This is a genomic window from Oceanobacillus sp. CFH 90083 (assembly GCF_009389585.1).
In the GTDB taxonomy this organism is placed as follows: domain Bacteria; phylum Bacillota; class Bacilli; order Bacillales; family Amphibacillaceae; genus Oceanobacillus.
The window spans coordinates 1-57,671 of sequence record NZ_VIYG01000002.1 but is presented as its reverse complement, the minus strand read 5'-3'; the positions used below and the strand labels follow the sequence as shown (position 1 = coordinate 57,671).

The following is a 57,671-nucleotide window of genomic DNA, read 5'->3' as shown; positions in this document are numbered from 1 at the left end:
CTCAGCCACTGATATGGCCGGGATGATGATGGGAATGCAGATGGCGAAAGAAATGATGAGCGGCGCAAATCAGCAAAATTCGGCGAATCAACAGCAGCAAAATCAGCAACAGAATCAAAGTGGGCAACAAAACCAAAATCAGCAGCAAAATCAATCAAATGAGAATCAGCAGACTGCAAATAATAATGGAAACGGATCTATTCCAAACTTCTGTCCGAATTGCGGAAGTAAAACACAGGGCATGAATTTCTGTGGGAATTGTGGACATAAGCTGGTTTAAGTACAAAAATAGATAAGGAAATAAGGATATTATCCTGAGAAGGTGGTATCCTTATTTTTAATATATAATGAAAAAGCTTGTTCACTTTCATCTATCTCCCAATATGATATGATTACATATGGATACTCCTGCCACTTCATTTTTTAATAAAATTTGAAGCGGGGATCTCTAACGAATCGGACGTGGATGTCTTTTTCGACTTATTGAGTTTTCATCTGCACATTCATGGAGATTGGGAGTCCTTACTCCTAATAATGATTGAAGGAAGGTGTGCTTGTTGCTATTAGTAATTCTGATTTGTTTCGTTATCGCTATGCTGGCAGCTTTTGTTGGAAGTCTGGCGGGTTTAGGAGGTGGCGTTGTTTTAATTCCCTTGCTCTTCCTTGCGAATGGAAATATAGAAGGATTTGAATGGGTAACACCGCAAACCGTTGTAGCGATGTCTTTATTGGTAATGTTTTTTACCGGTGTTTCTTCTGCACTGGCTTTTGCAAAAACAAAGCGGATTGATTATAAAGCAGGCGGACTGTTTTTGATTGGAAGTATTCCCGGGAGCATGTGCGGTGCCTGGTTAAATCAATATGTTCAGGCGAATACATTCTATATTTATTTTGGTGTATTAATTATTTTTATTGCAGCGATTCTTTTTTACCGGCAATTAAAAGGAATGCAGCCTCGAAAGGTGGATATATCAGAAAAGGGATCTCGCCAAGCAAAATTAGGAACAACATTATATACATATAAAATTCGGGCAGTACCTGCTATTGTAATTGCTTTTTTTGTCGGGATGCTGTCGGGCTTTTTCGGCATAGGCGGAGGAGCTATCATGGTTCCGGTTATGCTGCTCATATTTGGTTTCCCAGCGCATATCGCAACGGCGACATCGATGTTTATGATTATTTTCGTCAGCTTGTTTGGAAGCATCACGCATGTTGCACTTGGCAATATAGAATGGACTTATGTGCTTTTCTTTATACCTGGTGCCTGGATTGGCGGTAAGCTGGGTGCATTCACGAATCAAAAGATTTCTAGCTCGTTGTTGGAGCTGCTTTTAAGAATCTTATTAATTATTATGGGAATTCGTATGATTTTACAAGGAATCGGTTAGGGGCGGTGAAGAATGTCTAAAGAGAAGGTTTATTTTTACTATACCAATGACTTGCATAGTAATTTTGAGCAATGGTCCAGAGTAACAGCATGTTTAAAAGAGAAGCAAGGCTTAAGGAAAGAAAATAAAGAAGCTTTCTTTACAATGGATATTGGCGATCATGTGGACCGTTCTCATCCGATTACAGAAGCATCCAATGGTCTGGCAAATGTTGCATTATTAAATGAAGCAGGCTATGATATCGTGACGCTTGGGAATAATGAGGGCATCACGCTCTCTCATCAGGAATTATATCGATTATATGATAAGGCAAATTTTCAGGTTGTTTGCAGTAATTTATTTTCTAGAGATGCATTAACGCCGTTTTGGTTAAAACGCATGCATACATTTACGACTGAAAGTGGTATAAGAATAGGGTTCTTAGGCTTAACAGCACCGTTCAATGCCTTTTATGAGCTGCTTGACTGGCATGTAGAAAACGAATTTGACATCATTGAACAATATATAGAGGAATTGAAAAGTGGATCGGATATGATTGTTCTGCTTTCACATTTGGGGATATCTGTAGATCAGGAGATAGCCCGGCGTTATCCGGATATTGATGTGATTATTGGCGGGCATACGCATCATTTATTAGAAGCGGGCGAAGTAGTAAATGACACTTTGATTACAGCAGCAGGGAAGCATTGCTACTATATGGGCGAAGTAGAAATTATCTGGGATCATCAGAGGAAAAAAATTGTTTCGAAAGAGGCAGCAGCCATTAATCTGCGGGATAGTGTGAAGGATTTGGAGACAGAGGAGCATTTGCAGCAGCTGTTAAATCAGGCAAATCATTATTTAGATCAGGTTGTGACAAGCGTTGAGGAGCCTTTGGAGGTAAAATGGTTTGCAGAGACACCGATTATCCATTCCTTGACTAAAGTGCTAAAGAAATGGACCAATGCGGATATTGCCATGCTGAATGCTGGTGTATTGCTGGATTCTCTGCCGGCTGGAGCAATTACCAAAGGGGATATTCATCGGATTTGTCCTCATCCGATTAATCCTGTCCTTGTTGATTTAAAAGGAGATCAAATCATAGAGACCGTTAGAGCTGCACGAGCTCCTGCTTTTACGGAACTGAAATTAAAGGGCTTTGGTTTTCGCGGAGAAATTCTGGGCGAAATGATTTTCTCGGGAATTCAGGTTGAAACAGCTTTTCACCGCAATGGAGAGATTTATGTGAAGCAGGTTTATACAGAAGATGGCTATCCAATTAATCCCGACAAAGTATACTATGTTGCTACGGCAGATACATTTACCTTTGGTCATCTCTTGCCAGAAATTGCACGTTCCGCGAAAAAGCAATATTTTGTTCCGGAATTTTTGCGTGACTTATTAGCTTATGCTGTCAAACAGTACTGAGTTATTCTTCCTTTCAACTGTGACGTTCTTTCCTCCCTCTGCATACACTTATCACGAGAGAAAAACAGAGGGGGCTTTTTTATGATTACGGTAGAACCTCTTGAGGTGGATGGAATTATTTTTACAGCGGTGAGTGTAGAACTGCCACAAACAACCTTATTAACGATTAGTAACGATGTAGGTTATATTATGTGCGCTGCACTCGATGTTGACATTTTTAATGAAATACCTAAGTTAAAAGAAAGAAACGTCATCGCAGGCCGTGCAATGGGGGTAAGAACGATTGATCAATTGCTGCATGCGCCGTTGCAAAAAATAACAGATGCATCTAAGAAGCATGGCTGGGAAGTAGGTATGACCGGTAAAGAAGCATTACTTAAAATATCATAATACACTCAACGTGCACTTCTTTTGTACCTGCTATTAGCAATAAGGAACAAAGGAAGTGTTTTTTTACACTTTAAAGTATAAGTGTAGCCAGCAGGGCAGCCCTGCACTATTTCAAGGTCTGCCTGTCAAGTTTTCTTTATATAAAACCAGAGATGCTTTGTCTCCGGCACAGTGAATCAATCTGATTTCCCTTGTTCTAATTTTCTTCAATACGTGCATAAATTAGGATAAAGGGGGAGTTGGGTTGCGATTTAAAAAACGATATCGGTATCGGCCAGCTCGAAAAAGAAGAATACATCCATCTCGGCGCTCCATTCTGATATTAACATTTATTTTATTTTTTGCAGCCGTTGGTTTCAGCTTTTATTTAATCAATGTTAAAGTTGAACCGATTGTGATTGATATAGCAAAGCGAAAGGCGGATGAATTTGCTACGAGAGCGATTAATTCTGCTGTCAATTATGTAGAGGATTATGGATTTGAAGATATGCTTACCATTACCTATGATAATGAAGGAAACTTAGTAACATATAATAGAAATCCGGCAGTTATCAGTGAAATTAATCGGATAGCTACCGATCGGGTTGAAGAATTTTTTACTTATGTTAATAGGGGAGAGCAGCTTGAATTTGAACATAATCTTCATGAACCGTATGAATATGATGGTGGTGCCGATGGAAGGGTTCAAGTAGATCCTACACTGATTGAGATACCTCTAGGACAAATAACCGGAAATTCTGTACTAGCTAATTTAGGACCAAGAATTCCAATTAACATGGAAGTTGTTGGAGCGGTACGGACAAATGTTGTCAGTGAGGAAGAGGAGTTTGGCATTAACGGGGCGTGGGTGTCTTTGTATATTAATGTAGAAGCAGATGTACAAATTATTGTGCCATTTACATCAGAGGTAAGAACAGTACATACCGAACTATATTTAGATGGAGGGGCAATTATGGGGAAAGTACCTGATTTTTATGGGGGAGATGGGAATGTTCCCAATATTGCCATTCCTAGAGATGATTTGCAGAGGGACTAAATATGTAGTATAGTACATCTTAGTGGGAAATATATTTGAATAAAAACCTTATCAGATCGGTGAGGTAGAGGCGCAAATTATATGAGTATCCAGCAGGAGAATGACAACGGTGATTGCTGGAAAAAGGATGATTTGCCGAAGCATATAAAGAAGTCATGCTTTATATTGCTGGCATATAAGTGAAAAAGTTATATGCTGTCATGTAATGATTTACATGGAGAACTACTGATCGAAATGGAGGATAACGTGAATTGGTGAAACAATGATAGGTTATTTTCTATCATTGTTTTTTTGCGTTTACAGGGTAATTTTTATAAAATTTTTTGCAGAAATAACCTTGTCTGATTTCTTTATTTCGAATCGGTTGTATATGCGTGACGAATGATCATTAAATTGCTTTTTTATGAATCATTCATCACGTGTCATCAATCTAGTGCAGGGATATTTATCCTGACGGGAGATAAATAGATGGAGGTTTTAATATGGAAGGGACATTTTGGTCGCTGATACCTGCAATTGTCATGCTGGTATTAGTGATCGTAACAAGAAAGGTTCTTATCTCAATAGGAACAGGAATTGTGATTGGGGCGTTATTATTAAATGATTTTCATATATGGGGAACATTAAAAGAGATATGGACGGTATTTTATACGATTTTTTATGCGGATGGTGCACTGGAACTGGGGAACATATTATTGATAGGTTTCCTTCTTTTTCTGGGAGTTCTTACTGCATTTTTACAGGCATCTGGCGGCGCGAAAGCTTTTGGAGATTGGATGCTTCAGCGTGTCAAAACACGCCGGGGGGCTGAACTGATGACGGCTGTAACAGGACTCATTATTTTTATAGACGACTATTTTAATAGCCTGGCAGTTGGCCAGATTGCTAGACCTGTAACAGACAGGCAGCGTATTTCCCGTGCGAAATTGGCATACTATATTGATTCCAGTTCAGCACCAGTTACTGTCATTGCGCCAATATCGAGCTGGGGTGCATATATTATTGGGATATTGGGCGGGCTGTTTGCTGCAAATGGTATTACAACGATTCAGCCGATTGAAGCTTTTATACAATTGATACCATTAAACTTTTATGCGATTGCTTCGATTGTTCTCGTGTTTATTGTGGCGTATTTTCAGTTTGATATCGGTCCGATGCGTACACATGAAGAAAGAGCTAAAGAAAAGGGAGAATTGCTTGATCCGAAAAGAAATCAAGTATCTGGAGATTTAGGTGACATATTTGATCCGCATAAGGATGGGAAAGTATTTCATTTGATTATCCCTATTGCTGTCCTCTTTGTTGTTACGGTCATTGCAATGATTGGAACAGGAATAATGGAAACAGAAGGAAAAGCCTCTCTCTTAGATGCCTTTGCGAATACGAACGTGAACCTTTCCTTAATCATTGGTGGTATTGCAGCAGTATTTACTTCTGTTATTTTCCACTTGATGCAAAGAAAACCACGTTCTGATATGGGACGCATTTTTATCGAAGGCTTTAAAACAATGGTTCCTGCAATTAATATTCTTATTCTTGCCTGGATGATCGGGTCAATTATCGGTGCTTTAGAAACAGGTGATTATTTAGCCAGCCTGGTAAATAGTTCATCCGTTTCCGTGAATTTACTGCCAGCAATCTTATTTGTTATTGCCGGATTAATGGCTTTGGCAACCGGATCATCATGGGGAACATTCGGTATTATGCTTCCAATCGCAGCAGTTATTATGGTAAATACGGATATGACTTTATTATTACCTGCCTTAGCAGCAGTGCTTGCTGGAGCAGTATTTGGCGATCATTGCTCCCCCATTTCAGATACAACAGTTTTATCGGCAACCGGAGCAGGAGCGCATCATATTGACCATGTGATTACGCAGCTGCCATATGCTTTGATTGCAGCTTTTACTGCTTTCATTGGTTTCTTTGTTATTGGCATCACGCATTCAACATGGGTTGCTTTAGCAGTAACGCTTATCCTCCTGGCCGGGATTGTCTGGGTTGCTCATTTGCTATTAATGAAGAGAAAAAATATGGTATCGTAACAGATGGCTTGGAATACAATTTAGTATTCCAAGCTTTTTTATTGCAGGAAACGATAACAGGGTACAGATTAAAGTCTATATATTCCACTGCTGGATATTTGACAAAAAAATGAGAAAAGTTATAATACAATTATAATAGTCTGAAAGTGGTGATTTTTAACACTTTTCTTATTTAAAGCGCTTTCATTTGGGTGTTATTTAATTTAAAAGGAGGTCATGCTAAATGGAAAATCGTTCGCAATGGGGAACACGGGCGGGGTTTATTTTAGCAGCTGTGGGATCAGCAATTGGTCTGGGAAATATATGGCGTTTTCCGGCAGTTGCCTATGAAAATGGTGGTGGAGCATTCTTAATTCCTTATTTGTTTGCACTAATGACAGCTGGTATTCCGATTTTAATTATGGAATTTACGCTTGGGCAGAAATATCGCGGCTCAGCTCCATTAACGTTCCGCAGGCTGAATAAGAAGGCAGAGTTTATTGGCTGGTGGGGAGCACTGGTCGCGTTTGTTATTTCCACATATTACTCGGTCATTATTGCCTGGGCAATATCTTACGCTTTCTTTTCCATTAATTTATCCTGGGGTTCAGAAACAGAAGGATTTTTATTTGGAGAATATTTGAATATTGCTGAAACTCCGGGTCAGCTTGGCGGGTTAGTTCCTGGAGTAGTTATTCCTTTAATTGCTGTTTGGACACTTGTATTTATTATTTTATTTGGTGGTATTCGAAAAGGAATTGAAATTGCCAACCGGATTTGTATTCCATTACTTGTTATTGTCTTTCTTATCATCGTTGTCCGTGCGGTTACTTTGCCTGGAGCGATGCAAGGGTTAGATGCATTTTTCTCTCCTGATTTTGAAGCGATGAAATCTCCAGATGTGTGGATTGCGGCTTATGGACAAATTTTCTTCAGTTTATCGATTGCTTTTGCTATCATGATTGCTTATTCCAGTTATTTGCCGAAAAAATCTGATATTACAAATAATGCTTTTATTGTAGGATTTGGAAATTCCGGTTTTGAGCTGCTTGCTGGTATTGGGGTATTTGGAATTTTAGGGTTTATGGCCTTTTCTTCAGGACTTGATCTGAATGAGGTTGTTGCTGGTGGTGTAGGGCTTGCATTTGTTGTGTTTCCGGCTATCATTAATGAGTTGCCGGCACTTAATGGATTTTTCGGTGCTTTATTCTTTGTCTCACTGACATTAGCCGGGATTACCTCTTTAATCTCTATTTCAGAAGCGTATGTCTCTTCTATTGTTGATAAGTTCAACATTAGCCGTACCCGAGCTGTCATCATAGGTGTCGGACTTTCTGCAATTGTTTCTTTACTATATGCTACCCGCGGCGGGCTGTTCTTCTTAGATAATGTTGACTACTTTATTAATCAATTTGGTGTGGCCATGCTTGGATTAGTTGAAGTTATTTTGGTTGTGTGGATTCTGCGTAAATCTAATATGCTTAAAAATCATGCAAACAGTGTTTCGGATATTCGTTTAGGAGCATGGTGGACGATCAGCCTTGCTATTGTAACGCCAATTGTTATGGGGTATATGATGTATGGCTTATTCAAAATGAATTTATTGCGGGAATTTGCTACAGACACAGGAAACTATGAAAGCTATTCCAATGCTTTTATTAATTACAGCGGCTGGGGAGTTGCTATTGCTGTACTTGTATTAGGCATTGTCTTAGCATCATTAAAATGGAAATCTCCGGACTCGCTGACCGATTATAATGATGAATAGGAAGGGAGAGCATTTAATATGAGTGTTTCAGCTATTATTGTCATGATATTAGGAATGCTTTTGTTATGGGGCGGCCTGATTGTAAGTATTTGGAATGCTATTCGGGCAGGTAAAGGAAGATCAGGATAAAGACAGCATATTGTTTAAAATGAAAAAGGAACAAAGCTGTGTAATAAGAGGCTTGTTCCTTTTTCACTTTAAGAAGCAGAGAATTAACGTAGCCTGGAAAAACTGCGTCTTTTCAAGGGTTGATTAACCATGTTGTCTATACCTTACATTCGTTTACTTATTTTTCTCCATCCGTTCCCATTTTGTGATATAAGGATAGGGATCAAATGAAAATTCACTATATCCATTGTCTTTGTACATTCCGTAATGGAGATGTGGCGGAAATTTTCCGGACGTGCCAGGAGGACCGTATCCAGAGGAGCCGACGCTTCCTAAGACATCTCCAGGCTTTACTACCTGACCCACTTTTATTTCTTCTTCATAGCCGCTCATATGTCCATAATAATGATAAATATTGTAGATATCCCGGATACCGATCCGCCATCCGCCATATAAGTTCCAGCCCATCATTTCAACAACTCCATAGGTTGTCGAGCGGACAGGGACACCATAGGATGCGAAAATATCTGTCCCTTCATGAATTCGTAACCCGCCAAAGCCGCGGCGATCTCCCCATGTACTGCGATAGCTGTAATTATAATTTGTATCTAATGGAAATGCCCTGTCTGTCAGCTGAATATCTCCAAATGTTTGAAACACTTTGGCGGTATTCATTATCGTCTGCACAGTCAAGTCCCGTTTATAATGCTCCCAAAGTGCAATTTTAACATCATCCTCATGTAAGCCATAAGTTAAAATATGATTTGCCATTGTATAGAGGATATCTTCTGGATCATCGGGATCTGCTTGGTTATCATCATTTCCATCCTGACCAATTCCGCCAAATTGCTTGATAATTTCCTGCTCGGTTGATTGAGCTGCGTTTCCCAGACCAAACCACGCTGTCTCGTCAAATTGTATCGAAATAACTTTTTCTTCCTCTGACGATGAAAGTGTATTTCGTTCATAATTATCCATTGCTGCAAAATAAAACCATGGAACCTGAGTCAGGCTTTCTATTTTTTTGAATAAAGCCATTCTTTCCGTATATATATCATCATTTGATTCTGCATGTACAAATGAGCTTATTTGAATAAAGAAAAGGAAACAAAGTATCACCAGTAAGGTACTGCGAATACTAGCCAGATGAATCATCTCCTTACGAAATAAAATCATATTTTAATCATCCTTCTTCATAGAATCCACGATCGTCTGTACTAATGGTTCCATATCTAAATTTTCATCCTCCATTACTGAATAATGCAGTGTTTCAATGTTTTGAATTAAGCTGTTGTCATCAGAGGCATGAATCGTATAGTAGCCGGGAAGTATAGACAACGCTGTTTTTTCAGCATTTTCAATAGCTGTTTGTTTCGATATATTATTTGAGGCTTCGAAGGCGATTAAAGCCTCCTCGTCTGTCACTAGTGTTGCCACTTCTTTAAAATCAGGATTCTGTAATAAGATGCGGGTAATCATATCCGCTATTTCATTTCGATCCATATGGATAGCTTTAGGATCAGGCTCATTATTTTGATCAAATTCATCCTGGGTGTAGCGGACAAAACCAAGCTGATCACGAGATGGTGAGTTGGTGTTTGATTCCATCTCCGGCTTTCTATTTTGTGGATCCAGTGGATCAGGATCACTATTATTTTGATCTGATGCACAAGCTGCAAGCATCATAATAAGGCTTAATAAGATGATTCCTAATATGTTTTTCAAATGTATTACTCCTTTCTGATGTCTAATTCATATCTCTTCTATAAAGCTTAGTTTTGGAAAACAAGCGTAAATCATGCAGGTAATTTTTTCTGGTTTTTCTAACTGTTTCTGTGATAAACTAAGAATAATGAATAAGGAGTGTGGGTGTCCTCTCATGATTGAATTAAATGGGAAAACATATGAGTTAATAGAAGAAAATAAAAATGGCTTCGAAGCAGAGGCTGTTAAGGAGCGCTATTCAGAGGTTTTATCAAAATATGATTTTATCGTAGGCGATTGGGCGTATGAACAGCTTCGTTTAAAGGGGTTTTATCATGATAATCATGCCAAGGCTCCCATAGATGCTAAAATCAGCTGCTTTCAGGATTATATTTATGAATACTGTAACTTTGGCTGTGCTTATTTTGTTTTGAAAAAAGTAGTAAAATAAAAGAAGTTCAATATATCTTCTTATGGTGAAGTAAGAAGGCATTTTGAACTTCTTTTTTTATACAAAAACGTTAATCATCTTTTTCTTTCAAAGGGTGTGCTCCAGGAACCCTTCTTTGCAGCTTTTTATGCTGTTTTTTGTCCGGATACGTAAATGCGCTTGTGCGATGCTGACCTTCTTCCCAATCTGTTGACTTCCCGGATACCAATTCATTTTCACGAATACCAGATCCGTAAGCCCCTTCTGGAAATTCTTCTGGAATCAGTGTATCGTGCTGTTTTTGGACGGTTGAAAGCTCTTGATAATCTTTTTTCGGCATCTTCATTTTCCTCCTTATAGTTTCATTTTGTGCAAAGGGAGGGAAATATACGCCTTCTAATAATTACCTTTTGTACACTTCAGCTAATTTATATCCACGAAAACGTTTTGTAAGTAATTTGCCTAAACGGAAAATAGCATCTTCATTACCAATTCCGCTAATAATTTGTATCCCGATTGGCAATTTTTTTTCATCCTCTCCCACCGGTATTGTCAGAGATGGAAGTCCCCATACGTTGGCATAGGCTGTATAAGGCATGTATTGCAGATAGGTTTTACGAATAGAGAATATTTCTTTAAAAACCTGTCCATGGTCTAATGCGGTTTGATAATAAACAGGCAGAATCAATAATCGTTGATCGAAATATGTTTTTAGCAGTTCATCCCCCTGTTGCAGGATATCGGCTATTTCCTTCACTCTTTTTTGAGAAGGCTTAAACATTTTTGCTCCCATAATTGCCCAGGATAAATAGGGGTGAACTTTTGTACGTTGTCTCAGCTTTTCCTTTAAGAAGGAACGTACGAGTCCGGAACGGTCATTATTAAAAGCTTCATCCTCAACTAATTTGCTGCCGTTGATAGACATGATTTCCTGCCAGATTAATGCACTATCTTTAAAATAAGGCGGCATAATTTGCTGAACGCTGTAAATTCTTTCAAGGAAATTTTCCAGCTGACGTAATAATTTTCCTGTCTGATTGGAAAGCGGATAGCCGGGCTTTGCTGGTAATATCTCTATTTTAAATTCATGTAATGTTTTAGGCTTGGGTACTGAATGAGATAAAATTTCATAGATAAGCTGCATGTCCTCCACTGTTTTCCCCATAGGGCCGGCAGTAAGCATCCGTCCTTGCAGTTCATGCTGGACAGATGGAAAATGACCCTTCGTGGATACAGTATCTTTTCCTGGTTTGAAGCCGATGATGCCATTGAAATGGGCTGGAAAACGAATCGAGCCGCCAATATCCGAACCGATCCCAACAGCTGCACCGCCTGCAGCGAGCAATGCCCCCTCACCACCGCTGGAGCCTCCGGCGGTTTTGGTTATATCCCAAGGATTATTTGTTCTGCCATATAGCTTATTATCCGTTTCCTGACAGAAGCAAAGTGCTGGAGTATTTGTTTTTCCCAGAATAATGGCTCCCTCCTGCTTTAATTGCTGGACAACTTCTGCATCCTCTTGATAAATAAGGTCCTGCCGGTGCTCTAACCCGCCCGTTGTTTTCATTCCCTTTACATGGAAGCTCTCCTTGATGCTGATTGGTACGCCATGTAATTTACCTAAAGATATATTATTTTGAAGCAAATTATCCGCTTCCTGTGCTTCATGCAGCGCTTCAGAAAATCGTTCTTCTACAACAGCATTGATGGAAGGATTAACAGCTTTAATTTGTTCGATAAAAACTGTTACAGCTTCCACAGAGGTTAATTGCTTCTTTTTTATGGCAGATGCTATGCTTGTTGCATCCATTTTTAAAATATACAGATTTTTCATCCTGCTTTTGTTCCCTTCGTACTTATTAGACTTACTATACCACGTTTTTTGAAAAAAAAGATATTATCTACTTTCCATCTTTATTCTTTATAGAGAAAGTCCAATGAAATAACACTAAAATTTATGATATGATAATAGTAGTAATTAGTACAGCCTTTTGTATCGACATTGGGGGAATCAATATGTATTTTGTAGATCAGCAAAAAATTAGTCAGACACTGGCATTTATGAATGATATTTTAAGCACATTGAAAAAACAATCCTATAGCTATCAAGTGGAATATCTTGCCCTGGAACGTATGGCACATATTTTTATAGAAGGTGTATTAGACGTAGGAAATATGATGATAGATGGTTTTATTATGAGAGATCCCGGAAGCTATGAGGATATTATAGATATTTTGGTGGATGAAAAAGTTATTCCTGCTGAGGAAGAAGCAGCTTATAAAGCATTGATTCTTTGGCGTAAATCTTTGGTACACGATTATCAAAACATTAGTCACCAAAGTTTAGAGCAGTTTCTTAAGGAAAATCTAACTATATTTACACATTTTTCTGAGCGGATTAACACGTATCTGCAAAATGAGCTGGGAGTTGCGAATGCTTTTTCCAATAAGTAATACGTGCAATTAAATATAGAAGTTCAAAAAAGGGGCTGAGCGAATGGGAGAACGTATCTCGACAAAGGATAAGATTATCCAGGTGTTAAAAGAGCAGGGGACATCAACGATGGATGCGCTGATGGAGCACTTTACTATTTCAGAGACAGCGGTTCGGAAGCAGCTTCATGTGCTTGTGCAAAAAGGATTTATTGAGGTACAGCAGCATAAAAAAGAAATTGGGCGCCCGCATCACACCTATCGATTAACAGAAAAAAGTCAAGAAAGCTTCCCTAATCGCTATAAAGAACTCTCCTTAGATTTGCTTCATGATTTAGAAGAATTGCAGGGAAACCAGCTTATCAGCGAACTTCTTAAAAAGCAGTCAACGAAAGAGAGAGAACAGCTGAAGAAGCATTTAAACGTATATTCAACCATGGAAGAGAAAATAGTGGCTTTAAAGGATTTGCAAAATCGAAGCGGCTATATGTTTCAAGTGGAGGACGAGGGCGCTGATGGAGTTCGATTAAATAATTTTCATTGTCCTTTTTTAGAGGTGGCAAAGGATTACCCGGTAGTGTGTCAGCATGAAAAAGAAATGTATGAAGCTCTGTTTCCAGATCAGGAAATAAAGACAAAATCGCTGCTGATCGATGGTGACCAATGCTGTCAGTGGCGAATTGCTACTGTTTCAGAGTGATTCACCCGTCAGCCGAATGTATCAAAACGGAAATGTTGTAATCAGGATAGAGAGGTAATCATGTGAAAAAATATCAAGGGTATCTTATCGATTTAGATGGAACGGTGTACAGAGGGAATGAAGTTATTTCAGAAGCCGTTCCTTTTGTTAAACAATTAGCAGAAAGAAATATCCCGTATGTATTTGTTACAAATAATTCTACTAAAAGTGCGCGGGAAGTAGCTGAAAAGTTAAACCGATTAGGAATTCAAGCAAATCACAAGCAGGTCGTAACAAGCAGTATGGCAACTGCAAAATATTTAAAAGAGCAATCTGTAAAAACATGTTATTGTATCGGTCAAGATGGTCTGAAGGAGCCGATCAAAGAACAGGGGATCGAGTTGCTGGATGATACAGATGTAGATGCTGTTGTCGTGGGTCTGGATAGGGATATAACCTATGACAAGCTTGCTAAGGCTTGTATTGCTATCCGCAGCGGTGCAAAGTTTATTTCTACCAATCGGGATCACGCCATTCCGACTGAAGCCGGGATGGGACCTGGTAATGGTGCTTTTACAGCATTGATTCAGACCAGCACACAGCAGGAGCCTGTCTTTATTGGGAAGCCGGATACAATTATTATGAAAGAGGCATTAGATGTGATTGGTTTACCGAAAGAGGATGTAGTGATGATAGGAGATAACTACCAGACAGATATCCGGTCAGGCTTCCAGGCAGGGGTGGATACATTATTGGTCCATACCGGAGTAACCTCAAAAGAAGAGCTGGCGACTTTTAAGGAGCAGCCGACATATATTATGGAGAACTTATCAGAGTGGCATTTTGCATAATGGAAAAGCATTCATTCCCTGGAAAAAGGATGAATGCTTTTCTGGGAGCCGCTTTTGGTTCCTTTACCCGTCTAATTCTTCATGCTCATTCTCTGCATCTCCATGAGCCAGTCGGCTGGAGGCTGCTGCTGCGATAGCTCCAACGATATCGTCTAAAAATGTGTGAATTTCTCCACTGCTTTTATCATTCAATTTTTCTAAAATACCAGGCTTTTGTTTATCAATGTAGCCAAAATTGGTAAAGCCGATGGAGCCATACACATTGACAATGGATAAAGCAATGACTTCATCAATACCGTATAGTCCTTCATCAATTTGGATGGTTTCCTGAAGCGGCTCACTTAATAGCTTTTTCTCCGCCAGCATGTCTAATTCAATACCTGTGATGACGGCATTTTGTACTTCTCTTTTGGTTAAAACACGATTTACATTATATCGGCATGTGTCCATCGTTAAATCTTTATGATATTTAGACTGCAGATAATATACCAATTCTGCAATATCATCTATCTGTACGCCACGTTCTTTTAAAAGCTGTCTTGCTCTTACTTCAAGTTCGGTTTTGCTTGTATATTTCACCATTCTAAAACACACCTTTTTCGATTTAATATGATTGTATAGTCATTTCCCTCATATATTTAATATATACGATAAGGGGGAGTTTGTTGATGCCTATGACAGAAATGCTCCGCAGTCAATATGCAATCCAGGCTGAAGGGAAGCAACTCATTGAAGAGCGTGAAGGTTACCAAAAAGAGCACTATCATTATTTTACCATTCCGGCAGGAAACAAGGAAATGATATTAATGGAACAGGCGACATTAGCTTATTTTTTAAGAGAAAACGGACTATACAATGTTGCTTATCCGATTCGGAATATAAATGGAGAGTGGTTTACCAATTACGCTAACGAGCTTTGGATGGTTTTAGTTCTAGAAGATGGTTTACAGATATTAAATCAGGAAAGTATGGGGAAAATGCTTGGAGATATTCATCGAATTGGAAGTATGTTCCAATATGAACCGAAGACGATTTCGAGCTATGGCTTATGGAGAAAGCTTTGGGAAGAAAAACTGACATTTTTTGAAGAGGAATTAACAAGGCAGGCTAAAGAAGATGGTGCAAGCAGTTATTTGTCAGAGGTGATGGATATTTTACCTTATATCGTTGGGATCAGCGAAAACGCGATTCAATATTTGTGGGAAAGCGAGAAAGAACAGCGGATTCTGCAAACGGACCAGAGCACCGTTGCTTTCGCCAGATGGAATACTGCTGCCAAAAAGATCATTTGGACAGATGAGCTTGTCTATGATCATCCGACACGTGATATCGCTGAATATATTCGTCATGCTTTTTTGCAAAATAAATCAGATATAGAAATTAATCAGTTCTTAAATGATTATCAAAATTATCAGCCATTGTCAGTATTTGCCTGGAGACTCATCTTTGCCAGATTGTTTTTTCCTATTCATCTTTATGATTTTTTAGAGAGTGGTTTTCAATATCCAAATTCTCAAGCGCTGGAGCAATTACTTAAATCGCAAGAAGTGTATGAAAGAAGGCTAGCTCATTTTTTTGATGTAACGGGTGTCGATGTTTCGAGTTGGCGTATACCTATGGTAAGCTGGTTATAGGACTATAATTAGTATATAAAATAAAAATTTTTTCTAATCGCAGGAAGGAGAATACTAGTATGTCTAAGCCAAAGGTTTATATTACCCGTATGGTGGATGAAAAATATCTGGAAGCTTACCGGGATCAGTTAGATATCCGCATGTGGGAGAAAGCAGATGAGCCTGTATCAAGGGAGACGCTTTATAAAGAGCTCGCTGATGCCGATGCTTTATTTACAGTGTTAAGTGATGCTGTTGATGAGGATCTGCTATCTAAAGCTCCCCGTTTAAAGATTGTAGCGAATATGGCTGTCGGTTACGATAATATCGATCTCGAAGCATGCAGGAAATATAATGTGGCTGCAGCAAATACGCCGGATGTCTTATCAGAAACAACAGCGGATTTAGGCTTTTCACTCATGATGGCTACGGCCAGACGGATTGTAGAAGCGGATGCATGGGTGAAGCAGGATAAGTGGCAGTCATGGGCGCCATTTTTCTTCGCTGGAACAGATATTTATGGGAAAACACTAGGGATTGTAGGTATGGGAAGAATTGGAGAAGCGATAGCCAAACGGGCCACTGGCTTTGACATGAATATCCAATATCATAATCGTTCCCGGAAAAAAGAGGCGGAAGAACAGTTACATGCAAAGTATGTCAGCTTTGAGGAACTTCTCAAGACTTCCGACTTTGTTATGACTGTTGTCCCGCATACAAAGGAGACGGATAAATTATTTAATCAAGCTGCTTTTGAAAAAATGAAATCCAGTGCTATTTTTATTAATATTTCCCGTGGAAAAGTAGTAGATGAGGATGCATTGGCAAATGCACTTAAAACGGGCGAAATTCAGGCAGCCGGTTTAGATGTCTTTGAAGAAGAACCAATTAGGGCAGATCATCCGCTTGTCAGCTTAGATAATACGGTATGTATCCCGCATATTGGCTCTGCCAGTGTAGAAACAAGAGCGAAAATGGTTCAGCTCTGTATGGATAATATTCTGGCAGTTGTCAGCGGAAAAGAAGCAATTACGCCTGTTTCGTAAATAAATAAAAAAACGGAGGGTCCCTATATTCATTGCCAGAGATCGCTCCGTTTTATATTAAATTCATTAAAAAACCTGTTCAATTTCTGTTACGCCAGGAACCTCTGCCATCAGTGCACGTTCAATTCCTGCTTTTAAAGTAATGGTTGAACTAGGGCAATTGCCGCATGCTCCCATGAGGCGCAGTAAAACGACACCATCATCATCGACGTCAACTAGCTCTACGTCCCCGCCATCACGTAATAAGAATGGACGAAGCTTGCTTAATACTTCTTGTACTTGCTCTTCCACATTAACCTACTCCTTTCCCACATATCTATTATAACTCGGTGAAGCACAAAAATCTATTTGAAAATGATTTTCAATTAGCTGATTAGTTTTATTTTATCTTTTTATAGTTATTTTGTAAAATGATTGATATGGAGATATGTTGTAAAGAAAGCATTGCTTTGGAAGGGAAGTGCGTAAAGTGCCGAATATAACGATAACCATTTATGGAAGCGAGCAAATCTGTGCCAGCTGTGTTGGCGCACCAAGCTCCAAAGATACGTATGAATGGCTCCAGGCAGCGATCGGAAGAAAGTATGCTTCTGAAGGTGTTCAATATAACTATATTGATATAAATAAACCGCAGACAGATGCCATTCATCAGGCATATGTTGAGCAAATAATCAAGGAAGATCTTTTTTACCCAATCATATGGGTAAATGATAAAATAGTAGCTGAAGGTATCCCAAGTTTAAAGCCGATTTATCAAGCATTAGATCAGCTTGGATTAGAGATAAAAGAAGCATAAACAGAATAGGAGAAGAGCAGATGAAGATACCCTTTACAAAAATGCATGGACTGGGAAACAATTATATCTATATTGACTTATTTCATACAGATTTACCAGAAGAACGGCTTTCCGAATTAGCTATAAAAATGTCTAATCAAAATACAGGAATTGGATCAGATGGAATGATTCTGATTCATCCCTCTGAAAAAGCAGAGGTAGGCATGCGTATTTTTAATAAGGATGGTTCAGAAGGCATGAATTGTGGTAATGGGCTGCGCTGTACGGCTAAATATGCTTATGAAACAGGAATTGTGGATAAGAAAGAATTTACCATCCAGACAAAAGCCAATATTGTGCGAGCGATTGTGCAGGTGACTAGTGAGAAAGAAGTAGAAGAAATAACGATCGATATGGGAGCACCAATTTTGCAAAGGGAACAGATTCCAATGCTTGGAGAACCGGGAACAACGGTTATTAATGAACCGTTTCAAGTTGCTGATCAGACTCTGAATGTGACGGCTGTTTCCATGGGAAATCCGCATGTGATAACAATCGTTGATGCGATTGAAGATGCACCATTAACAACACTTGGTCCAATTATTGAAAAAGATGAACGTTTCCCTGAAGGTGTCAATACAGAGTTTATTGAAGTAGTATCTGATCAGGAATTACACTTCCGTGTCTGGGAGCGCGGTTCAGGGATCACAGAAGCATGTGGAACAGGAGCGTGTGCAGCTGTTGTAGCAGCAACGTTAAATAATAAAGTAACCAAAGGTAAAAAAATAGCTGTTCATTTAGCAGGTGGAGATTTAATCATTGAGTGGACGCAGGATGATCATATCTGGATGACCGGCGGGGCAGAAATCATTGCATCAGGAATTTTCTATGCTTAAAATCAATCACTTGATTCTGACAAGTGTAGGTGTATACTAAAGTTATGAGGCTATACAAGGATAAAAGGAGGTTCAGAAGATGATTATTGAACTGACTGATCGTGCAAGTGCACAGATTAAAGAAATGATGAAAGAAGAGCCTGATCAGGCGATGCTGCGTTTTGGTGTGAAAGGCGGCGGCTGCAGCGGCTTATCTTATTCTCTGGGTTTTGCTGATGAGGTTAATGAGGAACTGGATATTATCGAAACGATTAATGGTATTCCCATTGTCTTTTTCAATCAGGACATTCCAATTATTGAAGGTACCAAGATCGATTATAAAGAAAATATGATGGGCGGCGGATTCAGCATTGATAACCCGAACGCCATTATATCCTGCGGGTGCGGGTCTTCCTTCCGTACCGCGGAAAATGCCGGTGCACCGGGTGACTGTTAATAAAGAAAGATTGGCAGAATGTTCTTTCTGCCAATCTTTCTTTTAAGCTCTCCATTTATAAAATAGATTCCACTCTATCGTCTGCGAAAGCATGCTGTTCCGGTAAACCAGGATAACAGCCTTCAAATTCTTCTCAGTTTATTATCCGTAAAAAAAGAAAACCGCTTGAATGGGATAGGAGATGCATTCAAACGATTTCCATCGGACCGACTAGACAAGCGTATCTAATTTATTGGTTAAAACATGGCAGTAGAGTGCTTTGGCTGTATTCTTGCTTTTGGATCAATATAATTTTTAGCATTATTAATCGCTGTCGGCCCTTCGCCAAATCCGGTTGCAATCAGCTTGACCTTTCCATCATACGTGCAAATATCTCCAGCAGCATATATGCCCGGAATATTTGTCTCCATTTTAGAATTAACGACAATACTATTTTTTTCAATTTCTAATCCCCAGTCTTTAATTGGTCCAAGACTGGATATAAAGCCATAGTTGCAAATAACATCGTCAACTTCCAGTTCTATTAATTCATCTTCTTTTATCTTCTGTAAGATAAGTTTTTCAATTCTTTCATTGGCAACAATTGCTGTAGGAGCATATGGGGTAAGCTTTTCTATCGTAGATCCTTCTAATTGCTCTACACTATGTTCATGTGCCCGGAATTGGTCGCGGCGATGAATTAATGTCACTTTAGAAGCAACTTCCTCGAGCATCAATGCCCAGTCTACAGCGGAATCGCCACCACCCAGAATAGCAACATGTTTATCCTTGTACTTGTTCATATCTTTCACATAATAGTGCAGGTTTTTACCTTCGTATGCTTCACTGTCACCCACATTCAGTCTTCTGGGCTGAAATGCACCATTGCCAGCAGTGATAATGATTGTTTTGGTCAAATGAATCTCTCCAGTATTTGACACTAGACGAAAGCTATCATCTTCTAAACGTTCCACAGCCTCAATAGCCTGTCCAAGCACAATTTCAGGATCAAATAAATTTGCCTGCTCTTCCAATTGATCGACAAGATCCTGTGCGCGGACTTTTGGAAATCCTGCAACATCGTATATATATTTCTCTGGATACAGGGCTGTTAATTGTCCTCCAATATGAGGCAGGCTTTCAATTATTTTAACACTAGCTTGACGCATGCCGCCGTAAAAAGCGGTAAACAAGCCGGTGGGTCCAGCTCCAATGATCGTTACATCAAAAACTTTCTCCATACAATACCTCTTTTCTTTCTAGACGTTTACCAATCCTATGGTATCATAAACTCGTTTTGGTTGGTATTATATCGTTTTGAAACATTTAGATGTTCAGAATTTCTCCACGCATTTCTCAGCTTGTTCTTCATAGGTATAGATACAAAAGAGATTTTTAAGCTTGCTATTTTTCAATAAAGCATTTAAGATAAGTTAGTGATTATTACAGTTTGATTACAAAAAGAAGTTATTTGTATGACAGAATACGTTATATTCCTGTTTTTTAGCAAATAGACAGGTTTGAAATTTTGTATTTGTATACGTACAACGGAAAAATACAGCCAAAGATTTTCGAATATCAAACTTTTTAATAATAATGATTAATAGGAGTAGTGAAAAATCATGAATAAACCGCATATTGTCATATTAGGAGCGGGTTATGGAGGGATAATGACAGCAGTCAAGCTTCAAAAGCAGCTGGGTAAGAGCGAAGCAGAAATTACTTTAGTCCATAAATATGATTATCATTTTCAAGCAAGTTGTCTGCATAAGAATGCTGCTGGTACGCTGCATCAGGATCACTCCAAAATAAAAATCAAGGATATTATTAATCGTTCAAAAATAAATTTCATAATAGATGACGTTGTTTCAATTAAAAGAAAAACGAAAAAGGTTAAGCTTCACAATAAAGAATTACATTATGATTTGCTTGTTATCGGTCTGGGCTTTGAGCCCAGAGCAGAGGGGATCCCGGGACTGGATGAACATGCTTATTCTATTACGGATATTAACAGCGCCCGCTTTGTCCGTGAGCATATAGAATACAATTTTGCCAGCTATGCGAATGCAGTTAAAAAGGAGAAGGGCAATTTAAATATCGTTATCGGCGGCGGAGGTATTCTAGGTGTCGAATTTGCCGGAGAGCTGATTGATCAAATCCCTGCGATATGCAGGGAGTATGATATTGAAAAACCGCAAGTTCATCTTTATATGCTGGAAGAAAACAAGTCCTTACTGCCAGATTTTGATGAAAAATTGGTGCACTATGCAGCCACTTCTTTACAATCCAGAGGAGTAGAAATTATTCATCAGGCAACGCTGAAAGAATGTCGGGATAATAAAATTATTTATGAAGCGGAAGGAAAAGAACAGATTATTGACACGCATACGTTTATCTGGACGGGCGGCGTGCAGGCTAATCCTGTATTTGAAAAAGCAGGACTAGCGTTGAAAAATAAAAAAATAGAAGTACATGCCAATATGCTGTCTACCAAAGATGATTCTATATTTGTTGTTGGCGAATGTGCTTATGCTGCGGATGAAAAAGGAAATGAAATTCTTCCGACAGCGAAAAAAGCGATAGAAGAGGCTACTGTAGTTGCAAAGAACATCTCCTCAAGACTGAGAAATAAAGAGCTTACTGCCTGTCAGCCGGTCAAACAAGATATGCTTGCGACCTTGGGAAGAGACGATGGGGTGGCAACGATACAGAATCGAATGGTATTTGGCTGGAAGGCTGCGTTAATAAAACGAATTTTTGACAATCATTATTTATACCAATTAGGCGGGTGGCATTTGCTGCTGAAAAAGGGGAACTTTCATTTATTGTAAGTAAAATTGACAAAAAAGCAAAGGTTGGCAGATGCTGCTTTGCTTTTTTGTTATTTTAGGATAAAATGGCTTTTGTATGCATCCTTAGAAAGGACGGAGGGGAGAGAATGATTCAACTAGTTGTTTCTGTTGTACTGTATTTTGTTATCTTTTTTGGGATAGCCTTTATATTAAATATGTTATTAAGAAAAACATGGCTGATGGCATGCTTATATCCAATTGTAATGATTTTTATTATAGATAATGTTTCTTTTTTCAGCTATTTTACCAGTCCGGGCGAATCTTTTTCAGCGCTTGGAGATCGGATTGTTGCCTTAACTGCTGCCGATATTGTGATTCTGTTATCCGGTTTTATCGGAACCATTGTATCTGGCTTTGTGATTCGATTTTTAAGAAAAAGCGGCTATCAAATGTTTTAAGATAAGAAATTAAATTACATAAAAACGAAGGACCAATACTCTAAAAAAGCATTGGTCCTTCGTTTTTAGTGCTAAATAGTGGTCTTTTCGAGCCTTCTCTAATAAGAGAATAACGGTGCAAGAGAAAAGGCGATAATAATCCCTGTAATGGCACCAAAAAATACTTCTATCGGCTGGTGACCGAGCAATTCTTTCAATTCTTGTATTTTTTCTGTTTCTTTCTTTTTGCTCCAGCCTTTTGCACTGGAGGTAATTAATTGAAAATCGCGGACGAGCTGATTAATGACAATAGCTTGTTCGCCTGCCTGTCTGCGAACCCCGGAAGCATCAAACATGGTAATTACACTAAATATACAAGCTAGTGCAAATACACTTGATGTTACACCTTCTGCAATACCGATGGCAGTAGCTAAAGAGGCCACTGCGGCAGAATGACTGCTGGGCATTCCACCAGTACTAAAAGCAAGGCCGGGCTGAAATTCCTTGGTGAAAAGCAACTTAATAGGTATTTTTATAACCTGGGCAAATACAATTGCAATGAGTGCAGCCCATAATGGGAAATTTGTTAATATTGTCATGGATAAGGGTACTTCCTTCCTAAATAACACATCAATTTTCTGTTATTTTATCATAGTCTATATTAGATGAAAAGAAAGGGTTCAGCCCGCTGTTAATTTCCTGTGCTGCAGCTGTAGAATCATAAAAAATTATTTAATAATCGTATCTAATGCAATCTCCATCATTTCATGGAATGTTGTCTGGCGTTCCTCAGCCGTTGTTTCTTCACCAGTAATGATATGATCAGAGACGGTAAGGATAGACAATGCCTGACGGCCATACTTCGCAGCTAACGTATAAAGTGCAGTAGACTCCATTTCGATCGCAAGCACCTGGTATTTTGCAAGTAATTCATTCACTTCTTTTGCATTATCACGGTAGAAGGTATCACTTGTAAATACATTTCCGACACGCAGCTGTAATCCTTTATCGGTACCAGCTTCATAAGCATTTTTTAATAATTCAAAATCAGAAATAGGAGCATAATCAATGCCTTTAAAAATAAGCTGATTTATTTGTGAATCTGTTGTAGCTCCCTGTGCTAAGATAACATCACGGATCTTAACATCCTTTTGAATAGCACCGCATGTGCCGACACGAATGAGTTTTTGGACATCATAGCTTTGGATTAGCTCATTCACATAGATTGAGATAGAAGGCACTCCCATGCCAGTTCCCTGTACAGAGACGCGTTCTCCTTTGTAAGTTCCTGTATAACCATACATGCCCCGGACTTCATTATAAAGCTTCGGGTTCTCTAAATAGTTTTCAGCAATATATTTTGCCCGCAATGGATCTCCCGGCAATAGAATTTTATCCGCTACTTCTCCCTGTTTTGCTCCAATATGCACACTCATTTCGTATACCTCCATTATTCGTTTTATCCTTAAGATAAAGGTATCATAAAGGAATTTGAAAAACAAATGAATACATTTTCACAAAAAAAGTAGATATATATTTCATATTTCGTGATTTTTGTATATAATAAGACGTAGGTTTATGTGAGATAATGAATAGGTACATAACCAACATAAGTTTTAAAAAAAAGAAAGGATGTTTGTATATAATGAAATCGCAAACTTTTACAATCACTGCAGAAACTGGAGTACATGCACGTCCGGCTACTTTGTTAGTAAACAAAGCTGGTCAATTCGATTCTGAAATCGAAGTTAGCTACAAAGGAAAAAATGTTAACCTGAAATCTATTATGGGTGTTATGTCTTTAGGAATTCCTAAAGGTGCTGAAATTGAAGTAAGCGCAGACGGAAAAGACGAAGAGGATGCTTTAAAAGGTATCGCTGACGTAATCAAAGAACATTTAGGTGAATAATAAACTTTGTATAAAAGCGTCCTGTGATCAGGGCGCTTTTATCTATAACCGGATTGATTTACATACTATACATCTTTGATATAATTATCTTTAGAAAGGTGTGAATATCTTTTATGATGCCATTTCTCTATTTTCCGGAAGATAAAATGGAATATATTCCCGCAGTGATATCATTGGTCATTTTTATCGCAATGGCAGTAATCGTTATGCGGTGGATCATGAAAAAATCAAAGAAAGATCAAGAGCGTTTTGAACAGGAATATCATAAAGCTTTAGAGCAGACACAGAAAAATCATCGTGTAACAAAAACCTCCTCTCATCAATAAGATTTGAGGAGGTTTTTGATGTTTACAAGGATTAAAAATAACTTCTTTGCCTAAACTATAAAAAAAGGTAAAGGAGCTTATCGATGCGACAATGGAACAAAAAAAGATTCTTAATACTCTCTCTGATTATGCTGTTCCTTTTATCAGGATGTCTGCTGCCCCATAAAAATGCAGAGATGGTAGAGATGTATAATGCAGATGGGGATCGTGTGGGAACAGCCAGATTAAATGAAACGGATGGCGGTGTAGCTGTAAACATTGAGGTGGAAGGCTTGAGTCCGGGTTTGCATGCCATACATGTCCATGAATATGGAAAATGTGATGGTCCTGATTTTTCTTCGAGCGGAAATCACTTTAACCCAGATGGGAAAGACCATGGACTTTTGCTGACGGATGGATCACACATCGGAGACCTTCCCAATATAGAAGCAGATGCAAGCGGGGCTGTTCAGGAGGAATTGGTTATTAACGAGGCGACGTTAAAACAAGGAAAAAACAGCTTGATTGCGAATGATGGTACTTCTCTGATTATTCATGATGGGGTGGATGATGGAATGAGTCAGCCGGCCGGTAATTCAGGAGATCGCATCATTTGTGGCATTATCAGTGAAGATTCACAGAGTGGGGAAGAGCAAAATGCACCGACAGATCCGACAGAAAATAATGATAAGCAGGAGAATAAAGAAAATGGATAGAAGGAGATGCTTTAGCTTTCAGCAGAAAATAATATTCATTACTTGATTTCGTTAAACAAAAAACTGCATCTCCAAAATAATAGGAGGTGCAGTTTTTTTGTTTATTAGTTTTTCGTTTCTCTCCATGCTTCAACTGCGTGGATAATCCGCTTAACGCCTTCTTCAATCGTTGCTCGTGGACATGCCAGATTAATCCGCATAAAAGCATCTCCTTCATCCCCATAATCTTGTCCAGCGTTCAAGCCGACACGCGCTTTATCAATCATAAACCGATTTAATTCTTTTTTATCCATATTTAATGCGGAGCAATCTACCCAGATAAGGTATGTTCCTTCTGCTTTGATTACTTTTAGCTCTGGAGCATACGCAGCAAACATTTCTTTAATATAAGCAGTATGACCTTGAATAACCTCCAGCAGCTCCTCTAACCAGTCTTCCCCATGAAGGTAAGCAGCTTCCATTGCTGTAACAGCCATTCCGTTTAAGGAATTATTAAACCCTTGACGAAGAAATGCTTTTTCTAATTTTAATTTGTTCTGCTTATTTGAAGTCACCGCAAAGGATGCTTGCAAGCCGGCTAAATTAAATGTTTTAGAAGGCGCCATGCAAGTAATGGTTTTATCAGCTATTTCAGTGGATAAGCTGGCGATTGGCAAATGTTTATGCTCCTTGAAAACTAAATCAGCATGAATTTCATCAGAAAAAATCATTACATCATACCGCAAGCACAATTCTGCCATTTTACGAAGCTCTTCTTCTGTCCAGACCCGTCCTACTGGATTATGAGGAGAGCATAAAATAAATGCTTTTACACCACTTGCTAATTTTTTTTCCATATCATCAAAATCAATCACGTAATAATCATCCTGTTGAATCAATGGATTCTTTACAAGTTCACGATCTAATACGTTTATAATATTGTAAAAGGGTGTGTATACAGGTGTTTGAATCATAATCTTATCACCTGGCTCTGTGAATGCCTGCAGTGCCATATGCAGCGTATTAATTACGCCAGGACTGTAGCTGAGCCAGTCTGCTTGAATAGCCCATCCATGACGGTTTTTCACCCAGTTGGTAATAGCCCCTGTCACATCTTCATCAATGACTGTGTATCCATAAATTCCATGCTCTGCACGTTTGATAAGTGCCTGATTGACTGCTTCTGGAGCTTTAAAATCCATATCAGCGACCCACATCGGCAGCACATCCTCCGACTGGAATTTCATTTGCAGCATATCCCATTTCATTGATTTGGTTTGTTTGCGATCATGTAGTTCTTCAAAAATACTCATTTTTTTCCTTTGCCTCCCAACATTCATTTCACTATTTTACTATTATAACAAAGATATTTTAGAAAGGTAGAAAGCTTGGCTGAAATTTATGTAGAGATATCGTTTTTGGACAAAAAAAGCAAAGCGTTACTACGCTCTGCCTACAGGGGGAATACGAGAAAGCCTTACAATTATAGTAATACCCGTTGTCTGAGAGAATAAACCCAAAAAATAATTTTATTTTTAAATTTTTTGGCGGTTTTGCAGTAGCGGTTATTGAAAGGAAACTTTAGTTAGATTTGTGATATAAAACATGTTTTTTCAATGGACTATTCTTTTCCACGCCAGGATAGTCAAAATATCGATCGAATGTCATGCCGATTTTTGCCATTACTTTTTGGAACGGATATTGATATCAGATGTAAAACTATAAATATTATCGAAATGTAAGGTATTAAAGCCATAGTCCAGACAAGCTTTGCTCCTTCTGTCGCATACCCGTACCCCCATGCTTCTCTTTTTTTCAGCCTATTTCAATGCAGGGTGTGCAAAAAAGAAAACTTCCTTTCATGGAGCAGATTCTCCTTGAAAGGAAGTTTTCTATTGTTCGAGGGAATGCCTATTATAATCTTTTCTCCAGCTCTTCTTTTTCATTTTCAAATCCAGGCTTGCCCAGTAATGCAAACATATTTTTCTTATATGCTTCTACACCAGGCTGGTCAAACGGGTTAACGCCAAGCAAGTAGCCGCTGACAGCACATGCTTTTTCAAAGAAGTATACTAAATAACCGAAAGTATAAGCATCCAGTTTAGGGACTTCAATAATTAAGTTTGGAACATCACCATCGGTATGCGCTAATAATGTTCCCTGGAATGCTTTATCATTAATTTCATGAATGCTTTTCCCAGCTAAGTAATTTAAGCCGTCCAAATCATTCGCTTCTTCTTCAACTGTTAAATTTTCCTTCGCTTCATTTACATGAAGGATTGTTTCGAAAATATTTCTTCTTCCTTCCTGGATATATTGACCAAGAGAATGCAAATCTGTTGAGAAATTTGCGGACGATGGATAAATCCCTTTTTGATTTTTACCTTCACTTTCACCGAATAACTGTTTCCACCATTCAGAAAAGTATTGAAGTGCAGGCTCGTAGTTAATGAGTAATTCGGTTACTTTCCCTTTTTGATAGAAAATATTGCGTACGGCTGCATATTGGTAAGCAGGGTTACTATATACATCAGGTACAGACAAGTCCTCCATTGCTGCTTGTGCACCTTTCATAATCGCATCCACATCAATATTACTAGCGGCGATTGGAAGTAAGCCTACTGCTGTTAAGACAGAATAGCGCCCACCGACATCATCCGGAATAACGAATGTTTCATAGCCGTTTTCGTCTGCAGTTGTTTTTAAAGCGCCACGTTTACGATCAGTTGTAGCATAGATACGTTTTTTCGCTTCTTCCTCGCCATATTTTTCTTCGAGCAGCTTTTTAAAGATACGGAAAGCAATAGCCGGCTCTGTTGTTGTGCCGCTTTTTGAAATAACATTTATTGAGAAATCTTTATCTTTTAATACATCTGTTAATTCGCTCATATAGGTAGAACTTAGATGGTGACCTACAAAAATAATTTGTGGTGCTTTTCTCTCTTCCGCAGAAAGAAGATTTTGGAAGGAGTGGTTTAGCATTTCTAATGCTGCTTTTGCTCCAAGGTAAGATCCGCCGATACCGATGACAAGAAGAATATCAGAGTCATTTTTAATTTTTTCTGCACTTTTCTTGATCCGCGCATATTCTTTCTGATCGTAGTTTTTAGGAAGATCCACCCAGCCTAAAAAGTCATTACCTGCACCAATTTTTTCATGAATCATCTCATGAGCGCGTAATACAAATGGAGATAAATTTTTAATTTCTTCTTTATCAAAGAATGAAAGTGCTTTATCATATTTAAAAGTTACATGTGTCATTGCTTCGTCCCCCTTGAAAATAGATTGCATATATGATTCTACTTTAATCTATTAATGTGATGAAATCAAGGCTAACGACCTGAAAAAAGGGGGGGGAAGCTGAAAACAACTGCTGGAAAATGATATAGAAAATAGCAGAAGGCGTTCGAAATAAAGTGAAATTTCATTCAGTGGAGAAGTTCTTTTCATATCCATTGAACGGGAGCTTGATTCCTCTTCCTGCTGAAAATCACTGCGATAACAGAAAGGAATAATAAAATGTTTCATTTGTCTCTGGAGAAAAGATACGCTAACAACGTCTGCTTCATTAAAATCACCCAAGCACTAAAATGTATCGCGCTTGGGTGAGGGCTGTAGCGTTATTTATTTTGTGTCTGGTCAATCCAGCCTTGCAGTTTGTCTTTAAGAATATTAAATCCGCTTGATTCGCTGTTCGAATCATTGTTTTTAGTATTGTTCTCCTGTTTAGCAGACTCTTTTGGTGCATCCTCTGTAGCGCGGATAGATAACGAAATTTTTCCTTTTTCTTCATCGATTTGAATGACTTTTACATTTACTGTATCGCCAACACTTAAGTGATCGTTAATATCTTTTACATAGCCATGCATAATTTCAGAAATATGGACTAATCCCTGCATGTCGCCATCAATTGCGACAAATGCTCCATAAGGCTGAATACCAGTTACTTTTCCTTCAATTACTTGACCAATTTCTACATTTGCAGTCATCATTAAACATCTCCTATATCTTTTAAACTCAAAAATCTTTTCTAAATCGTTTGATCACGTACTTTTTTCACAATATATAACTATACCATAAACGATAGGAGTTGGCTAATCTAGCAATTGAAAATTTGCTATTTACCGTCTGCTGAGACAAATAAGAATATCCTTTGCTTTGAGGGTAAATGCTGTTTTCGGGTGAAAGATATATTCTTTTTCACGAATGACGCCAATTATAAGTAACCCTTTTGTTAAGAAGGGTATGACAGCATCCGAATATGTTTTTTCTATCAGAGAATCAGGTACAGGCTGGTGCATAAATTTTTGCTGACTAAGGAGATGGTAAATATCTTCAAATGGTGTTGATTTTATTTCCGGATCTAACTCATGAAAAAATAAGCTGCTCATAAAATCATTTGAGCGAATAATTGTTGTTGCTCCGGCACGGGCAGCATTGTCGATTTGTTTCTTAGACAAAATTTCTGTAACAATAGGTATACCGGGATTATTCCCGCGAATAGCAATAGTAGTCAGGATAGCATGTGTATCGGATTCATTATCTGATTTATGATTATCTGCAGCAACAAATACACAGGATGCTGCCTCGATATTTGCCATATGCAAAACAGCATCTTCTGTTGCATTACCTTTAATATAATGTACTGGCAATTTGGTATAGGTCAGGTTGTTTAAAGTGCGGTCAATGATAACTATTTTTTTATCTGCATAATGCTGAATGATTAGGTCAACAAGCTGCCGGGTTCGTTCATTAAACCCGACGAATATGTAATGGTTCTCTCCATGAAAGGCAAGCTTTCCTTCTTGAAGTTTTTTTTCATGTTTGATAGCTGTAGTGGATATAGATGCAATATAAAATGCAATTAATCCGCCGCCCGTTAAAATGATAAGTGCAGCAACCAGTCTGCCGAGTAGTGTTTCAGGTACATAATCACCGTAACCAACAGTTGCCCCGGTAGTAAGCGCCCACCAAATACCATCCAATAATGTAGGATAGCGTTCCGGTTCGATGAAATAAATAAGAGAGCCAAAGAAAGGGATGGTTATAAAGATAAATAGCAGCAGTTTCAAAATATTGGGAATACGGTAATAAAGAAGTTTAAGAAAACGTTGATTCATCGGAAAATCCTCCAATCTATATGACTTAGTATTGCAGATAGGAGGGCAGCTTATTCGTTATTGGCAGATGTTTTCAAGGGATTGATGGAGGAGATGTTAATTGAATGATTCCATCTGCCGCATTATATCAATTAAAAAAGAGACTGGAACAGCAGTATTCCAGCCTGGTAAATTCCGAGTATAGATTTGTGTGGATATGCTTCGGTTTTCGATTTACACACTTTCCTTTTGTTCCAATCTCTTTAAATTATATTGCTTTTAAAGTTTGTTTAATGCTTTCGTAAACGGCAGACCAGTTATCCTGGTTATCGCGAAAAGATTTGGAGATAAAGCGGTGCATCTGTTTTTGTTTTTCTTCAAAGTCACTGGCATCCTTTGGCGGCAGCTGAGCACGTGCTTCATCTATATAAGCTTGAATGCTTGCAGCTCTTGGGCCCCATTTGCCAACTTCATTTCCTTTTATATCAATGAAAATGATGATAGGTATAGATCGGGCAGTTCCGTTTGTTAAATATTGGTCCATTAATTCGAGATTATCATCACGCAGCAGAGCCTTGACAGGCATATTGGTAACCTCAGAAATTTTGAGAAAAATCGGCATGTTTAACATCGCATCGCCGCACCAATCTTCGGTAAGAATAATGGCTCTTAGGTTTTTACTTCTAATCTCTTCAAAAAAGGCTTCATCTCCAGGTAAAGAAAAGTTATCGTAGATGTGTAATAAATCCTCTTTATTTACTTGCATTGTTTCAATGTATTCATCCGGATCAAGCCCTTTGTCATACCATTCGTTTAATGACATCTATATCCCTCATTTCAATTATTTGATATAGTAAGTGTACCCTCTTCTGGAGGTTTGGTAAATAGATGTCACTTTGTATGAAAGAATATTTTATTGGAGGCTATAAATATGACGTATACACAATATGATTTCTTACTGGAATTACTACATACACCATCTCCATCAGGTATGGAAATGGCCATTCAAAAGAAATGGATAAATTATGTGAAGGCGTATGCTGATGAAATAAGAACAGATCATGTCGGCAATGCGATTGCAGTGCTAAATCCGGATGCTCCATTTAAAGTGCTTTTAGCAGGGCATTGTGATGAAATTGGCTTTATTATTCAACGGGTTGATGAGCGTGGCTTTTTGTTTTTTGAAAAAGTAGGCGGTATCAATCATAAAGCGGCTGTTGGTATGCGTGTAACCATACTAGGATTTCAAGAAACAGTTACAGGTGTTATTGGGGTTAATGCACAGCATCATGGCGGGATGAAAGGTGACTTCAATGTGCAGGATTTATATATTGATTGCGGCTTTCAATCGAAGGAAGAAGCATTGAGCAAAGTGCAGGTTGGTGATCTTTGTGTGTTTAAAACAGATCCGGAAATTTTGCAGGACCGATATATTTCCGCCAGAGGGCTCGATAATCGTACAGGTGCTTTTATGGTTGCAGAGGTAATTCGCAAGCTGTCTGATAAAAACTTGCCTATCGGTGTTTATGGTGCAAGTACAGTCAATGAAGAAACCAATATGGGTGGAGCGTACTTTGCGGCAGCGGGAGTAGAACCGGACTTTGCAATTGCTATGGATGTGACCTTTGCCACAGATTATCCGAATGTAAACATAAAAAAACAAGCCGAGGTTCATTTGGAAGGCGGCCCTGTTTTAGCAAAAGGAGCACCGATTCATCGTAAAATTAATGAATGGCTGGAAAAAGCGGCAAAAGAAAAATCCATTCCTTTGCAGTATGAATTAACGCCGCAGGCAACATCAACAGATGCTGATAAAATGCGCTATACAGGCAAAGGTGTACCAGTAGCTCTTGTGTCCTTGCCGCTCAGATATATGCATTCTCCCGTAGAAACAGTGAGTAAGAAGGATATAGATATGGAAATTGAGTTATTGGTTACGATGCTTGAAAGTATGACAGGAAAAGAAAATTTAAACCTTTTATAGAGGAATCATCACACCGTCTGAAGATCCGTTCGTAAAAACTGCGCCACCTGATCTTCAAGAGCTGCTTCGGTACCTTTTAACCTGTATGTATACAAGGATGAGGATGCCTGAGGGAAATATATATTGAATTAAAAATTTTTCTCTTGTCAAATGAATTGAATATGGTATACTAAGGTTAATTAAATATTCGATTCCAATCTTCGGGGCAGGGTGTAATTCCCGACCGGCGGAAATAGTCCGCGAACTGTACATTGTTGCAGTTGATCTGGTGAAATTCCAGAACCGACAGTGATAGTCTGGATGGGAGAAGATGTCGAGCTGATTTTTATTTAACTATGCGTATGTTTTCTGCATATTTATTTAGCGATGACTTATAACCCTAAAGCCCTTTGTTGCTTTAGGGTTTTTTAGTGGATAAAAATCATATCGAGCCTTCATCACGAGTTGGAATCGGAAGAATGATGAAGGAGGCAGGCTGATGCAAAAAAAGAAGAAAAATCAGCTGTTAAAGTTAATTATTATTGCGTTACTAAGTACGATTTCACTGGTGTTATTTTTTATTAATTTCCCACTGCCATTTTTACCAACACCGTATTTAAAAGTGGATTTCAGTGATGTTCCGGCATTAATCGCATCATTGATATTCTCTCCAATCGCCGGGGTACTTGTGGTCGGGCTTAAAAACTTATTATATTTGGCAATCTCCGGATCCGGGGAGCCAATCGGCGTCCTATCTAACTTTGTGGCTGGGCTCATGATGGTTTTACCGGTTTCTATAATCTATCACCGTATGAAAGGTTTAAAAGGTCTTATTACAGGACTTGCAATGGGAACTGTTATTATGGCAGTCGGAATGAGTGTACTCAATTATTACCTGATATTACCGGCGTATGGCTGGTTTATGGGCTGGGAAATGTCCGAACAAATGCGGCGGATTGCAGTTATCGGCGGGGTGCTTCCGTTCAATATTATTAAAGGAATTTTTATCGCCATTTTATTTATTCCATTGTTTAATAGAATGCAAAGCTGGATTCAACAGCAGCGGACCAGATTTATATAAAATAAAAAAGCAGCGACCTGTTAATAAGTCGTTGCTTTTTTTGTGCAGTTCTTTTTTTAGGGATATGCTCCTTTGATTTTTCCACGGTTCCATTCTGCTTTTTTATCTGTGATACGAATGCTTTACAGTAATCCGGCAATCAGTAAAGAGAGGCCTAAAAGCATCCCGTATATGGTGTTTGTTTTCCCGGTTTTTTTCATGGCAGGCATCATTTCAATCGCCTGTGTCTTTCCTTTAAAATCTTTTATCACACTAATAGCCGGCAGAGCGCTCAGTAAAGTAAGAAGAGACCATATTGGAAGAATACCAGTGCATATTAAAATAATTGTTATAGCGAATGAAACGATAAATAACATTGCAAGTAGTTTAATAGAACTTGGTCTGCCAATCAGTACGGCAATCGTTTTTCTTCCTCCTTTTTCATCTCCGTCACGATCACGGATATTGTTTGCAAAGTTAATGCATCCGATGAAAATGGTGATGGGAAGGGAAATCAAAATCATTTCCATGGTAACAGAGGCCGTTTGAATATAATAAGTGATCCCAATAATAACTGTTCCCATCAGGACGCCAGAGAATAATTCACCAAATGGTGTATAGGAAATGGGAACAGGGCCTCCCGTATATAAATAACCAACTGCCATACAAAACAAACCAATCACTGCAATCCACCAGCTGGACGATATACATATATAAACCCCGATGCCGATGGATATCGCATAAAAAATAAAGGCGATATTACGAATTTGTTTCGGGTTCATCCCGTCACGGACAATAGAACCGCCGATGCCGACAGACTGATCGTTGTCTAACCCGCGCACAAAATCGTAATATTCATTAAACATGTTGGTAGCTGCCTGTATAAGTAGAGAGGCAATCATCATTGCGAAAAATAACAGCCAGTCAATGGTTCCTTCATTAAAGGCAATCATTGTCCCGACAAAGACCGGGACAAAGGATGCTGTCAGTGTATGCGGCCGCATTAATCGCCACCATTTATGGAATCCTTCCCGTTCATTCAGCAATTCTTTTATATCAGCCGGATTATTTGTTGTCATTATGGGCTTCCTCCTAAAAAACAATATCGTATTTATTTTAGATAAGTGGTATAAGCGTGTCAAACCTATTTTATAATATCCATAAGCAAAAGGTGTAAAGAGGTTTATTTTATTCCGGCAAATATATATTTTCTTGTCTATATTTTTTGCTGCAGTTCCTGTGAAAAAGCAGCATTTATCGACAGAAAATTAGAAAAGAATAATGGATTTTAATGAATTAGAAGGCTTCTCTTGAGAAAGTAGAGAAAAGGGCATAAAATAGTAGAGGATAATGAAATACCTGTCCAACTATTATGGAGGTTTATCGTCATGATTGAAGTAAAAGAAAAACAGTTTACAGCTGATTTGAAGGCTGCCGTACAGTCTGTTCAAACAGATCAAAAGGATAAATTGTTTAGTTACACTGAAAAAATAAATCAGGTTAGCTTATATAGATTTTTAGAAAAAGCTGGAGTATTAGAGCTTCCACGGACATTTTGGTCCAGCGCAAATGAAGCTTTTCAGCTGGCAGGAGCAGGGCATGCTTTTGAACTATCAACGGAGGATTGCAGACATCGCTATGAGCAGATAGAGCAGGAATGGAATGCCTTATTAGCTGATGCGATCATCTATAATCCTTATCAAACATCAGGAACTGGGGTTGTTGCACTTGGAGGGTTTTCCTTTGATCCATTAAAACCGCAAACAAAACTGTGGGAAAACTTTCCTGAAAGTCATTTTTCTATTCCGGGTTATATTTTAACGCATGCAGATGGTGATTATTATCTTACTATAAATCGTTTCATCACCACAGGGGAAGCTTATCCCGCTATATTGGAAGAGTTACAAAATAACCGCCAGGAACTGCTGGATAATACGGAGAACTTGCATCATACATCCAAGTTGTGTGTGCAGCGTAAAAAAGAAATAGCTCCGGATCTGTGGAAAGAAACGATTAAAAAGGCTACGGATGTGATGAAAAAGACGGCGGTTGATAAAATTGTCCTTGCCAGAGAGGTTAGGGTGCATTTTAATCAATCCGCAAACATTCCCGATCTTTTAAAGCGTCTGGTAGATACGCAGCCAAATTCGTTTGTATTTGGCTATGAGATGGGAGAGGACTGCTTTCTTGGAGCAACACCGGAGCGTCTGGTAAAGGTGAAGGGGAATGACGTACTGTCCACCTGCCTGGCAGGAACAGCCCCGCGTGGAAAGACGGTGGAGGAAGATGAACAAATCGCAAGTAATCTTTTTGAAGACCCGAAAAACCGTGAGGAGCATGGTTACGTTGTGCAAATGATTCGCAGTACGATGGAGGCATATTGTACAGAGGTTGTTGTTCCTGATGAACCAGTAGTCCATCAATATAAAACCTTACAGCATTTATACACACCCGTGCGTGCAAAGCTGAAAAAGGAGCATCGTATTTTTTCTATTGTAAGTGGCCTGCATCCCACACCGGCTCTTGGCGGAACACCGAGACAGGATGCATTAGCGTTTATTCGTGATAATGAACTATTAGATCGAGGCTGGTACGGAGCTCCTATCGGCTGGATGGACAGTAATCATCATGGTGAGTTTGCTGTAGCTTTACGTTCGGCACTGATTCAAAAGGATGCTGCTTCTTTATTTGCCGGCTGTGGAATTGTAGAAGATTCTGATCCGGAAAGTGAATATGAAGAAACAAAAGTAAAATTAATGCCAATGTTATCTGTTTTAGGAGTGGATTAGAGAGATGAGTTACACGGAGAGCTTAACACGTTATACTGCTAACTTTGTAGATGAGCTGGTGAAGAATGGAATGACCGATGTTGTTATTTCACCGGGCTCCAGATCTACTCCTTTAGCTTTGGTATTTTTAGAGCACCCATCCATCAAGGAATGGGTTGTGATTGATGAGCGTTCAGCAGCGTTCTTTGCATTAGGTCTGGCGAAAAAATCAAAACGTCCGGTAGCGCTATTATGTACATCTGGAACAGCAGCTGCAAATTATTACCCGGCTGTTGTGGAAGCTTTTTATAGTCGTGTGCCGTTACTTGTTTTGACGGCAGATCGTCCGCATGAATTACGTCAGATTGGTGCACCGCAAGCGATTGAACAGATCAAAATGTATGGCGACTATGTGAAGTGGTTTCATGAAATGGCAATACCCGAAGGAACGCCGGAGATGCTTCAGTATGCACGTCAAAAAGCAGCGCAGGCGTTTGCTTATACAGAGCAGGGGAATAAAGGTCCTGTTCAAGTAAATTTTCCATTTAGGGAGCCGTTGACGCCAGATTTTACACTTTCTGATATTTGGGGTACAGCAGAAGATAGACCGTTTAGTAGTATGAATCGAATCGAAGGTGTGAAGCATTTAGCGGAGGAGCAGGTACAAAAGCTTGCAGCCCTTTTTGATTCTTCGCCAAAAGGGCTGATTGTATGTGGACCGGAGATGGATGGCAATTTTGCAGATGCAGTATCTTGCTTAGCTCAAGCCTGGAATGTTCCTGTCCTGGCAGATCCTTTATCACAGGTGCGGACAGGGAGACACGATAAAAGCCATGTGATAGAAGGATATGATGCTTTCCTGCGTGATTCAGAGATACGTGAACGCTTGCAGCCGGATTATATTATTCGCTTCGGAGCAATGCCTGTATCCAAGGCATATTTATTTTTTGTAAAGGAAAATAAGGCCGTCCCACAGTTCGTTGTTGAGGAGAATGAAGGATTCCGTGATCCGTCTGGTAATGATACGGTTTATATCTACGCTGATCCAGAGCAATTATGCCGGCAGCTTATAAAAAAAGCACCGGACGAGCAAAAAAGTGCAGCCTGGCTGCGTGAATGGCAAAGGTATAATCAAATTGCCAAGGATTACTTATTATCTGGTGAAGAAGCGCAAGTAACAGAAGGGGAAGCTGTGCGGGGCATGGCAGAGGTGATCCCTGATCAGACAACTTTATACGTCGGAAACAGTATGGCTGTCCGTGATGTGGATAGCTTTTTTATGGTGTCCCCGAAAAATATTTCAATCCTTTGCAATCGCGGAGCGAATGGCATAGATGGTGTTATCTCCAGTGCTGTTGGTGCAGCAGCTGCTGGAGAGCGGGTTACCCTGCTGATTGGTGATCTATCCTTTTTCCATGATATGAATGGATTACTGGCAGCAAAACAGTATCAGCTTCCAATCACGATTGTGCTTGTCAATAATAATGGCGGTGGAATTTTTTCCTTTCTTCCACAGGCAAATGATAAACAGCATTTTGAAGCAATTTTTGGCACACCGGTTGATTTACCTTTTGAAAAGGCCGGGGCATTATATGGTGCTGATTATACAGTCGCTGCCACGGAAACGGCATTAAAAACAAAGCTGAAGCAAAGTTATCAGCTATCAGGCTTATCAATTATTGAGGTAAGAACAAATCGTGATGAAAATGCTGCCTGGCATCGGGAGAAGTGGAATCGGATTATGGCAGAGATAAAAGAGGGATGGCAATGAGTAGGGACGGCTTACAATACGAAATCATTGGTAAGGGAGAGCCAATCCTGTTTTTACATGGTTTTACAGGAACGTGTGAGACGTGGAGAGAGGTTTGTTCCGATTTAAAAGATTATCAATGTATTTTAGTGGATCTGCCGGGTCACGGGAAAACGAACAGCACGATTTCTTCCATGAAGGATTGTTGTTATCTGATTGCGGATTTATTAGAGGCAGCGGGAATTAAAAAAGTGCATGTTATCGGTTATTCCATGGGAGGAAGAACGGCGTTAAGCTTTGCGATGTATTATCCGGATTATGTTGCTTCCCTAATTTTAGAAAGCTCTTCTCCAGGGCTAAGGGAAGCAGCAGCACGTCTTGATCGAAAGGAAAAGGACGAAAAGCTTGCACAGCGAATTTTGAATCGTGGGGTAGAAGACTTTGTGAATACATGGCAGGAGCTCCCATTATTCGCCACACAAAAACGGCTGCCGGATGCTGTACAGCGACAAATCAGAGACGAACGTCTTTCTCAGAGTAAAGAAGGTTTGGCAATGTCTCTTTATGCTATGGGAACTGGAGCTCAGCCCTCCTGGTGGGGGCGGTTGTCAGAGCTTGTGAAACCTACTTTATTAATTGCCGGAGAAGAAGATGAAAAATTTGTTGCGATAAATAAAATGATGCAAAAGAAAATACCAAAGGCAGAATTTATCATTTGTCCAAAAGCTGGTCATGCTGTTCATGTGGAAAAATCGCAAAACTTTGGTAAAATAGTAAATGTGTTCTTAGGTGAAAATTATATTACTACATAAGCCCCTGAGCTTGAAAGGAGTCATTAACATGACAGTTGAATGGCAAAAAGTAAAAAACTTTGAAGAAATTATTTATGAAAAATATAACGGTATTGCTAAGGTAACGATTAATCGTCCGGAAAAACGTAATGCTTTTACGCCAAATACCGTAAAAGAAATGATTGAAGCTTTTACGGATGCAAGAGATGATTCTTCCGTCGGTGTGATTATATTAGCTGGAGAAGGAGATAAAGCATTCTGTTCCGGTGGAGATCAATCTGTTCGCGGTCATGGCGGCTATGTAGGAGGCGATGAAGTTCCACGTCTCAATGTACTTGATTTGCAGCGTTTAATCCGTACGATTCCCAAGCCGGTGATTGCAATGGTATCCGGTTATGCAATTGGCGGCGGCCATGTGCTTCATGTAGTTTGTGACTTGACGATTGCTGCAGATAATGCCATCTTTGGACAAACTGGACCAAAAGTGGGCAGCTTTGACGCTGGCTATGGTGCCGGCTACTTAGCGCGCTTAGTAGGTCATAAGCGTGCGCGTGAAATTTGGTACTTATGCCGTCAATATAATGCAGAAGAAGCATACGAGATGGGCTTAGTCAATACGGTTGTGCCTTTAGAAAAATTAGAAGAAGAAACGTTACAATGGTGTGAAGAAATCCTGGAAAAATCGCCAATGGCATTACGCTTCCTGAAAGCATCCTTTAATGCAGATACAGACGGTTTGGCAGGCTTGCAGCAGCTTGGCGGAGATGCAACGCTTCTTTATTACACCACGGATGAAGCGAAAGAAGGAAGAGACGCCTTTAAAGAAAAAAGGAAACCGAACTTCAAGCAGTTCCCAAGATTCCCTTAATCGTTTATTAAAGAAACCTTTGCGCTATTTGCAAAGGTTTCTTTTCACAAGGAAAGGAATTTACATAAGACAATAATAACGTTGGAGGAAGAAAAAATGAGTACAGTTATTCCCCACTGGCTTGATAAACAAGCTGATTTATCCCCAAATGAAATAGCGGTTGAATTAAAGGATGGAACAACAGTGACTTTTAGCCAGCTGGCTGAAAACAGCAGGATAAAAGCAAGAAAGCTTGCATCTGCTGATATTAAAAAAGGAGATCATATTGCCATCCTTTCCGGGAATAGCATTGAAATGATGGAAATGATTTATGCGTGCAGTTACTTAGGTGCTGTTGTCGTTTTATTGAATAAGCGGCTGACTGCGTATGAGCGAAAACAGCAAATGAAGGATGCCAAAGTTACCCTTTTAATTACAGAAACTGAAGAAGCGGGTCTGACGGAAATCGGGCAGCTGACATTTGATCAGCTGAATCGGCTGGAAGCTTCTTGGAAGGTACAGCTTTTAGAAGAAATAGAGCTGTCCACTGTATTTACGATGATGTATACATCTGGTACATCAGGATTTCCAAAGGCTGTACAGCATACTTATGAAAATCACTGGTGGAGTGCAACCAGCTCCGGTTTAAATTTTGGAAAGCATAATGATGATAAATGGCTGATACCGCTGCCGCTTTTTCATGTGAGCGGCCTGTCGACAATGTTAAAAGGAATTATTTATGGGATGCCTATTTATTTGCTGGAAAAATTTGAGGTGGAGGATGTTCACGATGCGATTATGCATAAGCAAGTGACGATGACCTCCGTTGTAACTGTTATGCTCCAGCGTTTAGTGAGCTATCTTGGAGAAGCAAGCTATCCAGAGGCTTTTCGCTGTATGCTGCTTGGCGGTGGACCAGCTCCAGAAACATTACTGCAACAGACAAAGGCAAAAAAGATTCCTGTGTTTCAATCTTATGGAATGACAGAAACCGCTTCGCAAATTGTTACGTTGAACCCAAGGGATGCACTTCGCAAGGTTGGTTCAGCAGGAAAGCCATTGTTTCCAGCACAGTTAAAAATTGCTGGGAAGCAAGCAAATGAGGTTGGAGAAATTCTTGTCAAAGGTCCAATGATAACTCCAGGCTATTACAACAGGCAAGCAGCAAATGAAACATCTTTTTTGAATGGCTGGCTGGCAACGGGAGATGTAGGCTATCTCGATGACGAAGGATTTTTATATGTTGTGGACCGCCGCAGTGATTTGATTATTTCCGGTGGTGAAAATATCTATCCCTCGGAAATCGAGAATGTATTGCTGCAGATAGACGGGGTTCAGGAAACAGGAGTAATTGGAAAAAAAGATACGGAATGGGGAGAAATCCCGGTTGCTTTTATTGTGGCTGACAGAGAAATGACAATCGCAGAGATAACGGCCTTTTTAAAAGATAAGTTAGCGCGTTATAAGCAGCCGAAGGAATTTTATTTCATTGATCAGCTGCCGAGAAATGCAGCAAATAAACTGGTTCGTCAGGAGTTAAAGAAATATCTCTGAGTGGATAGAGGGCTGGATCGTGTTCTTTGCTGTTTCATTACAATTTTATAACATAGGTTTAATTCTTTTTAGTGGGGGGTAGCGCTAACTAAACCGTTAAGAAGGGAGCATAAATCTATGGAAAATTTTATGAACGATTATTTTACAGCGAGCTTTTGGACAGGAGTTCAAAATGTAGCTATAGCGATTATTGTTTTTCTAATCGTATGGTTAATTGCCAAATTGGTGAGCAGTACGGTGGAAAAAGCATTAAAGAAAACAAACTGGGATGATAAGCTGTTTAACAGGTTCCGGTTAAAAGGAGAACCGGTAAAATCAGAAAGGGTTATCGCAAAAGCAGTTTACTACATACTGCTGGTTGTTGCTTTAATCTTATTCTTCAATATTCTTAACCTGTCTATGATTGCAAATCCATTATCGGATTTGATTTCAACGTTCTTAAACTTTATCCCGGCAGTGATCAAGGCAGCCTTAATTTTGCTGCTGGCCTGGATTATTGCGACAGTCGTACAATGGCTTATTGTAAAGGGAAGCAGGAAATTACGTATTCAGCGTTTATTTACAAAATTGGGAATTGCAGATTCTGAGGAAGGTATCCGAAAAACCACGGAAACAGTCGGTAAATTTGCATTCTATCTTATTTTACTCTTATTTATTCCCGGGGTATTACAGGCCTTAAATATTCAGGGTGTAGCTGAACCATTCAGCGGTCTGCTGGCTTCTGTTTTAGACTTTATTCCTAAGCTTGCAGCAGCAGTGCTTATTTTTGCAGTCGGCTGGTTCGTCGGCAAAGTTGTCCGCAGCATTGTAACGAATCTGTTAGAAGCTGCTGGGACAGAGAAATGGATTCAGAAATTAAAATTATCCAATTTATTTGAAGGGACATCCTTTGCGAAATTTGTAGGAAACATTGTTTTTATTCTTATTTTGATTCCAATCACCATCTCTGCTTTAGAGCAATTAGAGCTGGCAGGAATCACAGAACCGGCAATTGGTATGCTGCACAGCGTCGTACAGATGCTTCCAAACATCCTGATTGCCATTGGTTTAATATTAGTTGGAATCTGGTTAGGCAAGCTGGTTGGAGAATTTGTAGGGGATTATCTTGCTAAACTGGGATTTAACCGCTTTGTTTCTACTATCAGCAATAATGAAACAGTGAATCAGGCTAAATGGACACCATCCTATATTGCCGGATATGTTGTACAGATCTTAATTATTTTCTTCTTAACTGTACAGGCTCTGTATCTGATTCAGCTGGACTTCTTAGTAGGAATAGCAACGGCAATTACTGCTTATCTGCCAAATGTATTAGCAGCAGTGCTTATTTTAGGTGTTGCCTTACTGCTTGCTTCCTTGGTGCAGAAAGTATTGCTGCATCTGTTAAATGGCCCGGCATCAGCTGCACTTGCCGGTTTTGCTAAGTATAGTATTTTAATTCTTGCAGCTTTTATGGCAGTATCGCAATTAGGTATTGCATCAACCATCGTTAACAGTGCATTTATCTTATTACTCGCTGCATTGGCATTAGCCTTTGGTCTTGCTTTTGGTTTGGGTGGAAAAGATTTCGCTGCAAAATACTTACAGAAATTTGACAGGACCATTGACAGCACCTCCATTAATCAGGAGCAGCGAAAACAAGAAAATGATGACAACCAGGACAATCAATAACGAAAAAAGCGAAAAAGCGTGTGTACCAGAATGGGTATATACGCTTTTTTTATTGTCTCGGAAATTATAAAAATGTTTGTGGGTGGATAACTAAGGATAACAGCCGCGTCCAGCTACAAGCGCCAAACTTTAGAAATTTCGCATCGTTTTTAAACGGGTGCTTTCCGCTTTTGGTTCTGAGCATATTTACTGAAATCATCTACTGCTGTCATGTTTATTTTCATTTTTTGCGGAGAAGCTAAGCAAGAGGTGATTCCATTGGATAAACAAAAATATTTTATCAGTGTCGGACAAGGAGAGATTTCCCGTATTCCATATCAGGGAAATGATGATTTTGTCATTTATGCTACTGCCGAGGAGGTACTGATGCTGCGCAGGAAATTTGACGGGCTGCATGATGCGAGTTTTGACAGTTATATACGTTCACATATCCCGTTTATACCGTATCATCTGGATACAGCCAATGATGCATATGATGAAACAATAACAGGAATATATCAAGCATTATATGATTTAGGTGACGAGAATACGAGGAATCATATCCGGTCAATGGGGATATTAGATGAAGAATAGGGGAAATAGTACCTTCGTATGAAAAGGTTTAGATGATATAATAAAAAGGTATAAGGTAGTATAGAAAAAATAATGTATTTTTCATCAGTAAAAAAAGGGTTTTTATGTATATTGAAGCATAGATAACAAAAGGGAGTGCTGCAGATGAGAAAGCTCGCTTTAATTCTTTGTTTTACTATGATGATAGTATTGATTTTCTCTATCACTGTACCAAGAGAAGCTGCTGTAAAAAGCGACCAGCAGGTGGGTGCATCTGCTTTGGATTTGGGAAAAGAAGAAATTCAGCCAGATAAAGAAGAAGTCATTCGCGTAATGAACGGATTAGGGGATACGTTGAAGCAGGATGTGGACGATTCGTATAAACTGAAGCACTATGCAACAGAGCAGGAGCTGATATCAGCTTTTGAAGCATATACCACACCGGAATTAGCCAGAGACTTTGTTGATTACTATTTCCGGGCAGAAGCAGATGGCGTTTATGTTATTCCAACGCATACAGAACCATGGTTTCAAGAAGAAAATGAATATGATATGATAAATACATCGAATCATTCCGTACAAATCGTACAGGAAAATGAAAATGATATGGTAGGAAGTTACACGCTGGTGGTGGAGTTAATACTTCAAAACGGCTGGAAAATTCAAGATATAAGCTATAGGGATTGACACCCGGATGGGAAAGTAGTGGAAGTAGTGAATGTTTTTAAGGATTATTACAATAATACGGTGCAGCTATCTTTTTTAGATCATCCATTTTCGAAAAACCCGAAGCATGTATGGGTCATCTGCAGATATAAAGATAAATGGCTGTTGACGGATCATAAGGAAAGAGGAATGGAGTTTCCGGGAGGAAAGGTAGAATCTGGAGAAGCTGCTGAGCAAGCAGCAGTCCGGGAAGTAATGGAGGAGACAGGAGCGACTGTAAATAAGCTTCACTATATTGGCCAGTATAAGGTGGACGGACGTCATGAAACCGTGATAAAGAACGTTTATTATGCTGAAGTGCAGGAGCTTACGCTGCAGTCTACTTATTATGAAACAAAAGGTCCGGTACTACTCAAAAAAATACCGGAAAATGTAAAAAATAAATCCAATTTCAGTTTTATTATGAAGGATGCTGTATTGGAATCCTGCATGCTCCGAATTAAAAAGTTATATGTATAAAAATAGCAGACAGCCGGGTGCTGCCTGCTATTTTCGTATCAGCAGCTGTTCTATTTTCTCTACTGTTTTGTACATTATCGCAGCAAGGATAGCGATGATGACGAGGCTGGACATCACAAGTGTAAAATCAAATACCTGGAAGCCGTAAATAATCAAATAGCCTAATCCCTGTTTAGAAACTAAATATTCTCCGACGATAACGCCTACCCAAGAAAGCCCTACGTTTACCTTTAATGTGGAGATAATGGCTGGCAAAGAGGCAGGAAAGACAGCTTCTTTAAAGCATTGCCATTTTGTTGCGTCAAAGCTTTTTAACACTTTTAAATAATTTTGATCGACCTCATGGAAGGCTGCAAATACGACAAGTGTTGTGACAATGACTGAAATAATAAACCCCATTGCAATAATCGATAAATAGCCGGGACCAAGAGCTACAATAAGTATTGGACCAAGGGCAACCTTTGGCATGGCATTAAAGACAACGAGGTAAGGGTCCATGACCTTTGCAAAACGATGAAAGCTCCAGAGCATGGAAGCAATGATGATTCCGGCAATCGTCCCGATTAAAAAGCCGAGTATCGTTTCTAATAGTGTAATTTGAATGTGACCTAATAAAGAACCTTGCAGCAGTCTGCTCCAGATCGAGCTGAATACACGGCTTGGAGAGCTGAATAAAAGCGGGTCTATCCAATACAGTCTGCTGGCAAGCTCCCAAAGAGTGAAAAATAAAATCAGAATGGACAGCTGCCAGGTCAGTACAACTCTAGCTTCTTTTTTTAACTTTTGCTGATAGATTGTAAATAATTTAGGACCGTTCATAAGCATTCTCCTCATGAAGCTGTACAGTTTGCTTTGCCTGGTCTAAGTCCGCCCAAATCTTATCAAAAAGCCGGCTGTATTTTGGATGCTTTCTTGCAAGAAAAGGAGATTCATCCCGTAATTCAACAGGAACATCGTATATTTTTGCAATTGCACCGGGGTGTGAGGACATCAGAATAATCCGGTCGCTCATTGAAATAGCTTCCCCGATATCATGTGTGACCAGGATAGCTGTTTTTTGATAAGTTTTAAGTAAATCAGATACCAATACCTCCAGCTTTAATTTTGTCTGAAAGTCCAAAGCGGAAAAAGGTTCATCCAGCAAGAGAATTTCCGGTTCTGTAATCAGTGTTCTGATTAATGCTGCCCGCTGCCGCATACCGCCGGATAATTCACTTGGATATTTATCAGCAACATTTTTAAGACCGACTTCTTCCAAAAGCGTAAGTGCGTTTTGTTTTACGTTATCTGCCTGTCTCTTTCTAATCTTTGGTCCAATCAGTACATTATCAATAATGCTTTTCCAGGGGAATAGATAATCCTGCTGCAGCATATAGCCGATTTCTAACGTACTTATGTCTAATTTTTCTCCATTTACTAAAATATTGCCTTCAGCAGGCTGAAGCATCCCGGAAATAAGTGAGAGCAGTGTTGATTTACCGCAGCCGCTCGGTCCAAGTAAAGACACAAATTCATTCTTTTTTACAGAGAAAGAGATACTGTGCAATGCTTCTGTATATTGCTTTTTGGAGAAGTAATAATGAGATACACCGTCTAATGTAAGGTAAGACATTGTTATCCTCCTTTATTCTCCGATAATCCGCTCAGCAAATTCTGTGTTGACTAGATCCTCGTAAGGAGCATCTCCAGGGAGTTCTCCAGCTTCGTTCATAATATCCTTCAAGTTCTCCCATGCAGCTTCTTCCAGCATTGGAGATGTTGCAAAAGAGCCCTGCTGTTTATAGCGGTCGATGGCGTTGGCGAGCATTTCTACATCTGTATCCTCAAAATAAGGCTCTACCACCTCAGCAATTTCTAATGAATCTGTCTCCTGTACCCATTGCTGTGCCTTATAAATGGCTCTGGTAAAGGCTTCCACAGTTTCTTCTTCTTCATTTAAGAAGCTTTGCTTTGCCATAAAGACGGTGTAGGGCACTTGCCCGGATTCTTCCCCGAAAGAGGCAACAATCTGTCCCTGGCCATTTGCTTCAAAAATACTTGCTGTCGGTTCGAATAGCTGGACATATTCATAATCACCGCTGGCAAAAGCGCCTGGAATATTTGCAAAATCGATATTTTGAACTAAATTTAAATCTTCCTGCGGATTAATATCATGCTGTTTTAAAACATATTCTCCAACCATCTGCGGCATGCCGCCGACACGCTGGCCGAGAAAATGACTCTCATGTAAATCTTCCCACTGAAAGTCTTCATCCTTTTCTTTAGCTACTAAAAATGTTCCATCGGTTTGTGTTAATTGAGCAAAGTTTACAGCGTAGTCCCTGGAGTCCTGGGCATAAACATAGATGGATGTTTCCGAACCGACAAGGGCAATATCTGCGCTGTCAGACAAAAGTGCTGTCATCGTTGTATCCCCGCCCCAAGTGGTTTGCAAATCAACCTCAAGCCCTTCTTCTTCAAAAAAGCCTTTTTCTAAAGCGACATATTGCGGTGCATAGAAAATAGAACGTGTTACTTCGGCAAGGTCTATTTGTGTCATTTTATTTTGATTGCATGCACTAACGATAAGCAGAGAGCCCATCAATAAAATGAAATAAGAAAGCTTTCTCATTTCTATCTTCCTTTCTCAAATACTGTTCTTGAACATCTTCTATAAATATATGATGCTGGAGACGATTGTGTGAATGCCTATAAACCAGAAGGAATAGGCCAATAATCATTGCAGGAAGAAAAGAGAAAGGAAAAAAAGGGTAAACTCAGAAAATAATGAGTTTACCCTTTAAGAGGATGTCAGGAAAGTTTCCAAATGATAAGCGGCAAGCTAATGATCTTCTATTAAAACCCATCACGCCGCGCAGGCAGCGTAGAAGTTCTTCACGACATGTGCAAGCCCGTTCATAAAAAACGTTGTCTGGATCTTCTTGCTTCTAATTTGGTTTCCTTTTTGCACACATACTTTTAAGATAAAGAAGTTAATTATACTGATTTATAGACAGGTCCAGCTTGCCGAATGGCTTCGCTGACTTCAGTGAATTTCTCGAAATTCATATGGAATTTTCCAGCCAGCTTCTTTGCCTCTGCTTCGTAGCTTTCCTTATCGTCCCAAGCATTTTTAGGAACAAGAACCTCATCTGGAACACCTGGAATTGATTTTGGAATAGCTAATCCGAAAATTTCATCTGCCGTCATTTCTGCGTTATTCAGTTCACCGATTAAAGCTGAGTGAACCATGGCACGGGTATAGGATAGCTTCATTCTGTTGCCGACTCCATAAGCACCACCAGTCCAGCCGGTATTAATAAGAAATACATTTGCATTGAATTTATCAATTTTCTCCCCGAGCATTTCTGCATATATGGACGGATTTAAAGGTAAAAACGGTGAACCGAAGCATGCGGAGAATGTTGCGACTGGCTGTGTTACACCACGTTCTGTTCCGGCCAGTTTACTCGTATATCCGCTTAAGAAATGATACATTGCCTGCTCTTTTGTCAATTTACTGATTGGCGGCAACGTGCCTGAAGCATCTGCTGTTAAGAATATAATCGTATTTGGATGTCCGGCTACACTCGGTTCTAAGCTGTTATCGATATTTTCTAATGGATAAGCAGCACGCGTGTTTTCTGTTAAAGAAGTGTCATCATAATCCGGGACGCGTGTATCTTCGTCTAATGCTACATTTTCGAGGACAGACCCGTAGCGGATGGCATCAAAAATTTGCGGTTCTTTCTCAGCAGATAAATTGATGCATTTTGCATAGCAGCCGCCTTCAATGTTAAATACGCCATCGTCACTCCAGCCATGCTCATCATCACCGATTAATCGTCTGTCAACATCTGCGGAGAGTGTTGTCTTTCCTGTTCCGGATAAACCGAAAAATAAAGCAACATCGCCTTCATCTCCTACATTGGAAGAGCAATGCATGGACAGGACATTCTGTTCAGGGAGCAGGAAATTAGCTACAGAGAAGATAGATTTTTTAATCTCTCCTGCATATTCTGTTCCACCAATCAGCACAATACGCTGTTCAAAAGAAATTAAAACAAATGCTTCAGAATTTGTACCGTCTACTTCAGGATCTGCTTTAAAGCCGGGAGCAGAGATAACTGTAAAATCTGCTTCATGTAATTGCTGCATTTCTTTTTCAATTGGAATAAATAATTGTCTTGCGAATAAATTATGCCAAGCGTATTCATTTATAACCTGGATAGGCAGTTTATACTTTTCATCCGCACCGGCATAAGCTTGAAGATGAAAAATCTCCTCTTTGCTGTCTAAATATGCAATTACTTTGTCAAGCAGCTGATTGAAAATGTTTTCTTCAATAGGCTGATTAACGTTTCCCCAGTCTACCTTTTCCGCTGATAAAGCATCTTTTACAATAAATTTATCCTTTGGTGAACGACCCGTATATTTACCGGTGGTAGCACGGACAGCACCAGTTGATGTCAATTTTGCTTCGTCACGATGAATAATCTTTTCGATAAGTTGGCCTACAGAATAGTTGCTATAAATATTTGTTGAAGTGAACTCCTCCAGAATACTTCTCCGCAATATTTTCATAAGACAATTATGCACTCCTTTTAATAATTTAGAAATCATTTTATCCTTAAAATATGTTTATTAGTATAACACATTAAATATAATAGTCCATACTAATTTACGAAAAAATTTTTTGTTTTAGAAAGCACTAAACGCATTTATGTATGAGTGCTCCCTTTTAACTTTTGAAGCCGGGTTCAGCTATTTCTGAATCAGAAAAAATTCATTGAGAAAAGAGCGGAAACAGTACTTATGAACGCCTCGTTTTGTATTCTGGGATAATAGGGTTGACAGGAGAGTCTTGTTTCGTTAATCTAATTATTGAACGGATACTCTTATTCAGAGATGGTGGAGGGACAGACCCGATGAAGCCCAGCAACCTCACATCATGTGAAAGGTGCTAACCTGATGCAAGGATCATTCCTTGAACAATAAGAGCGAAAGGCCAATAGTTTCCCTTTCCTCATGTATATTGAAGGAGAGGTTTTTTGTTTTTTTAAGGGACTTTTTCAAGCAGCCCTTAAAAAGCTGTTATAAAAAATGAAACCACATTGGGTAGAATGATAAGTTTACAAGGAAGTGCGTGTTCAGATGGTTCGATTTTCGTGGACTTTTTGGACAGCCTCTTAGAGTAGAGTTCCGTAACATACAAGGAAAAGGGGAGTTAGCCTTATGGCTGCAAATCGTCGTTTATTTACTTCTGAATCAGTTACTGAAGGACATCCGGATAAGATGTCAGATCAAATTTCCGATGCTATTTTGGATGAGATTCTTTCAAAGGATCCAAATGCAAGAGTAGCGTGTGAAACAACGGTAACAACTGGAATTGTTCTGGTTGCTGGAGAGATTTCAACAAGTACATATGTGGATATTCCTGCAATTGTACGTGAAACAGTGGAAGGAATTGGGTATACAAGAGCCAAATATGGTTTCGATTCAGAAACTTGTGCTGTCTTAACAGCCATTGATGAGCAATCTCCTGAAATTGCCAGTGGTGTAGACGTTGCGCTGGAGGCGAGGGAAGGACAGGGAAATGAGGAAGAAATTGAGGCAATTGGAGCTGGTGATCAGGGATTAATGTTTGGTTTTGCCTGTAATGAAACAGAAGAGCTCATGCCTTTACCGATTTCTTTAGCACATCGATTGTCAAGAAGGCTGGCAGATGTCCGGAAAGAGAATATTATTGATTATCTGCGCCCTGATGGGAAAACACAGGTAACAGTGGAATATGATGAAAATGATCAGCCGGTACGAGTTGATACGATTGTTATTTCCGCGCAGCATCATCCGGATGCCACAAATGAACAAATCGAAGCGGATGTTATTAAACATGTTGTGGAAGCAGTTGTACCGGATGAATTATTGGACGAAAAAACAAAATACTTTATTAATCCGACTGGACGCTTTGTATTGGGCGGACCAAAAGGCGATGTAGGACTTACAGGAAGAAAAATTATTGTAGACACATATGGAGGTTATGCAAGACACGGCGGTGGTGCTTTTAGCGGAAAAGATGCAACGAAAGTAGACCGCTCTGCTGCGTATGCTGCCCGCTATGTAGCCAAAAATATTGTCGCTGCCGGTCTCGCTGATTCATGTGAAGTGCAATTAGCTTATGCGATTGGTGTTGCCCAGCCTGTCTCTATCTCCATTAATACATTTGGCACAGGAGAGGTCAGTGAAGAAAAATTAGTGGAAGCAGTGCGGGAGCTATTTGACCTTCGACCTGCCGGCATCATCCGTATGCTTGATTTAAGAAGACCAATATTTAAAAATACGGCTGCTTATGGTCATTTTGGACGTACAGATTTCACATTCCCGTGGGAAAAAACAGATAAAGTAGAAGAACTGAAAGCATTAACTGCAAAATAAAAAAACGTCAGGTGTCTGAGGATACCTGACGTTTTTTCTGTGTGTGTAATCAATAAGATGAACTATTTATCCATGCCCATTGCGGTTTCTTTTAAATAATACTGCCCTTTTTCTACGTAGGATTGACGAATGCGCTCCATTTCCTGATAATCCTTATCTGTTAATTCACGGACGACTTTAGCTGGTCTGCCCATAGCCAAAGTTCCGGGCGGTATCTTTTTCCCGGGAGGAACCAGACTTCCAGCGCCGACAAAGGCATGCTCGCCGATTTCTGCACCGTCTAAAATAATGGAGCCCATACCGATAAGTGCATGATGCCGTATCGTCGCAGAATGCAAGGTTACTTGATGTCCGACAGTTACATCCTCTTCAAGGATTAGCGGCATGTTTGGACTTTGATGCAGCATGGAGAGATCCTGAATGTTTGTACGTTTACCAATTTTGGTAGGAGCAACATCTCCGCGAATAACTGTATGAAACCAAATGCTTACTTCTTCTTCAATCGTTACGTCCCCGGTGATGACAGCATTTTTAGCAATGAATGCTGTTGAATCAATCGATGGGGTGATACCCTTATAAGATTCAATCATCTCTATTCCTCCAACTAAGTTATAGTGACTAAAGTATAGCAGAGGACATATTATCTGGAAAGGTGGTTTAGGAACAGATGATTTTCTGAAAATTAGCGGTAGTAATCATCTGTTAAAATGGTACTCTTCCAGTTATAGGCATATATTCTAATTCGTTTATCCGATATGAATAATAAGTTTGAATGTGTATTTATTTCTTTCTATCCTCTACAGGTAAGCATCTTTTTATGATAGAATAAATAAGCTAGTTACTTAATGATAGCCAAAAACAAAGAGATGAAAGCTATCTTAAAGTAATCCTGTATAATGGGATAAGTAGTGATTGTTCCAATTATTATTGGAATAAGCAGGTGTATAAATCTGTTTTACTTGATGGGCGGATTGACCAGGCATGTAAGTGGACTTTTGAAACTTCCTTTAATTAAAGTTTATTTACTGAAGGTGAAGTTTTGCTTACAGAAGGAAGAAAACTGATTTATCGTTAAAAATGGGGTTGTACTTTCATGTTAATTCAAATTGTAATAGGGATTTTATTTTTTATTGGTGTTTATATACTGATAAGTGATGAGCAAAAATGGCTGCGTCTGACAACGTTTGGTTATTTTATTTTGTTAACAATTATCTTTGCATCTGGATATATGAATCAATTGAACAGCCTGCAAAGTCAAAGTCTTGAAATGAGGGATGTTACTGCATTGCGCAACTGGGTTTATCTATTTGCATATCTATACTCGGTTCCGCTTATGATTGTATCCGCATATGTTTGGGTTCCTTATCCCAAAAAGTATAAGACATTGCGATCTCGTGTGCTCATGATTTCTTTTATTTTATTTATTATCCTGACTGCCGGGCATTTCTTAAATTTATTTTTCCGATTATTATTTTTAGGAATTGCGTAAGAAGTATCGGAAACGCTCCATGATTATCCGGAGCGTTTCTTTTTTTCGATAGCGATTAAAAATGGAGCCTGGTTTTGCTGATTGATAAATTGGTATTGAAGCACCTGGTACTCTTTTTGATTCAATTGCGAAGTGTAAGAAAGAACGGCCTCTTTTTCTTCCTCCCCACCTGGATGTCCGTAATAAATAACTAAGATAAGCAGCCCGCTTCCTTTTAATTTGCTCAATACAGCTTCGATGGCTGCTATCGTAGAGTGAGGTCTGGTAATGATCGACTTATCACTTTTCGGCAAATAACCAAGGTTAAAAATGGCTCCACCGATAAGATTTTCTTCCGTATAGCTATGTAATCTTTCGTGGCTATCCTGAATAAGTGTTACATTACAGCAGTCATTTTCCTGAAGCTTTGCTTTTGTTTTTTGAATAGCCTGCTCCTGAATATCAAATCCATATACCTTGCCTGAAGGTCCGACCGTTTGACTTAAAAACAATGTATCGTGCCCATTTCCGCAGGTTCCGTCAATGGCGACATCTCCTTCTTGCAGACTTTCCTTTAATAATGTGTGTGCGCAGGTTAAAACATTTTGTAGCATGTGACTGTCTCCTTATACATTTTTCCAATTCAAGTATGCTAAACTTCATTACTAAAATCAATAGGTACTGGAAGTGAAATATATTTTTTCTTCGATATAGTTGTTTCCAATTGCCGAATTAAGTGTATACTAAAGGTAAGCTGCATGTTGTCAACTTGACATGGAATGTTTATTTCATTATAATTCCAGTATCTATTATAAAATGAAAGACAATGAAAAAGGATTAGTAATAGGTTATATCAGTTCCAGAGAAGCAGTGGGTGGTGAAAACTGCTACTGATCGGCGTATGAACTCACCTTTTAGGTTACAGTAATGAATAAAAGTAGTTACTGTCGTTTCATCAACGTTACCGATGTCAAGCGAACGCTTTTAGGCGTTAATTTGGGTGGTACCGCGGGAATAATCACAGCTTCTCGTCCCTTCATTGGGATGAGTGGCTTTTTTTATACCTTATTTTAGAGGTGTTAGATAAGGAATACCAGTATCGTATTAATCAAATTATAGGCAGTTTATGAAAGGAAGGATAGCGATGAGCTTTCAACATCAGGAAATTGAGAAGAAGTGGCAAAAATATTGGGATGAGCATAAAACATTCAAAACAAATACATTTTCGAATAAAGAAAAATTCTATGCACTGGATATGTTTCCGTATCCATCTGGTCAAGGTTTGCATGTTGGGCACCCGGAAGGATATACAGCAACAGATATTTTAGCCAGGATGAAAAGAATGCAAGGGTACGAGGTTATGCATCCGATGGGCTGGGATGCGTTTGGGCTTCCGGCGGAGCAATATGCGATTGACACAGGGAACAGCCCGAAAGAATTTACAGAAGCAAATATTCAAACCTTTAAGAGACAGATTAAAGAGCTCGGCTTTTCCTATGATTGGGACAGAGAAATTAATACAACAGATCCCAACTACTATAAATGGACACAATGGATTTTCAAAAAGCTTTATGAAAATGACCTTGCTTATATGGATGAAGTAGCTGTGAACTGGTGCCCAGCTCTTGGAACTGTTCTTGCAAATGAAGAAGTAATTGATGGCAAGAGTGAACGCGGCGGACATCCGGTAGTTCGTAAACCGATGAAACAGTGGATGCTTAAAATAACAGCGTACGCAGATCGTCTGCTTTCTGATTTGGAAGAATTGGATTGGCCGGAAAGCTTGAAAGAAATGCAGCGTAATTGGATTGGGCGTTCAGAAGGTGCTGAAGTGACATTTTCTATTGAAGGACATGAGGAAACCTTTACGGTATTTACGACACGTCCGGATACATTATTTGGAGCAACTTATGCAGTAATGGCGCCGGAACATCCATTTATCAAGACGATTACAACAGCTGCTCAGAAAGAAGCTGTGGAAAATTATTTGCATGAGGTACAAACAAAATCAGACTTAGAGCGTACCGATCTTGCCAAAGAAAAAACAGGTGTATTTACTGGAGCCTATGCGATTAATCCTGTTAATGGAGAGAAGATGCCGATTTGGGTAGCGGATTATGTATTGATGAGCTATGGCAGTGGTGCAATCATGGCTGTACCTGCACACGATGAGCGTGACTATGAATTTGCGAAAGTGTTTGAACTTCCAATTAATGAAGTTGTTGCAGGCGGAAATATAGAGGAGGAAGCTTATACCGGGGATGGCCCGCATGTCAATTCCGGGTTCTTAGATGGTCTGAATAAGGAGGAAGCTATCTCCAAAATGATTGCGTGGTTGGAAGAAAACCAAAAAGGAACTAAGAAAATCACGTATCGTTTGCGCGACTGGCTTTTTGCAAGACAACGCTATTGGGGTGAGCCGATTCCAATCATTCATTGGGAAGATGGCAGTATGACAACTGTACCAGATGAGGAGCTTCCTTTGGAACTTCCGGAAATGACAGAGATAAAACCGTCTGGAACAGGAGAGTCTCCGCTTGCCAACAATGAAGCTTGGGTAAGTGTCGTTGATCCGGAAACAGGGATGAAAGGCAGAAGAGAAACAAATACAATGCCGCAATGGGCTGGCAGCTGCTGGTACTTCCTGCGTTATGTTGATCCAGATAATACAGAACAGCTTGCTGATCCAAAAGCATTGGAAGAGTGGTTCCCGATTGACATTTATATCGGAGGGGCAGAACATGCTGTACTTCACCTGCTGTATGCACGCTTCTGGCATAAATTCCTATATGATATCGGCGTTGTCTCAACGAAAGAGCCATTCCAAAAATTGTTTAACCAAGGGATGATTCTTGGAGAAGGTAATGAGAAGATGAGTAAATCAAAAGGAAATGTTGTGAATCCAGATGATATTATTTCTTCTCATGGTGCGGATACGTTGCGACTTTATGAAATGTTCATGGGACCACTGGATGCTTCCGTTGCCTGGTCAACAAATGGTCTGGACGGTTCCCGTCGCTTCCTGGATCGTGTCTGGAGACTTTATATGAATGATGATAACTCATTAACAGATAAAATCACCGATGATGCCGCAACAGAATTAGATAAGGTTTATCACGAAACAGTGAAGAAAGTGACAGAGGACTTTGAGAGCCTTCACTTTAATACAGGAATCTCACAAATGATGGTATTTGTGAATGAATGTTACAAAGCTGATTCCATTCCGAAAAATTACGCAGAAGGCTTTGTAAAACTTCTTTCTCCGGTCGCACCGCATCTGTGTGAAGAGATTTGGCAAAAGCTCGGGCATACTGATTCGATTACTTTGGCTGGCTGGCCTGCTTATGATGAATCAAAGCTTGTAGAAGATGAAGTGGAAGTCGTATTGCAGGTAATGGGGAAAGTACGGGCGAAACTAAGCGTTCCTGTGGGTACTGAAAAAGGTGAGCTGGAAAAACTGGCTTTAAGTGAAGACAGTATGAAAAAATGGCTGGATGGAAAAACGATTCGAAAAGTGATTGTTGTTCCAGATAAACTTGTTAATGTTGTAGCTAATTAATACTTCATCTTTAATTAAAGAAGTTTATTATGATAAAAAAACGGACGCTAGTCATAGTTCTCTTGATAGAACTTGATTTCGTCCGTTTTTTTGTGGGAATAGTATAAAGCGCTTTAACTGACAGATCCTTCTAAACGGGGAAGCTCGGTTTGCAAAGTTGTTTCTAAAAGGATCCATTCATCCTTATCGTAAATCCAAGTGGATTCAACAGTTCCAATTTGATCTGCATGATAGGCACCGCTAATTTGCTGAAAACTTTTAAGACCTGGCTGATTTTCCTCTTCTAATTCAATCACTTCAAAAAAAGCAACCGGATCAATCATCAGCGTTGTCGGCTCCAAAAGTTTACCCTGATCGTTGTATAAATTTAAACGAATATATTCTTCTTTTTGTCCAGAGACATCTAATAGGATTGGTTCTTCTTTTGGCAGTAACTGAACGGATACTTTAAAATCATCCATAAATTCTCCTTTTACCGGCTGCTCTACTGGCAAAGGCAGCTCAATAAAATCCCCCTTTTCCCATTGATTTAGCTGGGAAGTATATAATCCGCCACTTCCTCCAGTTGGACTCTGGTAAAGAATATCCATCACACCATTATGTGTTAAATCGGCAAATTGTAATTCCGGATCATACCCTCCACCATAGTTAATCCGCCATGTTTTATCAGATGAGGGACTTGAAATATCGACCCAAATGTCTTGATAATAAACACCATCTGCAGCAAATAATTTGCCTTTTAATTCTAAAAGTTCTGCTTCTCCATCTCCTGTAACATCCTCTTCGTACGTATGGATAAGGATCGCATCATTATGATCCGCTTCTGCCGGAGCAAAGAAAAGAGTTAATAACAATAAACTGATATAAGCCATCGTATCACCTTCTTTCTCTAAAGAGATTAAGTTTTGCTTAGTTTAATCAAACGAGTTGAATCCTATTCATTCTCCATTTAATATAATATGGAAGAATAAATATAGAAGGAGATGAGAGTGGATGGAAGAAATTAAAGAGCTTTCCCCGACAGAAGTGGATGCTATCAAAGAAAATGATTATATTCAATTGATTGATGTTAGAGAAGATGAAGAAGTAGCTCAAGGAATGATTGAAAATGCGTTACACATTCCTTTAGGTGATATACCGGATGTTTATACGGACTTAGATAAGCAAAAAGAATATATTATGGTCTGCCGCTCAGGGAAAAGAAGCTATAATGCAACAGCATTTTTACAGGAGCAAGGATTTAAAGTGTCAAACATGAGCGGTGGTATGCTGGAGTGGCAGGGCGAAATTATTATTAAATAATTTTGCATTGTATCTGCAAGCCGACTGATTGAATAAGGAAGATATTCTGCGGGAGAATGAAAATCCTGCAGATTTTTTTCTGTGATTTTATATTCCAGTGCGTGCTCAAAAAGGACTTATCCCATAGAAAAGGGTGCTGCAGTACTTATATTTGTACATCCTGAGACCGTATTGTATTTACTCGTCTGCCGGAAATATGTATGTATTGATGATCAAGGATCTGGTTTTACAAATGAACTTTCACCGGATGTGGTGATTTTGTGTTGTAACATGATATAAGCGGCGGCTGTAGGAGTGTATTAATCTTCTGCTATTTAAAGCTCTTTGGATATTTGAGGGATATATGGCAAGAGTGCGATTGTTTATTAAACTAGCATTTAAATGAATATGAAATGCAGCTTTATTAACCCTTTTTTATATGTTGAAAAGAAATTTGCCGAATTGGTGTTGACTTAATTTGTCGATAATGGTACAATTAACATCCAATGTTGAGTTAGTATTTTTGTAAAGATCATTTAACAAAAAAGTTATTGACGAAACATTGGCAGTATGATATATTAATTTGGTCGCTGTTTTTAAAGCGACAA

The 57,671-nt window shown here is 39.2% G+C and carries 59 protein-coding genes, 3 riboswitches and 1 other annotated feature (1 of these 63 running past the window's edge); of the genes, 37 read left to right on the top strand and 22 right to left on the bottom strand.

What is annotated here, in order from left to right:
* The 8 genes from FLK20_RS02825 to FLK20_RS02790 all read left to right on the top strand — a co-directional run.
* Positions 1-280, top strand: the final stretch of a protein-coding gene (locus FLK20_RS02825; protein WP_152655055.1) for an SPFH domain-containing protein. It extends 770 nt beyond the left edge of the window; 280 of the gene's 1,050 nt are visible here — the last part of the coding sequence; its start codon lies off the left edge, out of view; the stop codon is at positions 278-280.
* Between the two features lie 277 nt (positions 281-557).
* Positions 558-1,388, top strand: coding sequence for a sulfite exporter TauE/SafE family protein (locus FLK20_RS02820; RefSeq protein WP_227994831.1), 831 nt, complete (start codon positions 558-560; stop codon positions 1,386-1,388).
* A gap of 12 nt (positions 1,389-1,400) precedes the next feature.
* Positions 1,401-2,795, top strand: coding sequence for a bifunctional metallophosphatase/5'-nucleotidase (locus tag FLK20_RS02815; protein WP_152655054.1), 1,395 nt, complete (start codon positions 1,401-1,403; stop codon positions 2,793-2,795).
* A gap of 81 nt (positions 2,796-2,876) precedes the next feature.
* Entirely contained in the window at positions 2,877-3,185 is a 309-nt protein-coding gene (locus FLK20_RS02810; protein WP_152655053.1) for a YunC family protein, read from the top strand.
* 244 nt (positions 3,186-3,429) lie between these two features.
* The gene (gene yunB / locus FLK20_RS02805) at positions 3,430-4,221 is read left to right on the top strand and encodes a sporulation protein YunB (protein WP_152655052.1); all 792 of its coding nucleotides are present in this window, start codon (positions 3,430-3,432) and stop codon (positions 4,219-4,221) included.
* 57 nt (positions 4,222-4,278) lie between these two features.
* A riboswitch (Lysine riboswitch) is annotated at positions 4,279-4,454 on the top strand.
* A gap of 249 nt (positions 4,455-4,703) precedes the next feature.
* The gene (locus FLK20_RS02800) at positions 4,704-6,266 is read left to right on the top strand and encodes a Na+/H+ antiporter NhaC family protein (RefSeq protein WP_152655051.1); all 1,563 of its coding nucleotides are present in this window, start codon (positions 4,704-4,706) and stop codon (positions 6,264-6,266) included.
* A gap of 223 nt (positions 6,267-6,489) precedes the next feature.
* Complete coding sequence (locus FLK20_RS02795; RefSeq protein WP_152655050.1) at positions 6,490-8,013, top strand: sodium-dependent transporter; 1,524 nt, start codon at positions 6,490-6,492, stop codon at positions 8,011-8,013.
* Positions 8,014-8,031: 18 nt separating this feature from the next.
* Positions 8,032-8,142, top strand: coding sequence for a methionine/alanine import family NSS transporter small subunit (locus tag FLK20_RS02790; protein ID WP_152655049.1), 111 nt, complete (start codon positions 8,032-8,034; stop codon positions 8,140-8,142).
* A 153-nt stretch (positions 8,143-8,295) separates the two neighbouring features.
* Here FLK20_RS02790 and FLK20_RS02785 read toward each other — a convergent pair whose 3' ends face one another.
* Together FLK20_RS02785 and FLK20_RS02780 are read right to left on the bottom strand one after the other, a co-directional pair.
* A complete protein-coding gene (locus FLK20_RS02785; RefSeq protein ID WP_227994830.1) occupies positions 8,296-9,297 on the bottom strand; it encodes a M23 family metallopeptidase in 1,002 nt (333 codons plus the stop codon).
* Between the two features lie 3 nt (positions 9,298-9,300).
* Entirely contained in the window at positions 9,301-9,846 is a 546-nt protein-coding gene (locus FLK20_RS02780; protein WP_152655048.1) for a YhcN/YlaJ family sporulation lipoprotein, read from the bottom strand.
* A 154-nt stretch (positions 9,847-10,000) separates the two neighbouring features.
* Between FLK20_RS02780 and FLK20_RS02775 the strand changes: the two genes are divergently transcribed.
* Complete coding sequence (locus FLK20_RS02775) at positions 10,001-10,276, top strand: YutD family protein (protein WP_152655047.1); 276 nt, start codon at positions 10,001-10,003, stop codon at positions 10,274-10,276.
* Between the two features lie 70 nt (positions 10,277-10,346).
* Here FLK20_RS02775 and FLK20_RS02770 read toward each other — a convergent pair whose 3' ends face one another.
* Together FLK20_RS02770 and FLK20_RS02765 are read right to left on the bottom strand one after the other, a co-directional pair.
* Positions 10,347-10,595 (bottom strand): hypothetical protein, encoded by a 249-nt coding sequence (locus FLK20_RS02770; protein WP_152655046.1) that lies wholly within the window; start codon positions 10,593-10,595, stop codon positions 10,347-10,349.
* Between the two features lie 63 nt (positions 10,596-10,658).
* A complete protein-coding gene (locus FLK20_RS02765) occupies positions 10,659-12,089 on the bottom strand; it encodes an amidase (RefSeq protein WP_152655045.1) in 1,431 nt (476 codons plus the stop codon).
* Between the two features lie 182 nt (positions 12,090-12,271).
* On the opposite strand from FLK20_RS02765, the gene FLK20_RS02760 reads away from it, so the two are divergent.
* The 3 genes from FLK20_RS02760 (at position 12,272) to FLK20_RS02750 (ending at position 14,218) form a co-directional block, all read left to right on the top strand.
* The gene (locus FLK20_RS02760) at positions 12,272-12,709 is read left to right on the top strand and encodes a DUF86 domain-containing protein (RefSeq protein ID WP_152655044.1); all 438 of its coding nucleotides are present in this window, start codon (positions 12,272-12,274) and stop codon (positions 12,707-12,709) included.
* A gap of 43 nt (positions 12,710-12,752) precedes the next feature.
* Positions 12,753-13,388, top strand: coding sequence for a helix-turn-helix transcriptional regulator (locus FLK20_RS02755; RefSeq protein WP_152655043.1), 636 nt, complete (start codon positions 12,753-12,755; stop codon positions 13,386-13,388).
* A gap of 62 nt (positions 13,389-13,450) precedes the next feature.
* Positions 13,451-14,218 (top strand): TIGR01457 family HAD-type hydrolase, encoded by a 768-nt coding sequence (locus FLK20_RS02750; protein ID WP_152655042.1) that lies wholly within the window; start codon positions 13,451-13,453, stop codon positions 14,216-14,218.
* A 63-nt stretch (positions 14,219-14,281) separates the two neighbouring features.
* Here FLK20_RS02750 and FLK20_RS02745 read toward each other — a convergent pair whose 3' ends face one another.
* On the bottom strand, positions 14,282-14,800 hold the full coding sequence (locus FLK20_RS02745; RefSeq protein ID WP_152655041.1) for a phosphatidylglycerophosphatase A family protein: 519 nt from the start codon (positions 14,798-14,800) through the stop codon (positions 14,282-14,284).
* A gap of 86 nt (positions 14,801-14,886) precedes the next feature.
* Here FLK20_RS02745 and FLK20_RS02740 point away from each other — a divergent pair, with 86 nt between their 5' ends.
* Complete coding sequence (locus FLK20_RS02740; RefSeq protein ID WP_152655040.1) at positions 14,887-15,852, top strand: protein kinase family protein; 966 nt, start codon at positions 14,887-14,889, stop codon at positions 15,850-15,852.
* Between the two features lie 59 nt (positions 15,853-15,911).
* Entirely contained in the window at positions 15,912-16,877 is a 966-nt protein-coding gene (locus FLK20_RS02735) for a 2-hydroxyacid dehydrogenase (RefSeq protein ID WP_152655039.1), read from the top strand.
* 66 nt (positions 16,878-16,943) lie between these two features.
* On the opposite strand, the gene FLK20_RS02730 is transcribed toward FLK20_RS02735, so the two are convergent.
* Positions 16,944-17,168 carry a NifU family protein gene (locus tag FLK20_RS02730; RefSeq protein WP_040979025.1) on the bottom strand — a complete coding sequence of 75 codons (225 nt, stop codon included), beginning with the start codon at positions 17,166-17,168 and terminating at the stop codon, positions 16,944-16,946.
* 178 nt (positions 17,169-17,346) lie between these two features.
* On the opposite strand from FLK20_RS02730, the gene FLK20_RS02725 reads away from it, so the two are divergent.
* The 3 genes from FLK20_RS02725 to FLK20_RS02715 all read left to right on the top strand — a co-directional run bounded on the left by FLK20_RS02725 (position 17,347) and on the right by FLK20_RS02715 (position 18,984).
* The gene (locus tag FLK20_RS02725) at positions 17,347-17,673 is read left to right on the top strand and encodes a YuzD family protein (protein WP_152655038.1); all 327 of its coding nucleotides are present in this window, start codon (positions 17,347-17,349) and stop codon (positions 17,671-17,673) included.
* A 20-nt stretch (positions 17,674-17,693) separates the two neighbouring features.
* The gene (gene dapF / locus FLK20_RS02720) at positions 17,694-18,548 is read left to right on the top strand and encodes a diaminopimelate epimerase (RefSeq protein WP_152655037.1); all 855 of its coding nucleotides are present in this window, start codon (positions 17,694-17,696) and stop codon (positions 18,546-18,548) included.
* Between the two features lie 79 nt (positions 18,549-18,627).
* Positions 18,628-18,984 (top strand): HesB/IscA family protein, encoded by a 357-nt coding sequence (locus FLK20_RS02715; protein WP_152655036.1) that lies wholly within the window; start codon positions 18,628-18,630, stop codon positions 18,982-18,984.
* A gap of 236 nt (positions 18,985-19,220) precedes the next feature.
* On the opposite strand, the gene FLK20_RS02710 is transcribed toward FLK20_RS02715, so the two are convergent.
* Positions 19,221-20,204: an NAD(P)/FAD-dependent oxidoreductase gene (locus FLK20_RS02710; protein ID WP_152655035.1), complete on the bottom strand. Its 984-nt coding sequence runs from the start codon at positions 20,202-20,204 to the stop codon at positions 19,221-19,223.
* Between the two features lie 381 nt (positions 20,205-20,585).
* On the opposite strand from FLK20_RS02710, the gene FLK20_RS02705 reads away from it, so the two are divergent.
* The gene (locus FLK20_RS02705) at positions 20,586-21,794 is read left to right on the top strand and encodes an NAD(P)/FAD-dependent oxidoreductase (RefSeq protein WP_152655034.1); all 1,209 of its coding nucleotides are present in this window, start codon (positions 20,586-20,588) and stop codon (positions 21,792-21,794) included.
* A gap of 107 nt (positions 21,795-21,901) precedes the next feature.
* Positions 21,902-22,213, top strand: coding sequence for a YuiB family protein (locus FLK20_RS02700; protein ID WP_152655033.1), 312 nt, complete (start codon positions 21,902-21,904; stop codon positions 22,211-22,213).
* 98 nt (positions 22,214-22,311) lie between these two features.
* On the opposite strand, the gene FLK20_RS02695 is transcribed toward FLK20_RS02700, so the two are convergent.
* On the bottom strand, positions 22,312-22,791 hold the full coding sequence (locus FLK20_RS02695) for a divergent PAP2 family protein (RefSeq protein ID WP_152655032.1): 480 nt from the start codon (positions 22,789-22,791) through the stop codon (positions 22,312-22,314).
* A 129-nt stretch (positions 22,792-22,920) separates the two neighbouring features.
* Positions 22,921-23,628 (bottom strand): purine-nucleoside phosphorylase, encoded by a 708-nt coding sequence (gene deoD / locus FLK20_RS02690; RefSeq protein WP_152655031.1) that lies wholly within the window; start codon positions 23,626-23,628, stop codon positions 22,921-22,923.
* A gap of 209 nt (positions 23,629-23,837) precedes the next feature.
* Here deoD and FLK20_RS02685 point away from each other — a divergent pair, with 209 nt between their 5' ends.
* The 3 genes from FLK20_RS02685 (at position 23,838) to FLK20_RS02675 (ending at position 25,122) form a co-directional block, all read left to right on the top strand.
* A complete protein-coding gene (locus FLK20_RS02685) occupies positions 23,838-24,101 on the top strand; it encodes a phosphocarrier protein HPr (protein ID WP_152655030.1) in 264 nt (87 codons plus the stop codon).
* A gap of 113 nt (positions 24,102-24,214) precedes the next feature.
* The gene (locus tag FLK20_RS02680) at positions 24,215-24,427 is read left to right on the top strand and encodes a hypothetical protein (RefSeq protein WP_152655029.1); all 213 of its coding nucleotides are present in this window, start codon (positions 24,215-24,217) and stop codon (positions 24,425-24,427) included.
* Between the two features lie 83 nt (positions 24,428-24,510).
* A complete protein-coding gene (locus FLK20_RS02675; protein WP_227994829.1) occupies positions 24,511-25,122 on the top strand; it encodes a superoxide dismutase family protein in 612 nt (203 codons plus the stop codon).
* A gap of 104 nt (positions 25,123-25,226) precedes the next feature.
* Here FLK20_RS02675 and FLK20_RS02670 read toward each other — a convergent pair whose 3' ends face one another.
* The 5 genes from FLK20_RS02670 to FLK20_RS02645 form a co-directional block, all read right to left on the bottom strand.
* Positions 25,227-26,414, bottom strand: a complete 1,188-nt coding sequence (locus FLK20_RS02670; RefSeq protein WP_152655028.1) for a MalY/PatB family protein — start codon at positions 26,412-26,414, stop codon at positions 25,227-25,229.
* Between the two features lie 601 nt (positions 26,415-27,015).
* On the bottom strand, positions 27,016-28,362 hold the full coding sequence (locus tag FLK20_RS02660) for a glucose-6-phosphate isomerase (protein ID WP_152655026.1): 1,347 nt from the start codon (positions 28,360-28,362) through the stop codon (positions 27,016-27,018).
* Positions 28,363-28,721: 359 nt separating this feature from the next.
* Entirely contained in the window at positions 28,722-29,090 is a 369-nt protein-coding gene (gene yugI, locus FLK20_RS02655; protein WP_152655024.1) for a S1 domain-containing post-transcriptional regulator GSP13, read from the bottom strand.
* A gap of 132 nt (positions 29,091-29,222) precedes the next feature.
* Positions 29,223-30,221 carry a potassium channel family protein gene (locus FLK20_RS02650; protein ID WP_152655023.1) on the bottom strand — a complete coding sequence of 333 codons (999 nt, stop codon included), beginning with the start codon at positions 30,219-30,221 and terminating at the stop codon, positions 29,223-29,225.
* 247 nt (positions 30,222-30,468) lie between these two features.
* Positions 30,469-31,023, bottom strand: a complete 555-nt coding sequence (locus FLK20_RS02645) for a thioredoxin family protein (RefSeq protein ID WP_152655022.1) — start codon at positions 31,021-31,023, stop codon at positions 30,469-30,471.
* A gap of 108 nt (positions 31,024-31,131) precedes the next feature.
* Here FLK20_RS02645 and FLK20_RS02640 point away from each other — a divergent pair, with 108 nt between their 5' ends.
* Both FLK20_RS02640 and FLK20_RS02635 read left to right on the top strand, forming a co-directional pair.
* A complete protein-coding gene (locus FLK20_RS02640) occupies positions 31,132-32,184 on the top strand; it encodes a M20/M25/M40 family metallo-hydrolase (RefSeq protein WP_152655021.1) in 1,053 nt (350 codons plus the stop codon).
* A 192-nt stretch (positions 32,185-32,376) separates the two neighbouring features.
* Positions 32,377-32,500, top strand: a riboswitch (FMN riboswitch).
* Positions 32,501-32,662: 162 nt separating this feature from the next.
* The gene (locus tag FLK20_RS02635) at positions 32,663-33,244 is read left to right on the top strand and encodes an ECF transporter S component (protein WP_152655020.1); all 582 of its coding nucleotides are present in this window, start codon (positions 32,663-32,665) and stop codon (positions 33,242-33,244) included.
* Between the two features lie 122 nt (positions 33,245-33,366).
* Here the strand turns inward: FLK20_RS02635 and FLK20_RS02630 are convergent, their stop codons facing one another.
* Complete coding sequence (locus FLK20_RS02630; protein ID WP_152655019.1) at positions 33,367-34,302, bottom strand: 1,4-dihydroxy-2-naphthoate polyprenyltransferase; 936 nt, start codon at positions 34,300-34,302, stop codon at positions 33,367-33,369.
* A 309-nt stretch (positions 34,303-34,611) separates the two neighbouring features.
* Between FLK20_RS02630 and FLK20_RS02625 the strand changes: the two genes are divergently transcribed.
* The 9 genes from FLK20_RS02625 to ytkD all read left to right on the top strand — a co-directional run bounded on the left by FLK20_RS02625 (position 34,612) and on the right by ytkD (position 44,341).
* On the top strand, positions 34,612-36,012 hold the full coding sequence (locus FLK20_RS02625; RefSeq protein ID WP_152655018.1) for an isochorismate synthase: 1,401 nt from the start codon (positions 34,612-34,614) through the stop codon (positions 36,010-36,012).
* A gap of 4 nt (positions 36,013-36,016) precedes the next feature.
* Positions 36,017-37,762 (top strand): 2-succinyl-5-enolpyruvyl-6-hydroxy-3-cyclohexene-1-carboxylic-acid synthase, encoded by a 1,746-nt coding sequence (menD, locus tag FLK20_RS02620; protein ID WP_152655017.1) that lies wholly within the window; start codon positions 36,017-36,019, stop codon positions 37,760-37,762.
* Positions 37,759-38,553 carry a 2-succinyl-6-hydroxy-2,4-cyclohexadiene-1-carboxylate synthase gene (gene menH / locus FLK20_RS02615; protein ID WP_152655016.1) on the top strand — a complete coding sequence of 265 codons (795 nt, stop codon included), beginning with the start codon at positions 37,759-37,761 and terminating at the stop codon, positions 38,551-38,553. Before menD ends, menH begins: the two co-directional genes overlap by 4 nt.
* A gap of 28 nt (positions 38,554-38,581) precedes the next feature.
* Positions 38,582-39,400, top strand: coding sequence for a 1,4-dihydroxy-2-naphthoyl-CoA synthase (gene menB, locus FLK20_RS02610; protein ID WP_152655015.1), 819 nt, complete (start codon positions 38,582-38,584; stop codon positions 39,398-39,400).
* Positions 39,401-39,496: 96 nt separating this feature from the next.
* Positions 39,497-40,933, top strand: coding sequence for an o-succinylbenzoate--CoA ligase (locus tag FLK20_RS02605; RefSeq protein WP_152655014.1), 1,437 nt, complete (start codon positions 39,497-39,499; stop codon positions 40,931-40,933).
* Between the two features lie 117 nt (positions 40,934-41,050).
* Positions 41,051-42,604: a mechanosensitive ion channel gene (locus FLK20_RS02600; protein ID WP_227994828.1), complete on the top strand. Its 1,554-nt coding sequence runs from the start codon at positions 41,051-41,053 to the stop codon at positions 42,602-42,604.
* Positions 42,605-42,853: 249 nt separating this feature from the next.
* Complete coding sequence (locus FLK20_RS02595) at positions 42,854-43,177, top strand: hydrolase (protein WP_227994827.1); 324 nt, start codon at positions 42,854-42,856, stop codon at positions 43,175-43,177.
* Positions 43,178-43,321: 144 nt separating this feature from the next.
* A complete protein-coding gene (locus FLK20_RS02590) occupies positions 43,322-43,843 on the top strand; it encodes a hypothetical protein (protein ID WP_152655012.1) in 522 nt (173 codons plus the stop codon).
* A gap of 27 nt (positions 43,844-43,870) precedes the next feature.
* Positions 43,871-44,341, top strand: coding sequence for an RNA deprotection pyrophosphohydrolase (gene ytkD, locus FLK20_RS02585; protein ID WP_152655420.1), 471 nt, complete (start codon positions 43,871-43,873; stop codon positions 44,339-44,341).
* Positions 44,342-44,368: 27 nt separating this feature from the next.
* On the opposite strand, the gene FLK20_RS02580 is transcribed toward ytkD, so the two are convergent.
* From FLK20_RS02580 to pckA, 4 genes are all read right to left on the bottom strand, one after another.
* Complete coding sequence (locus FLK20_RS02580; protein WP_370453155.1) at positions 44,369-45,166, bottom strand: ABC transporter permease; 798 nt, start codon at positions 45,164-45,166, stop codon at positions 44,369-44,371.
* A complete protein-coding gene (locus FLK20_RS02575; protein ID WP_152655010.1) occupies positions 45,147-45,953 on the bottom strand; it encodes an ABC transporter ATP-binding protein in 807 nt (268 codons plus the stop codon). Before FLK20_RS02575 ends, FLK20_RS02580 begins: the two co-directional genes overlap by 20 nt.
* Before the next feature lie 12 nt (positions 45,954-45,965).
* Positions 45,966-46,952, bottom strand: a complete 987-nt coding sequence (locus FLK20_RS02570) for an ABC transporter substrate-binding protein (RefSeq protein WP_152655009.1) — start codon at positions 46,950-46,952, stop codon at positions 45,966-45,968.
* A 365-nt stretch (positions 46,953-47,317) separates the two neighbouring features.
* On the bottom strand, positions 47,318-48,904 hold the full coding sequence (gene pckA, locus FLK20_RS02565) for a phosphoenolpyruvate carboxykinase (ATP) (protein ID WP_152655008.1): 1,587 nt from the start codon (positions 48,902-48,904) through the stop codon (positions 47,318-47,320).
* Positions 48,905-49,215: 311 nt separating this feature from the next.
* A riboswitch (SAM riboswitch) is annotated at positions 49,216-49,321 on the top strand.
* A gap of 234 nt (positions 49,322-49,555) precedes the next feature.
* Between pckA and metK the strand changes: the two genes are divergently transcribed.
* Positions 49,556-50,755 carry a methionine adenosyltransferase gene (gene metK, locus FLK20_RS02560; protein WP_152655007.1) on the top strand — a complete coding sequence of 400 codons (1,200 nt, stop codon included), beginning with the start codon at positions 49,556-49,558 and terminating at the stop codon, positions 50,753-50,755.
* Positions 50,756-50,817: 62 nt separating this feature from the next.
* Here the strand turns inward: metK and FLK20_RS02555 are convergent, their stop codons facing one another.
* Positions 50,818-51,345, bottom strand: coding sequence for a gamma carbonic anhydrase (locus tag FLK20_RS02555; protein ID WP_152655006.1), 528 nt, complete (start codon positions 51,343-51,345; stop codon positions 50,818-50,820).
* Positions 51,346-51,848: 503 nt separating this feature from the next.
* Between FLK20_RS02555 and FLK20_RS02550 the strand changes: the two genes are divergently transcribed.
* Positions 51,849-52,244, top strand: coding sequence for a hypothetical protein (locus FLK20_RS02550; protein WP_152655005.1), 396 nt, complete (start codon positions 51,849-51,851; stop codon positions 52,242-52,244).
* Positions 52,245-52,267: 23 nt separating this feature from the next.
* Here FLK20_RS02550 and mnmM read toward each other — a convergent pair whose 3' ends face one another.
* Positions 52,268-52,837 carry a tRNA 5-(aminomethyl)-2-thiouridylate-methyltransferase MnmM gene (gene mnmM / locus FLK20_RS02545; protein WP_152655004.1) on the bottom strand — a complete coding sequence of 190 codons (570 nt, stop codon included), beginning with the start codon at positions 52,835-52,837 and terminating at the stop codon, positions 52,268-52,270.
* 203 nt (positions 52,838-53,040) lie between these two features.
* Positions 53,041-53,262, top strand: a binding site (T-box leader).
* Between the two features lie 105 nt (positions 53,263-53,367).
* Here mnmM and leuS point away from each other — a divergent pair.
* Positions 53,368-55,782 carry a leucine--tRNA ligase gene (gene leuS / locus FLK20_RS02540; protein ID WP_152655003.1) on the top strand — a complete coding sequence of 805 codons (2,415 nt, stop codon included), beginning with the start codon at positions 53,368-53,370 and terminating at the stop codon, positions 55,780-55,782.
* Between the two features lie 113 nt (positions 55,783-55,895).
* Here leuS and FLK20_RS02535 read toward each other — a convergent pair whose 3' ends face one another.
* On the bottom strand, positions 55,896-56,654 hold the full coding sequence (locus FLK20_RS02535; RefSeq protein WP_152655002.1) for a hypothetical protein: 759 nt from the start codon (positions 56,652-56,654) through the stop codon (positions 55,896-55,898).
* Between the two features lie 121 nt (positions 56,655-56,775).
* Between FLK20_RS02535 and FLK20_RS02530 the strand changes: the two genes are divergently transcribed.
* On the top strand, positions 56,776-57,084 hold the full coding sequence (locus FLK20_RS02530; RefSeq protein ID WP_152655001.1) for a rhodanese-like domain-containing protein: 309 nt from the start codon (positions 56,776-56,778) through the stop codon (positions 57,082-57,084).
* Positions 57,085-57,671: the final 587 nt, after the last annotated feature.

Excerpts from the sequence above, each read along its gene's own strand:
- mnmM (WP_152655004.1), bottom strand. The coding sequence starts at position 52,837 with ATGCTACAAAATGTTTTAACCTGCGCACACACATTATTAAAGGAAAGT.
- FLK20_RS02710 (WP_152655035.1), bottom strand. The coding sequence starts at position 20,204 with ATGGAGAAAGTTTTTGATGTAACGATCATTGGAGCTGGACCCACCGGC.
- FLK20_RS02770 (WP_152655046.1), bottom strand. The coding sequence starts at position 10,595 with ATGCCGAAAAAAGATTATCAAGAGCTTTCAACCGTCCAAAAACAGCAC.
- FLK20_RS02705 (WP_152655034.1), top strand. The coding sequence starts at position 20,586 with ATGAATAAACCGCATATTGTCATATTAGGAGCGGGTTATGGAGGGATA.
- FLK20_RS02590 (WP_152655012.1), top strand. The coding sequence starts at position 43,322 with ATGAGAAAGCTCGCTTTAATTCTTTGTTTTACTATGATGATAGTATTG.
- FLK20_RS02605 (WP_152655014.1), top strand. The coding sequence starts at position 39,497 with ATGAGTACAGTTATTCCCCACTGGCTTGATAAACAAGCTGATTTATCC.
- FLK20_RS02645 (WP_152655022.1), bottom strand. The coding sequence starts at position 31,023 with ATGTCATTAAACGAATGGTATGACAAAGGGCTTGATCCGGATGAATAC.
- FLK20_RS02775 (WP_152655047.1), top strand. The coding sequence starts at position 10,001 with ATGATTGAATTAAATGGGAAAACATATGAGTTAATAGAAGAAAATAAA.
- FLK20_RS02550 (WP_152655005.1), top strand. The coding sequence starts at position 51,849 with ATGTTAATTCAAATTGTAATAGGGATTTTATTTTTTATTGGTGTTTAT.
- FLK20_RS02685 (WP_152655030.1), top strand. The coding sequence starts at position 23,838 with ATGAAATCGCAAACTTTTACAATCACTGCAGAAACTGGAGTACATGCA.
- yugI (WP_152655024.1), bottom strand. The coding sequence starts at position 29,090 with ATGACTGCAAATGTAGAAATTGGTCAAGTAATTGAAGGAAAAGTAACT.
- FLK20_RS02745 (WP_152655041.1), bottom strand. The coding sequence starts at position 14,800 with ATGGTGAAATATACAAGCAAAACCGAACTTGAAGTAAGAGCAAGACAG.
- FLK20_RS02640 (WP_152655021.1), top strand. The coding sequence starts at position 31,132 with ATGACGTATACACAATATGATTTCTTACTGGAATTACTACATACACCA.
- deoD (WP_152655031.1), bottom strand. The coding sequence starts at position 23,628 with ATGAGTGTGCATATTGGAGCAAAACAGGGAGAAGTAGCGGATAAAATT.
- leuS (WP_152655003.1), top strand. The coding sequence starts at position 53,368 with ATGAGCTTTCAACATCAGGAAATTGAGAAGAAGTGGCAAAAATATTGG.
- FLK20_RS02800 (WP_152655051.1), top strand. The coding sequence starts at position 4,704 with ATGGAAGGGACATTTTGGTCGCTGATACCTGCAATTGTCATGCTGGTA.
- FLK20_RS02635 (WP_152655020.1), top strand. The coding sequence starts at position 32,663 with ATGCAAAAAAAGAAGAAAAATCAGCTGTTAAAGTTAATTATTATTGCG.
- FLK20_RS02570 (WP_152655009.1), bottom strand. The coding sequence starts at position 46,952 with ATGAGAAAGCTTTCTTATTTCATTTTATTGATGGGCTCTCTGCTTATC.
- FLK20_RS02625 (WP_152655018.1), top strand. The coding sequence starts at position 34,612 with ATGATTGAAGTAAAAGAAAAACAGTTTACAGCTGATTTGAAGGCTGCC.
- FLK20_RS02815 (WP_152655054.1), top strand. The coding sequence starts at position 1,401 with ATGTCTAAAGAGAAGGTTTATTTTTACTATACCAATGACTTGCATAGT.
- FLK20_RS02755 (WP_152655043.1), top strand. The coding sequence starts at position 12,753 with ATGGGAGAACGTATCTCGACAAAGGATAAGATTATCCAGGTGTTAAAA.
- FLK20_RS02795 (WP_152655050.1), top strand. The coding sequence starts at position 6,490 with ATGGAAAATCGTTCGCAATGGGGAACACGGGCGGGGTTTATTTTAGCA.
- menB (WP_152655015.1), top strand. The coding sequence starts at position 38,582 with ATGACAGTTGAATGGCAAAAAGTAAAAAACTTTGAAGAAATTATTTAT.
- FLK20_RS02695 (WP_152655032.1), bottom strand. The coding sequence starts at position 22,791 with ATGACAATATTAACAAATTTCCCATTATGGGCTGCACTCATTGCAATT.
- FLK20_RS02555 (WP_152655006.1), bottom strand. The coding sequence starts at position 51,345 with ATGATTGAATCTTATAAGGGTATCACCCCATCGATTGATTCAACAGCA.
- dapF (WP_152655037.1), top strand. The coding sequence starts at position 17,694 with ATGAAGATACCCTTTACAAAAATGCATGGACTGGGAAACAATTATATC.
- FLK20_RS02790 (WP_152655049.1), top strand. The coding sequence starts at position 8,032 with ATGAGTGTTTCAGCTATTATTGTCATGATATTAGGAATGCTTTTGTTA.
- FLK20_RS02680 (WP_152655029.1), top strand. The coding sequence starts at position 24,215 with ATGATGCCATTTCTCTATTTTCCGGAAGATAAAATGGAATATATTCCC.
- FLK20_RS02765 (WP_152655045.1), bottom strand. The coding sequence starts at position 12,089 with ATGAAAAATCTGTATATTTTAAAAATGGATGCAACAAGCATAGCATCT.
- FLK20_RS02535 (WP_152655002.1), bottom strand. The coding sequence starts at position 56,654 with ATGGCTTATATCAGTTTATTGTTATTAACTCTTTTCTTTGCTCCGGCA.
- FLK20_RS02530 (WP_152655001.1), top strand. The coding sequence starts at position 56,776 with ATGGAAGAAATTAAAGAGCTTTCCCCGACAGAAGTGGATGCTATCAAA.
- menD (WP_152655017.1), top strand. The coding sequence starts at position 36,017 with ATGAGTTACACGGAGAGCTTAACACGTTATACTGCTAACTTTGTAGAT.
- FLK20_RS02675 (WP_227994829.1), top strand. The coding sequence starts at position 24,511 with ATGCGACAATGGAACAAAAAAAGATTCTTAATACTCTCTCTGATTATG.
- FLK20_RS02740 (WP_152655040.1), top strand. The coding sequence starts at position 14,887 with ATGCCTATGACAGAAATGCTCCGCAGTCAATATGCAATCCAGGCTGAA.
- menH (WP_152655016.1), top strand. The coding sequence starts at position 37,759 with ATGAGTAGGGACGGCTTACAATACGAAATCATTGGTAAGGGAGAGCCA.
- FLK20_RS02580 (WP_370453155.1), bottom strand. The coding sequence starts at position 45,166 with ATGCTTATGAACGGTCCTAAATTATTTACAATCTATCAGCAAAAGTTA.
- metK (WP_152655007.1), top strand. The coding sequence starts at position 49,556 with ATGGCTGCAAATCGTCGTTTATTTACTTCTGAATCAGTTACTGAAGGA.
- FLK20_RS02735 (WP_152655039.1), top strand. The coding sequence starts at position 15,912 with ATGTCTAAGCCAAAGGTTTATATTACCCGTATGGTGGATGAAAAATAT.
- FLK20_RS02575 (WP_152655010.1), bottom strand. The coding sequence starts at position 45,953 with ATGTCTTACCTTACATTAGACGGTGTATCTCATTATTACTTCTCCAAA.
- FLK20_RS02650 (WP_152655023.1), bottom strand. The coding sequence starts at position 30,221 with ATGAATCAACGTTTTCTTAAACTTCTTTATTACCGTATTCCCAATATT.
- FLK20_RS02715 (WP_152655036.1), top strand. The coding sequence starts at position 18,628 with ATGATTATTGAACTGACTGATCGTGCAAGTGCACAGATTAAAGAAATG.
- FLK20_RS02630 (WP_152655019.1), bottom strand. The coding sequence starts at position 34,302 with ATGACAACAAATAATCCGGCTGATATAAAAGAATTGCTGAATGAACGG.
- FLK20_RS02600 (WP_227994828.1), top strand. The coding sequence starts at position 41,051 with ATGGAAAATTTTATGAACGATTATTTTACAGCGAGCTTTTGGACAGGA.
- FLK20_RS02660 (WP_152655026.1), bottom strand. The coding sequence starts at position 28,362 with ATGACACATGTAACTTTTAAATATGATAAAGCACTTTCATTCTTTGAT.
- FLK20_RS02810 (WP_152655053.1), top strand. The coding sequence starts at position 2,877 with ATGATTACGGTAGAACCTCTTGAGGTGGATGGAATTATTTTTACAGCG.
- FLK20_RS02700 (WP_152655033.1), top strand. The coding sequence starts at position 21,902 with ATGATTCAACTAGTTGTTTCTGTTGTACTGTATTTTGTTATCTTTTTT.
- FLK20_RS02760 (WP_152655044.1), top strand. The coding sequence starts at position 12,272 with ATGTATTTTGTAGATCAGCAAAAAATTAGTCAGACACTGGCATTTATG.
- pckA (WP_152655008.1), bottom strand. The coding sequence starts at position 48,904 with ATGAAAATATTGCGGAGAAGTATTCTGGAGGAGTTCACTTCAACAAAT.
- FLK20_RS02670 (WP_152655028.1), bottom strand. The coding sequence starts at position 26,414 with ATGAGTATTTTTGAAGAACTACATGATCGCAAACAAACCAAATCAATG.
- FLK20_RS02785 (WP_227994830.1), bottom strand. The coding sequence starts at position 9,297 with ATGATTTTATTTCGTAAGGAGATGATTCATCTGGCTAGTATTCGCAGT.